Genomic DNA, 56183 nt, shown 5'->3' with positions numbered 1-56183 from the left:
TCCGCAGAGTCCACCCGAGGAACCGTTCAGGCGCCTCTGACCCGATTCTCCCTCTTGTCCGCTCGTTACGGCGTAAAGCGCAGGCCATGGATTCGCCCGCCCGCGAGACAGCGGCTGCGCGTCGGCCCCGGTGGCCCGGAACGCCCGGCCCACCTGCCTACGGCCCCGGCCTGGCTACGACCCCAGCTGCGCAAGCCCCTCGCCGGCGATCCGCTCGAACACCGAGAGGTCCGCTGCGAAGATCGAATCGGCGATCGGCCAGTGCAGCACGATCTCGTCGATGCCCGCCTCGGCGTGTGCACCCGCGAAGTCCACGAAGGCGTCCACGGAATCGAGCGGGCGGTCCGGCGTGAAGCCGGTGAGCATGGCCTTCGTCAGCTCGCCGGCGTCCCGGCCTGCCTCGGCGCAGGCCTTGCCAAGGCGTTCGACCTGGCCGCGTACCGCCTCCAGGGACTCGGCCGCGGTGCCGTTCGCGGAGGTCTTCGGGTCGCCGGTGGTCACCCACGCCTGGCCGTGCCGGGCGGCCAACCGCATGCCGCGCGGCCCGGTGGCCGCGATCGCGAACGGCAACCGGGGCCGCTGTACACAGCCGGGGATGTTGCGCACCTCGTGGGCGCGGTAGTGCACGCCCTCGTACGAGACCACGTCCTGCGTCAGCAGCCGGTCCAGCAGCGGTACGAATTCGCCGAAGTGATCGGCCCGTTCCCGGGGCGTCCACGGCTCCTGGCCGAGGGCCGTGGCGTCGAAACCGGAGCCGCCCGCGCCGATGCCCAGGGTGATCCGCCCGTCGCTGATGTCGTCCAGGGAGATCAGTTCCTTGGCGAGGGTCACCGGGTGCCGGAAGTTCGGGGACGTGACGAGCGTGCCCAGCCGCATCCGGGACGTCGCGGCGGCGGCCGCGGTCAGCGTCGGCACCGCGCCGAACCACGGTCCGTCACGGAAACTCCGCCAGGAGAGGTGGTCATAGGTGTACGCGGTGTGGAAGCCCAGCTCCTCGGCGCGCTGCCACACCTCCCGGCCACCCTCGGACCAGCGGCGGACGGGAAGGATCACGGTGCTCAGTCGCATGGGTACGAGCGTACGGCGGCGCGGCACCGGGCCCGCGAGCCGCGGTGAGCATCTGCGCGCGGGAGACACCCGCCGTGTACGCGGGGTGCGCATGCCGTACCGGCGCGCACGCTGTCAGCCGTACGCCTGCCACTGCGTCCGTACGCCTCCCCGCCCGCACCTGTGCAGGTCCGGCTCCGCCCTTGGACGGGTACGCGCGGCACCCGCTCCGGTACGACCCTGCGCTCGTCCCCTTACGGGCCGGTACCCGTTTCCTTACGGCCGCCCGGCACCCCCGGCGTACGCCCCCGTACTCCCGACACGCGTCCCGCCTCCGTCAAGCTCATGCGCGCGACCCGCCGCACGCCTGTGCGCGCATATGCGCGAAGATGGACTGCGTGACCGATGCCTCCGCAGAGCCTCCCCTGGCGCCCGGGCCCGACGGGAAAACGATCCGGCTGATCGCCACCGACCTCGACGGCACGTTGCTGCGCGACGACAAGACGGTCTCCGGCCGGACGATCGCCGCGCTGGCCGCCGCCGAGCGGGCAGGCATCGAAGTCTTCTTCGTGACCGGCCGGCCGGCCCGCTGGATGGACGTGGTCAGTGACCATGTGCACGGGCACGGGCTGGCGATCTGTGCGAACGGCGCGGCCGTCGTCGATCTTCACCACGGCCGCCGCCTCGTCGGAATCAGCCCCCTTGAGCGGCCGGAAGCGCTCTCCGTCGTGCACGCGCTGCGCGCTGCCGCTCCCGGGACGACGTTCGCGGTCGAGCGGACCGGCGGCATCAACTACGAGCCCGCGTACCCGCCCTTCCACCTCGACCCGGCCGCCGTCATCGCGCCCGCGGAGAAGCTTCTGGCCGAAGTGAGCCCGGAAGAGCGCCATTCTCCGCTGAGCCCCGACCAGCCCGTGCTCAAACTCCTCGCGCACCACCCCGACCTGGACCCGGACGCCTTCCTGGACCTCGCTCGCGCGCAGGCGGGTGCGTACGCCTCCTTCACCCGGTCCAGCCCCACCGCGCTCCTGGAGATCAGCGGCCTGGGCGTCAGCAAGGCCGGCACCCTGGCCCGCTGCTGCGCGGAACGCGGCATCACCCCCGACCAGGTCGTCGCCTTCGGGGACATGCCCAACGACATCGAGATGCTGGCCTGGGCCGGCACCGCGTACGCCATGGCGAACGCCCATCCCGCCGTACTGGCCGCGACAGACCTGCACACGGCCGGCAACAACGAGGACGGTGTGGCGGCCGTGATCGAACGCATCCTTGAGCACCGCTGACCGCCCCTCGCCACCACCCCTCTCCACCACGCCTTTCCTCACGATCAGCCCCGGCTCGTCACACACCCCCTCACCGCAACCACACCCCCCGCTTCGCCAGCCACGGCACCGGATCGACCCCCGAGCCCATGCTCGGCGTGCGGCGAACCTCGAAGTGCAGATGTGGCCCGGTGGAGTTGCCGGTCGTACCGGACAGCGCGATCTGCTGCCCCGGCCGCACCCGCTGCCCGGGGCGGGCCAACGCGGCCGACAGGTGCGCGTACTGCGAGAACGCACCGGCGCCGTGCTGCACCACCATGCTGATCCCGAAGCCGTCGCCGCAGGTCAGACCGGCGACACGGCCCCAACCCACGGACCGTACGGGCGTGCCGACCGGCACCGCGAAGTCCTGGCCCGTGTGGCCGTGCGCCCAGCGGCGGCCCGCACCGCCGAACCCCGCGGACAGGACGTAGTGCTCCACCGGCCGCGTCCACCTGACGCCCGGCGCCGTCACCGGCGGCGCCGGGGGTTCTGAGCGCCTCGCCGCCGCGGACACCGAGCCGGGCAGCCCGCAACGCCCCTCGTGCGACGCCTTACGGGACAGTTCCTGAAGCTGCACGCGGACGACGCCCAGGCGGCGGCTGATGCGCCGGCGTTCGGCGTCGAGACGGGAGCGGTGCGCGTCCAGTGCGGCGGAGCGGGCCAGCACGGCCGCGCTGTCCGACTCCAGGGCCCGGCTCAGACGCAGCGCCTCGCGCGTACGGGACGCCAGCAGGCGTTGCCGGTGCTCGGCCTCCCGGTAGGCGTCCAGTACCGCCTCCGGGCCGAGACGTGCCGGTTGGCCGTGACGCGCCTGGGAGCCGTGCCCTGTCCGGGCACTCAGCGCGAACGGCAACCGGTTGTTGACGCGGTACTGCGCGCCGGCGATCCGTCCGGCGGCCCGGCGCAGGTCGACGGCCCTGCGGCGCTCCCGCAGCAGCGCCGCGTGCAGCCGCGAAGCGCGGGCCCGGCCGGCTCTCACCTCGCTCAGGGTCTTCGCGTACGACCGGCCGGTCCGGTGCGCGGCCCTGCCGAGCCGGAGCACCTCCAGGCTCGCGTCGGCCAGCCGGTCGGCACCGTGGGCACGCGCCGGGGAGGTGCGGCGGGGGGCGGGCAGTGACGCCGAGGGGGCGACGGCGCTCGGTCCCGCCGGGGCTCTGGCGGCGGCCGGGAACCTGGCGACGGCCGGGGACCCGTCCCGGGCCGTCCCGCTGACGGCAGTCTCCGTACCGGCCGCCGCCGTCAGCGCCATGACCAGCGACAACGTCACCCGCACCGTGCGTGACGGCGCGCGACGCCGCCAGGGGACACAGCGCCCTGCCCGCCCGTACGTACGCCGGGCAGGGCGCCACCGCCCTCGGACCGTCTTACGCAACCAATCCAGCAAACCTGGACACATGGTCTGATAGTTGCACGGACGTCTGTAAAACCAACTAAAACGTTTCGCCTCCATCGTCCGCGAGGCTCCGAACGGAGCAATCCGCCTCCCACGGAATGGCCGGAATCAACCGCTCCAGCAACCACAACAGATCACTCGAATACCGGTTGAACCGTACGGAGGTATCCCGGCCGGCCCGTCCGGGCGCGACCCGGGTACGACCACCGATCCGCTCCCGTCTCCCCCACCGCCCCTTCCGCCCCGTCCGCCCTAGAGCGGCGCCTCCCACGTCACCATCGTCCCCGCACCGCCCTCCCCCAGCCCCGGCCCGTACGTGCTGGACCCGCCCAGCGACTCGGCCCGCTTCGCGAGGTTGCGCAGGCCGCTGCGCCGGCCGCCGTCCGGAATGCCCACACCGTCGTCGGCGACCGTCAGCCGTACGCCGTCCCGGCCGTCCGGCAGCTTGATCATCGAGTCGACGACGACCTCGATGCGCGAGGCGTCCGCGTGCCGGAACGCGTTGGACAGCGCCTCGCGCAGCGCGGCGATCAGGTTTTTGCCGGTCAGCTCGCCGACGCGGGCGTCCACCGGGCCGATGAAATTGGCCGACGGCTGGAAGCCGAGCGGCACGGCGGCGGTGCCGATCTCCCGCAGGACCCGGGTCCGCAGCCCGGACGGCGCCTCGGCCGGGCCCTGTTGCAGCGCGAAGATCGCGGTACGGATCTCCTGGATGGTGACGTCGAGCTCGTCCACGGCCTTGCCGATGCCCTCCTGCACCTCGGGCACGACCGACCTGCGTTGCGCGCTCTCCAGCATCATCCCGGTCGCGAAGAGCCGCTGGATGACCAGGTCGTGCAGGTCGCGGGCGATCCGGTCGCGGTCCTCGTAGACGGCCAGCCGCTCGCGGTCGCGCTGCGCGTCGGCCAGCACGAGCGCCAGCGCGGCCTGGGCCGCGAACTGGGTGGCCAGCGTACGTTCGGCGGTGGTGAAGGGGCGGTCGCCGCGCTTCCGCGGCGTCGCCAGCGTGCCCAGCACCCGGCCGCCGCTCTTGAGGGGCAGCAGCATGCTGGGGCCGAAGCGCGGCGCGACGCCCGTGACCATCCGCGGGTCGGTGGCCGAGTCCTCCACGAACACCGGCCCACCGGCCAGCAGTTGCGCGGCCACCGGGCTCTCGGACGGCATGTGGGTGCCGATGAGTCCGGCGGGATCGTCCGCCGACGCCGCGACGATCTCCAGTCCGCCGTCCGCCGCGGGCAGCAGCACGATGCCGGCCGCCGAGTCGGCCAGCTTGCGTGCCTGTTCGGCGACGACCGCGAGCGCGTCGTCCACGTCGCTGCCGGCCAGCAGCGCGGTGGTCACCGCGGCCGCACCGTCGATCCACCGCTCCCGCTGCCGCGTCGCCGCGTACATCCGCGCATTGCCGATCGCGATGCCGGCCTCGGTGGCGAGCACCCGCACCATGTGCAGATCGCCCTCGCTGAACTCCCCGCCCCCACGTTTCTCGGTCAGATAGAGGTTGCCGAAAATCTCCCCCTGGACGCGGATCGGCACCCCGAGGAAGGTCCGCATCGGCGGGTGCCCCGGCGGGAAGCCCGCCGACCGCACGTCCTGGGTCAGGTCCGCCAGCCGCAGCGCCTTCGGATCGTGGATGAGGGCGCCGAGCAGTCCCTTGTGTCCGTCGGGCAGCGCGCCGATCCGGGCCCGCTCCTCGGCACTGACCCCGTACGTCACGAAGTCCGACAGACCCTCGCGCGCCTCGTCGATGATCCCGATCGCGGCGTAACGGGCGTCGGCCAGCTCGGCGGCGGTCTCGACGATCCGGTCCAGGGTGATGTGCAGGTCCAGGCCTGCGCCGACGGTACGCATCGCCTCCAGGAGCTGCGGTACCCGTGCGGTCAGCTCGGTCGACAGGCCCTGGAGGCTGCGGGTCGCCTCGGTGGCCGCTTCCATGGGATCGGGAGCGGGACCGGTGTCGGGAGCGGGGCCGGGACCGGGCGCGGTCGCACCGCCGGAGCCGGTGGGCGCCGCACCGGCACCCACACCGGAACCCGTGCCGGTGGACGCCGCCCCGGCACCCGCGCCGGTGGGTTCCCCGGTGCCCATGGGGTCTGAGGGTCCTGTCGTGACTGCCATGGGACGAGCCTAATAGTCGCTTTCCTGATGAAAGCCTTCTATGCGGCAATTCGGACGCCGGACCGGACCACCCCGGACCGCCCCGGGCTGCCACGTCACCCCGGTCCGGACGTCCGCCGCCACCGTACGCAGCGGCCGCCGGCACCCGTCGTTCTTCAGCCGTTCACCGGGCCGGCCCCCACGCCCACCGGACGCGCGTCCGCCGCACCCCGGCCCCCGGCCCGCGCGTCCACCGCCCGCTCACGCTCCCGCATCCGGCGGAACGGGCCGTCGGCCGCCGCCAGCTCCTCGTACGCGCCGCGCTGGACGGGCCGCCCCGCGTCCAGGACCAGCACCTCGTCGACAGCCTCCAGGCCCTCCAGCCGGTGCGTGATCAGCACGGTCGTACGGCCCTCGGTCGCGGCCAGCAGGTCGGCGGTCAGCGCGTCGGCCGTGGCCAGGTCGAGGTGTTCGGCAGGCTCGTCCAGCACCAGGACCGGGAAGTCGGCGAGCAGCGCGCGGGCCAGCGCGAGACGCTGCCGCTGGCCGCCGGAGAGCCGGGCACCGTGCTCGCCGACCATCGTGTCCAGCCCGTCGGGCAGCGACCGCACCCAGTCGGCCAGGCGGGCCCGCGAGAGCGCGTCCCACAGGTCGTCCTCGCCCGCTCCGGGCCGCGCGAGCCGCAGGTTCTCCCGTACCGAGCTGTCGAAGAGGTGCGCGTCCTGCGCGCAGAGGCCGACCTGCCGCCGTACGGCGTCCCCGTCCGCTGCCGCCGCGTCCACACCGTTCAGCGTGTACGAGCCGGACTCCCGGTCCAGGAAGCGCAGCAGCACCTGGGCGAGCGTCGTCTTGCCCGAACCCGACGGTCCGACCACCGCCAGCCGCCGCCCGGCGGGGAGGGTGAAGCCGACACCGTTCAGCGCGGGCACCCGCTGGCCGGGGTACCGGGCCGTGAGCCCTTCCACGACCAGCGGGAACGGGGAGTCCGGCACCGGTACGGCCACCGCGCCGGCCGGTTCGGTGACCGGCTCCGGCGCGTCCAGCACCTCGAAGACCCGCTCGGCCGCCCGCCGCGTGCGCTGCCGGTACTGCACGGCGAGCGGCAGCCCCGCGACGGCTTCGAAGGCGGCGAGCGGAACGAGCACCACGACGGCCAGGCACACGCCCTCCAGCCGCCCCTCGTGGACGGCCCGCACACCGACGACGGCCGCCGCGGCCACCGTCAGCCCGCACAGCAGCGCGGACAGTCCGGCTCCGGCACCGGCCGCGGCCGCCGAGCGGGACGCGATCCGGGTCAGGTGACGGTCGGCGCTCCGAGTCCGGTCGATACGGGACGTGAGCGCGCCGGACACCGTCAGCTCGGCCGTGCCGGTGAGCAGGTCGAGGACGTGGGTGGAGAGCGCGCCCCGGGCGGGGGAGAGCTGCCGCTCGGCGCGGCGCGCGAGCACGGCGGACAGCGCGGGCACTCCCACGCCCGCCAGCAGCAGCCCGGCAGCGAGGATGGCGCCCGCCTCGGGCAGCAGCCAGGCGGTGAACCCGACGGAACCCACGCCGACCAGCACGGCCGCTCCGACCGGCAGCAGCCACCGCAGGAAGTAGTCCTGTACGGCGTCGACATCGGCCACCAGGCGCGACAGCAGGTCGCCGCTGCTGCGCGACCGCAGCCCGGCGGGCGCCAGGCGTTCCAGGCGCCGGAAGACGGCCACCCGTACGTCCGCGAGCATCCGGAAGACGGCGTCGTGCGCCACCAGCCGCTCCGCGTACCGGAACACGGCCCGGCCGATGCCGAAGGCCCGCGTCGCCGTGACCGCCACCATCAGGTACAGGACGGGCGGGTGCTGCGCCGCCCGGGAGATGAGCCAGCCGGACGTCGCCATGAGGCCGACGGCGCTGCCCAGCGCCAGGCTGCCCAGCAGCAGCGCCAGCCCGAGCCGGCCCCAACGGGCCCGCGCCAGGCCCCGCAGCCGCGCCAGCGCCGGACGCCGGGTACCGGCCACGATCTCCGGACCACCCGGACCACCCGGACCACCCGGACCACCCAGGCCGTCATCCGGGCCGTCCTCGGACCCCGACGCTGCAAGATCGTCGCGTACGGCTTCCCGGGCACTCTCCCGCACGGGGCCCGAGGACGCGGCGGGCTCTGTGGACACGGTGGTTTCCGTGGGAGAAGCGGACTCCGTGGGAACGGCGGGCTTCCCGATCCCCACGGGCGCGCCGGACGCCATAGGCCGCCCGCCCCCATCGGCCCCCTCCGCGGCCACCGGTCCCGCCAGCCGCACCGTACGATCCGCCACCGCCAGCAACGCGGGCCGGTGGACGACCAGCAGCACCGTGCGGCCGGCCGCCAGGCGGCGTACCGCGTCGACGATGCCTGCCTCCGTCTCGCCGTCCAGGTTCGCGGTCGGCTCGTCGAGCAGCAGGACCGGGCGGTCGGCCAGGAACGCGCGGGCCAGGGCCAGGCGTTGCCGCTGCCCTGCCGACAGCCCGGTTCCGCCCTCGCCGAGCACGGTTTCCGCGCCGTCGGGCAGTGCGGAGACGAAGTCCAGGGCCCCGGCGTCGCGGAGCGCGGCCCGTACCGCCGCGTCGTCCGCGTCGGGGCGGGCCAGCCGCACGTTGTCGGCGATCGTGCCCGCGAAGAGGTACGGACGCTGCGCCACCCAGGCGATCTGCCGCCGCCAGTCCTCCGGATCGACGGTGGCCAGGTCGCGGCCGCCGATCCGTACCCGTCCCGCCGCGGGTACGGCGAAGCCGAGAAGGACGTTCAGCAAGGTCGACTTGCCCGCGCCGGAGGGGCCGACGACGGCCACCGTCTCACCGGGCCTGACCTCGAACGACGTCGCGGGGAGCGAGGGTTCGGAGCGGCCGGGGTGGCGCACGACGAGTCCCTCGACGGACAGTGCGGTGCTGTCGGGAGCGGGCTCGCCGCCCGTCGTGCGCAGCGGTGTCTCCAGCACCGCGAAGATCTCCTCGGCGGCCGCCAGCCCCTCGGCGGCCGCGTGGTACTGCGCGCCGACCTGCCGCAACGGCAGATACGCCTCGGGCGCCAGGATCAGCACCATCAGACCGGTGTACAGGTCCAGGTCGCCGTGCACGAGCCGCATGCCGATGCCGACGGCGACCAGCGCGACCGAGATCGTGGCGAGCAGTTCCAGCGCGAAGGAGGAGAGGAAGGCGATCCGCAGGGTGCCCAGCGTGGCGCGGCGGTACTCGCCGGTGATGGAACGGATGGCCGCGGCCTGTGCCTTGGCCCGGCCGAAGACCTTCAGTGTGGGCAGCCCGGCCACCACGTCCAGGAAGTGGCCCGACAGCCGGGACAGCAACTGCCACTGGCGGTCCATGCGGTTCTGGGTGGCCCAGCCGATCAGGACCATGAACAGCGGGATCAGCGGCAGCGTCACGACGATGGTCGCGGCCGCGATCCAGTCGCCGGTGACGATCCGCGCCAGCACGGCGACCGGTACGACGACCGCCAGGCCCAGCTGCGGCAGATAGCGCGCGAAGTAGTCGTCGAGGGCGTCGATGCCGCGGGTGGCGAGGGCGGTGAGTTCCCCCGAACGCTGGGTGCTCAGCCATCCCGGGCCCAGCCCGGCCGCCGCCCGCGTCAGCAGCCGCGTACGCAGCTCGGACTTGACCGCCGCGCTCGCCCGGTGCGCGGCCAGTTCCGTCAGCCAGGCCACCAGGCCCCGTCCGACGGAGACCAGGGCAAGCAGCACCACCGGTGTGCTCAGGTCGCCGAGATCGAGGTCGCGCTGGAAGGCACCGACGACGATTTCGGCGATGAGCATGGCCTGGCCGATGACCAGACCCGAGCCGGCCAGCCCGAGGACCACCACCGCGGCGAGGAAGAACCGGGTGGCGCGGGCGTACCGCAGCAGGCGCGGGTCGACGGGTTTCACGTGAAACAACCTCTCCCGGACGGAAGTTGATCAGCCGGTGTCGGCCGGTGGGGTCCCGCCGGGACCCCACCGGGGGGCTGCCTAGTGGGCGTCGGCGATGTGCTGCGTACCGATCCGCTTACGGAAGACCCAGTAGGTCCAGCCCTGGTAGAGCATGACGATCGGGGTGGCGATGCCCGCGCACCACGTCATGATCTTCAACGTGTACGCACTGGACGAGGCGTTGGAGACCGTGAGGCTCCAACTCTCGTTCAGCGAGGAGGGCATCACATTCGGGAAGAGCGTCAGGAACAGCATCGCGACCGCGGCGACGATCGTGACGCCGGAGAACGCGAACGACCAGCCTTCCCGTCCGAGATGGTTCATCACCAGCCCGGCGACCAGCGCCACCACCGCGACGGCCATCGCGACCAGCGACGAGGTGTCGCCCTTGTCGAGCTGGGTCCAGCCCAGGAAGACGATCGCCAGCACGGCGGCGGCCAGGCCCAGGACGGTGGCCGTCCGGCGGGCCCGTGCCCGGATGTCGCCCAGCGTCTTCAGCGAGGCGAAGACCGCGCCGTGGAAGGTGAACAGGGTCAGCGTGACCAGGCCGCCGAGCAGGGCGTACGGGTTCAGCAGGTCCAGGACGCCGCCGACGTACTCCTTGTGCGCGTCGATTGGCACGCCCCGCACGATGTTGCCGAAGGCGACGCCCCACAGGAACGCGGGGAGCAGCGAGCACCAGAAGATCGCGTGCTCCCAGTTGCGCTGCCAGCGCTCCTCGGGCCGCTTGACGCGGTACTCGAAGGCGACACCGCGCACGATCAGGCAGACCAGGATGAGCAGCAGCGGCAGGTAGAAGCCGGAGAACAGGGTGGCGTACCACTCCGGGAAGGCGGCGAAGGTCGCGCCGCCCGCGCTGAGCAGCCACACCTCGTTGCCGTCCCAGACCGGGCCGATGGTGTTGATCAGGACCCGCCGCTCGCTCCGGTCGCGGGCGAGCAGCTTGGTCAGGACGCCGATGCCGAAGTCGAATCCTTCGAGGAAGAAGTACCCGGTCCACAGCACGGCGATGAGTACGAACCAGACGTCATGGAGTTCCACGGTCGCCTCCTAGTACGAGAAGGCCATCGGCCGGTCGGCGTCCGCGTGGTCGCCGCCGATCTTGGTGGGCGGGTTGAGGTCGTCGTCCGTCAGCTCCGGCGGCCCGGCCTTGACGTACTTGACCAGCAGGCGGACCTCGATGACCGCGAGGATCGCGTACAGCAGGGTGAAGACGGTCATCGACGTGATGACCTCGCCCTGCGAGACGCCCGGGGAGACCGCCGAGGAGGTCTTCAGGACGCCGTACACCGCCCAGGGCTGGCGACCCATCTCGGTGAAGATCCAGCCCCAGGAGTTGGCGATGAGCGGGAAGCCGAGGGTGACGAACGCCAGCGACCAGTAGAGCTTGCTCAGGCGGACGCCGAGCACCTTGTTCTTGGTGAGCACCAGGTGGGGTGGCTCCTCGTCCCCCGTACGCAGCCCCGGCGAGAGCCAGAACTTCTTACGGGTGAGCCAGAGCCCGGCCAGGCCGATGGCGAACGAGGCCATGCCGAAGCCGATCATCCAGCGGAAGCCCCAGTAGGCGACCGGGATGTTGGGCCGGTAGTCGCCGGGCCCGTACTTCTGCTGTTCGGCCTTGTTGACGTCGTTGATGCCGGGGACCGGCGTGGAGAAGTCGTTGTGGGCGAGGAAGGAGAGCAGCCCGGGTATCTCGATGGCGACCTTGTTGTGGCCCTTGTCGACGTCACCGTAGGCGAAGACGGAGAACGGCGCCGGGCCCTCCTTGTCCCACAGCGCCTCGGCGGCGGCCATCTTCATCGGCTGCTGCCGGAACATGACCTTGCCGAGCTGGTCGCCGCTGATCGCGGTGAGCGCGCCGGCGATGACCAGGGTGACCAGGCCGAGCCGGAGCGAGGTGCGCATCACCTTGACGTGCTTCTTGCGCATCAGGTGGTACGCGGCGATGCCGACCATGAACGCTGCGCCGGTCAGGAAGGCGGCGGTCAGCGTGTGGAAGACGACGACGAGCGTGGTGTCCTGGGTCAGCACCTTCCAGAAGTCGGACAGCTCGGCGCGGCCGTTGGCGGCGTTGTACTTGTAGCCGACCGGGTGCTGCATCCAGGAGTTGGCCGCGAGGATGAAGTACGACGACAGGATGGTGCCGATCGAGACCATCCACATGCAGAAGCAGTGGAGCTTCTTGGGCAGCTTGTCCCAGCCGAAGATCCACAGACCGATGAAGGTGGACTCGAAGAAGAAGGCGATGAGGGCCTCGAACGCGAGCGGGGCGCCGAAGACGTCACCGACGAACCGCGAGTAGTCCGACCAGTTCATACCGAACTGGAACTCCTGGACGATGCCGGTGACGACGCCCATCGCGATATTGATCAGGAAGAGCTTGCCCCAGAACTTGGTGGCCTTGAGGTACTGCTGCTTACCCGTCCGCACCCATGCGGTCTCCAGCCCGGCCACCAGCGCGGCGAGGGAGATCGTGAGGGGGACGAAGAGGAAGTGGTAGACGGTCGTGATGCCGAATTGCCATCGCGCCAGGGTCTCTGGCGCCAACGCCAGGTCCACGTCGGGTCTCTCCTTACGTCGCCGTGTGCTGTCTACGGCTGCTTCGCCCCGATTTGTCCCGATGGAAGCGGTACATAAGGGGCGCGCTTGTGAACGCGTTCACATTCACAAGCAATTATCACCCATGGCTGGTTTTTGATCCTGACGGGGGGTGCGTGACGACCGTCACGCCCGGGAAAAGTGCCGCGTGGCCCTTTCCCCGCACTTCGGCAGACAGCAGAGCGGGGGCGTGCGCCCCTAGGCACACGCCCCCGCTCGGTGGTATCGGCTACCCGCCGCTCACAGCTCCTTGCGGAACTGCTCGGCAGCCTGCAGGAACAGGTCCATCGCCGCCGTCTCGCCGATCGTCACGCGCACACCCTCGCCGGCGAAGGGGCGCACCACCACGCCCGCCTTCTCACACGCCGCCGCGAAGTCGAGCGTGCGCTCGCCCAGCCGCAGCCAGACGAAGTTCGCGTGCGTCTCGGGGACCGTCCAGCCCTGCGCGGTCAGCGCCTCGCAGACCCGGGCCCGCTCCGTGACCAGCGCGTCCACCCGTTCCATCAGCGCGCCCTCGCTGCGCAGCGACGCCACCGCCGCCTCCTGTGCGAGCTGGCTCACGCCGAACGGCACGGCCGTCTTGCGCAGCGCGGCCGCCACCGGCTCGTGGGCCACCGCGAAGCCGATCCGCAGACCGGCGAGTCCGTACGCCTTGGAGAAGGTCCGCAGCACGCAGACGTTGGGGCGGTCCCGGTACAGGTCCAGGCCGTTCGGTACGTCCGCGTCGCGGTTGAACTCCTGGTACGCCTCGTCCAGCACGATCAGGATGTCGCTGGGCACCCGGTCCAGGAACGCCTCCAGCTCCGCCCGGCGGACGACGGTGCCGGTGGGGTTGTTGGGGTTGCAGACGAAGATCAGCCGGGTCCGGTCGGTTATCGCCTCGTACATCGCGTCCAGGTCGTGCACCTCACCGGAGGTCAGCGGCACCTGCACGGGCGTGGCCCCGGCGACCTGGGTCACGATCGGGTACGCCTCGAAGGAACGCCACGCGTAGATCACTTCGTCGCCCGGCCCGGCCGTCGACTGCACCAGCTGCTGGGCCACGCCCACCGAACCGGTGCCCGTCGCCAGGTGCTCGACCGGCACCGAGAAGTGCTCCGACAGCTCGGCCATCAGACCCGTGCAGGCCATGTCCGGGTAGCGGTTGAAGGCCCCGGCCGCGGTCACCGCGCTCTCCAGGACGCCGGGCAGCGGCGGGTACGGGTTCTCGTTGGAGGACAGCTTGTACGTGACGGGGCCGCCCGTCGCAGCCGGCTTGCCGGGCTTGTAGGTGGGGATGCCGTCCAGCGCAGCGCGCAGCTTCGGGCTCTTCTCGCTCACCGCAGGTTCCTCCTCGACCGTGCCGTCCGTCTCCAATACTGCACACCTTATGAGGATTGCTCCGTCAGGCGTAGGCCTCGGCCGGATCGGATGCCGTCTCCGGGGCCGCGCTCCGCCTTCCTGCTTCGCGTTCGCGCCGGGGCCCGGCGTCGGATGCCGGAAGCGGGGCGGCCACTCCGCCCCCGGCGGATCATCCGCCCTCGTAGCTCACGCCGCCCCCCGACGGACCCCCTCCTCCCTGTGGCCCGCCTCACCACAGACGGTCCCCCCTGCCGGGAAGATCGTCCGTGCAGGAGGAAAACCCCTCCTGAAGATCGCCCTCGCACCCCGTCACCACCGCGCACAGCCCTTGGGGAGCGCTACGCCCTGCGTCACGCGCCGGTGGCTCGCGCCGTGGCGCGCATCCCTCGTGAAGGTGACTTGAGACCGCTTCGAGACCTGGACCAATCCGCCGACGACTCCCGACGTTCCTCCGACAGTCGCCGGTGAACACCCCCAACTCCCTTCGTTTCACAGGGCATAAGGGGCATGCGTCCATGCAGAAACGTGCCTTTCCACTGCCGCACACAGCGCCCCGCGAAAGGACCGCCCGAGCCCTACTATCGGCTCGCCATGACAGCAGCAGGGAAGCACCAGGTGAGCCGGTCTACCGGTCGCCGGCTGGGGCGGGCAGGCATCCGGGACGTGGCCGCCGCAGCCGGGGTATCCATCACGACTGTCTCCGACGCGCTCAACGGCAAGGGCCGGCTTCCGGATGCCACCCGTCGCCACGTCCGCGAGGTGGCCGACCGGTTGGGTTACCGCCCTTCCGCCGCCGCCCGCACGCTCCGTACCGGCAAGTCCGGGCTCATCGGCCTGACCGTCACCACGTACGGGGATGAACCTTTCACCTTCACCGAATTCGCGTACTTCGCGGAAATGGCCAGAGCCGCCACCTCGGCGGCGCTCGCCCGCGGCTACGCCCTCGTCATCCTGCCCGCGACCTCCCGCCACGACGTCTGGTCGAACGTCGCCCTCGACGGCACCGTCGTCATCGATCCGGCCGACGGCGATCCCGTCGTCACCGAGCTCGTACGGCACGGCATCCCCGTCGTCTCCGACGGCCGCCCCGGCGGAACCCTCCCCGTGATGGGCTGGGTCGACAACGACCACGAGGCGGCCGTACTCGGCCTCCTCGACCACCTCGCCGACGCCGGCGCCCGCCGCATCGGCCTCCTCACCGGCACCACCACCGACACCTATACCCGGCTCTCCACCACCGCTTACCTGCACTGGTGCGAGCGCGTCGGACAGGACCCGGTGTACGAGTCCTACCCCGCGCACGACCCGTGCGCGGGCGCGGTGGCCGCCGACCGCCTGCTGGCCCGTCCGGACCGTCCGGACGCGGTGTACGGCCTGTTCGACCCGAACGGGACCGACCTGCTGGCGGCGGCCAGACGCTACGGCCTGCGCGTCCCCGAGGACCTGCTGCTGGTCTGCTGCAGCGAGTCCACGGTCTACGCCACGACCGAACCACCGATCACCACCCTCTCCCTCAAACCCCGCCGGATCGGCACCGCCGTCGTCCAGCTCCTCATCGACGCCATCGAAGGACTGGACAGCGGACGACCGGTCGAGCAGGTGATACCGACCGATCTGATCGTGCGGACCTCCTCCCAGCGCAGGTCCACACGGACGACCGTCAGTCCGCCGCGGGGGCCGTCCGGGGCCTGACCTCGCCGGTCACCGCGGAGGCCCCTCCGGGTCCGACCGTCACACGTACGAGCGGCCGTGTGGACGCGCCTTTCGCGTCCGCACGGCCGGAGGTGTGTCCGGACGAGGTGTCGGGCCGGAGCACCCCGCCGAGCACCCACCGGGCGACTTCGGCACGTCGTACCGTCCTCCCGCCATCGCCGCGCCGCCCGCCCGCCACCCGGCCGCCCGGGATAAAATCGGGTGGATCCCGGAGAAAACGGCAGCGAACACCGGGCGCCGAGCGATTGACCACCCCCGGGTGCGTCACAACCCGCGAGCGGCATTCCTATGATGGGCGCACGACACCACGGACCGCCGTCGACCAGGCAAGGTCCGCGAGGTGCACGGCGGCGCGACGGTGGAGGGGTCGATGACTCAGGGGGCCAGTGTGGGACCCATGGTGCGGACCATGCCGGCACAACCTCCGGCTCCGGGGCAGCCGCCTGCTCCGCCGGTGCCCACGGCACCCGCGGTCCCCCCGCAGCCGACGGCTCCTCCGGCGTCCGTGGGCGCGTCCGCCGCTCCGCACGGCATGCCGCCCGAGTACACGCCCACGGAACGCTCCCTTCCGGTCATCGGCGCCGGCGCCCGGGCCGACGTCCCCGGTGGCGCCGAGGGCCGTACGGACCTCCCGCCCGTCACCCGTACGGACACCCTCATCGACCGCCCGACCGTCGACCTGGCGGCGGTGCCCGAGTCGGCCGTTCCGGCCGCCGAGCAGCAGGAAGGCGGCGGACCGCTGTACGTCGTCGGTGACGTGCACGGCTACTACGACGAACTGCGCGAGGCGCTCGCCGCCGAGGGCCTCATCGACGCCGACGGCCAGTGGGCCGCCGGCAACGCCCGCCTGTGGTTCCTCGGCGACTTCACCGACCGCGGCCCGGACGGCATCGGCGTGATCGACCTGGTCATGCAGCTGTCCGCCGAGGCCGCGGCGGCCGGCGGCTACTGCAAGGCTCTGATGGGCAACCACGAACTGCTGCTCCTCGGCGCCAAGCGGTTCGGTGACACCCCGGTCCAGTCCGGCGCCGGCACCGCGTCCTTCCAGGCCGCCTGGCTCCTCAACGGCGGCCAGAAGACCGACATGGACCGCCTCCAGGACCACCACCTGCAGTGGATGGCCCGGCTGGACGCCGTCTCGGAGGAGGACGGGCACCTGCTCGTGCACTCCGACACCACGGCCTACCTGGAGTACGGCGACTCCATCGAGGACGTCAACGACACCGTCCACGACGTCCTCACGCGCAGCGACGCGGACGAGGTCTGGGACCTGTTCCGCAAGTTCACCAAGCGGTTCGCCTTCCGCGACGAGGAAGCCGGCCCGATGGCCGTACGGGAACTCCTCGACACCTACGGCGGCCGGCGCGTCGTGCACGGCCACAGCCCGATCCCGTACCTCCTCGGCGAGGTCGGCGGCGAGGACGACGAAGGCGAGGGCATCGCCGTCGACGGCCCGCACCTCTACGCCGACGGGCTGGCCATCGCCATGGACGGCGGGATCACCATGGCCGGAAAACTACTGGTCGTACAACTTCCCCTGACTGCCTGACCGTTATCCGGGCAGGGGTAGCGGCAGGTAGGGAAGTGGCGCAGCGGGGTCCGAGCCACGCAGGAGCGGTCCTTATTTCCGCAAACACCCTGTCACCCCGTGCCGGAGGCGCTCTACCATCGGTCTATCCGTAGCAGGCTCTCCTCCGTTTCCGCCCACTGCCCGGCCCACGCCGGCCTGTACGGCCCTACGGAGCATCGGGGGATGCACATGAACAGCGCTCCGCACCTGCTGAGCGAGGACCGCGCGGAGTTCGCGCGGCTCCTCGACGAGGCGCTGCGCACCGCGGAATACCGACCGGAGATGACCTCCGCGGCGGCGAAGCACCTCAACACCGAGCAGTTGCGCACCATGGCGCTCAGCGCCACGTCGGCCATCGCGGCATGCGCGACGGCCGAATACCGACACTATGTACGGCTCCGCGAGGAGCTGCGCGCTCCGGCGCCCGCACCGGACGCCGGCGGCGTGGAAGGCCGTGAGGAGAAAGGCGCTTCCGCGGGCGGACCGGGGATCGACCTCGCCACGACCGTGGGCGAGGTCGCCGAACCGGCCGGTGCCGGACTGGCCGCGATGCTCGCGGTGCTGGCCCCGGTACTGGCGGGGATCGCCGCCGTCCTGTTCCTGGTCATCGGGTACGTCCTGCGGACGATCGGTACCGACCCGGCCGCCGCCCAGCCGATGATCAGCGTCGGCTGGATCTTCGCGGCGATCACCGCCGCGGGGGCACTCGTCGCCATGGCCAGCCTGGTCCACGCGGCCTGGCGCAACGGCTCCACCTCGCTCCGCGCCCCACGCACCGGTGACGGCCGGGGCGCCCGGGACCGGGAGGTGGACCTCGCGCGGGACGCCTGGCGGCAGGCGCTCCTGGAGCGCGGCATACTGCCGTTCCTGCGCGAGGCCCTGTCCGACCCGGCCGGCGTCAACGGCCACGGTACGGCCCGGTACGTGCCGCGCCGTGGCGTCGACGGCGGCCGTATCCCGACCCTGGGCTACTCACGGCCCGACTTCACCAGCCCGGACGGCGGCCCGCCCGCCGCTCCCCGACCCAGGTTCACCAGCCCGGACTTCACCAGTCCCGATTACGGAGGTCCGGATCACCATCCTGAATAGCGCCCATGCACGACGACCGAGGGGGCCCGGGTCCGGGCCCCCTCGGTGTGTGCTGCGTACGGAGGATCACTCTCCCCAACGGGGAGCACTGATTCCCCGCAGCCGATGTCTGCCGGGAACTGGGCTACACGACCACCCGTAAGGCGCTCCTGGATCATGTGCCAGAGGAGCGACGAGAGTTTCTCGAGACTGTGACTGGAAGTCACAGTCTCGACGTTCCCGCAGGTCGGGAGTGGCGCCGAGACTTGCAGATGGTGGACCTTCAGGGCTTGATCCTCTTGGTGAACGGCTGCACAAAGCCTTCGTGTCTCCCGTTCAAGCAGTGGGTCTCCGAGGTCATCGTCACGATCCAGCGAGAAGGCTCGTACACCCTGCGAAGCGTCGAGTCGCCGCTCCTGGAAACCGGCGTTCCCAAGGCCTACGCCATGCCCGACCAGGTGGCCGACGCCATCGTCCGCCTGGAGCAGCACAATCTCCGGCTCGACGAGGAGTACGCCGTGCTGCGGCGCGAGGAAATGCGGTTGTTCGGCCGGATCGCCGACTCGCTGGACAGAATCGCGGACAAGTTGGGCGCGGGGGAACAGGTGCAGGACGAACGGCCCGCCTTGACCCCCGACGAACTGCTCGCGGACTGGAAGGGACGGCAGTTGGTCGTCACCGGGGACATCTGGGCCGTAGCGGCCTACCTGGCACCGGCGCTCGTCAACTCAGCCGTCGCCAGTTACCCGTTGCGGGTGATCGCTCAGCGAACCGGGCTCACCGAGCACCGCGTGCACGACTCGCTGCGGATGCTGCTCAAACGGGAGTGCATCCGACAGGTCGGGGTGGGCGCCGACGGGGCGCCGAGGTATACGTTGCCTCACTGATCCGGTCCGACACGTACGGAGCGGGCCCGAAGTCGCAATCGGAACTTGCGGCTTCGGGCCCGTTCGTCGTCGCACGATAGCCAGGTCGTGGTGGTCACGCCAGCCTGTGGACAACGCCCGGGAGAGTTTCCGAGACCGTAACTGGAGGTTACAGTCTCAGAACTCTCACTCCGCGATCGGCAGATACACCCGATTCCCCGCCGCCGCGAACTCCTTCGACTTCTCGGCCATTCCGGCCGCTGCCTCCGCATCCGTCCCCGCGCCGACCGCCAGGTCGCCACCGTGCTCGCGCCGGATGTCCTGTGAGATCTTCATGGAGCAGAACTTCGGTCCGCACATGGAACAGAAGTGCGCCGTCTTCGCCGGCTCCGCCGGCAGCGTCTCGTCGTGGAAGGCGCGGGCCGTGTCCGGGTCGAGGGCCAGGTTGAACTGGTCCTCCCACCGGAACTCGAAGCGCGCGTCGGACAGCGCGTCGTCCCACTCCTGGGCTCCGGGGTGCCCCTTGGCCAGGTCCGCCGCGTGGGCCGCGATCTTGTACGTGATGACGCCGGTCTTCACGTCGTCCCGGTCCGGCAGGCCCAGGTGCTCCTTGGGCGTGACGTAGCAGAGCATCGCCGTACCCCACCAGGCGATCATCGCCGCGCCGATCCCGGAGGTGATGTGGTCGTACGCGGGGGCGATGTCCGTGGTCAGCGGGCCGAGCGTGTAGAACGGGGCCTCTTCGCAGATCTCCTGCTGGAGGTCGATGTTCTCCTTGATCTTGTGCATCGGGACGTGGCCCGGGCCCTCGATCATCGTCTGTACGCCGTGCCGCTTGGCGATCGTGTTCAGCTCGCCGAGCGTCCGCAACTCCGCGAACTGCGCCTCGTCGTTGGCGTCCGCGATGGACCCGGGGCGCAGGCCGTCGCCGAGGGAGTACGTGACGTCGTAGGAGGCGAGGATGTCGCAGAGTTCTTCGAAGTGGGTGTAGAGGAACGATTCCTTGTGGTGTGCGAGGCACCACGCCGCCATGATCGAACCGCCGCGCGAGACGATGCCGGTCTTGCGGCGGGCCGTCAGGGGCACGTACCGCAGCAGGACCCCGGCGTGGACGGTCATGTAGTCCACGCCCTGTTCGGCCTGTTCGACGACCGTGTCCTTGTAGATCTCCCAGGTCAGCTCTTCGGCCTTGCCGTCCACCTTCTCCAGTGCCTGGTAGAGGGGGACGGTGCCGATGGGCACGGGGGAGTTGCGCAGCACCCATTCGCGGGTGGTGTGGATGTTGCGGCCGGTGGACAGGTCCATGACCGTGTCGGCGCCCCAGCGGGTCGCCCAGGTCATCTTCTCCACCTCCTCCTCGATGGAGGACGTGACGGCGGAGTTGCCGATGTTCGCGTTGACCTTCACCAGGAAGTTCTTGCCGATGATCATCGGCTCGATCTCCGGGTGGTTGACGTTGGCGGGCAGGACCGCCCGGCCGGCCGCGATCTCGTCCCGTACGAACTCGGGGGAGACGTTCTCGCGGATCGCCACGTACTCCATCTCCGCCGTGACCTCGCCCCGCCGCGCGTACGCGAGCTGGGTGACCGCGGCGCCGCCCCGGCCACGGCGCGGCTGCCGGGGGCGGCCGGGGAAGACCGCGTCGAGGTTCTTCAGGCCGCCGCGCGGCGAGGTGTGCTTGAGGCCGTCGTCCTCGGGCCGCGGCGGGCGGCCCGCGTACTCCTCGGTGTCCCCGCGGCTGATGATCCAGTTCTCCCGCAGCGGCGCCAGGCCGCGGCGGACGTCCGTTTCGATGTTGGGGTCGGTGTACGGCCCCGACGTGTCGTAGAGCGTCACGTCCTGGCCGTTGGTGAGGTGCACACGACGGACCGGAACCCTGAGGTCGGGCCGCGATCCGGTGAGGTAGCCCTTGTGCCAGCCGATCTCCGTGGCGGAGCCCTGGCCGTTTTCGGGCGTGCGTGCATCCTGCAGAGTCATGAAGACCCACTCCCTACGCCGGCATTACCCGGTAACAGGTTCGGCGGTCGACGCAGCGATGTCCGTGGCGGCGTTCCCGGCTTCGGCCGGACGTTCCGTACGGGGGTCAGCGCCCTCTCAGCCCGGTGCTCCGAGCTCCCGCGATTGCAAAGGTGACACCACGGTAGCGGCCGGTGTGGCGCGGTGAACAGGGGGCCCTGCCAGTTCTTGCGATGATCGGGCGGTGACCAGCAACGAGCCTTCGCACTCCGCGCACGACCACACTTCCGGTGCGTCGCACGGGGCCGGGCCCTTGCCCGAGCCCATGTCCGGGCCCGCGTCCGAGCCCGTGTCGGGGGCCGGGGCCGGGGCCTTGTCCGGAGCCGTGTCCGGGTCCGAGCCCGGGTCCGGAGACGAGGGCGGCAGCCACAGCCACGGGCGCAGCCACGGCCGCGGCTCCGGACATGGCCACGGGCATGGGCACGGACATGGGCACGGGCACGGCCCCGCGGCCCCCGTTTCGCGCCACCTCCGCAAGGTCATCGCGGCGGTGCTCATCCCGTTCGCCGCCGCGGTACTGGCCGGGCTGGTCGTGCTGTGGCCGGGCGGCGCGCCCGGCCACAAGCCGTCCGGCATCGGTTTCGACCAGCCCACCGAGAAGGCGAAGGTGGTGAAGGTCGAGGAGGTGAACTGCGCGGATGTTCACGCCCAGCAGCAACAGCAACCTTCGCAGCAGCAACCACCTTCCTCCGCCGGACCCCAGCAGGCCAAGCACTGCGAGCGGGCGGTCATCGAGGTGACCACCGGGGAAAACGCGGGCCGGCGGTTCGAGTCGATCGTGACGCCCGAGGCCACGCGGCACTACGAAGCCGGCCAGGGGGTCGTGGTCGCGTACGCCCCCAAAGCGCCCAAGGACCTGCAGTATTCGGTCACCGATGTGGACCGCACCTTCCCGATGTGGGTGCTCGCCGCCCTCTTCGCCGCGGCGGTCGTCGTGGTCGGGCGGCTGCGCGGGCTCCTGGCACTGGTCGCGCTGGTCGTGAGCTTCCTGGTGCTGACGCTGTTCATCCTCCCCGCCATCCTCCAGGGCGCGAATCCCCTGGTGGTCGCCATCGTCGGAGGCAGCGCGATCATGCTGGTCGCCCTCTACCTGTGCCACGGGCCGACGGCGCGTACGTCCGTCGCCGTACTGGGCACACTGGTCTCGCTGCTGCTGATCGGCCTGCTCGGTTCCCTCTTCATCGACTGGGCCCTGCTGACCGGCAACACCGACGACCAGACCGGGCTGGTGCACGGCCTCTATCCCGACATCGAGATCCGCGGGCTGCTGCTGGCGGGCATCATCATCGGGTCGCTGGGCGTACTCGACGATGTGACGGTCACCCAGACCGCCGCGGTATGGGAACTGAAGGAGGCCGACCCGTCGGCAGGCCGACGCAAGCTCTACACGTCGGCGATGCGCATCGGCCGCGATCACATCGCATCCGTCGTCAACACGCTCGTACTCGCCTACGCGGGCGCGGCGCTGCCACTGCTGTTGCTGTTCACGATCGCACAGAGCAGTGTCGGTACGGTCGCCACCAGCGAGGTGGTCGCCGAGGAGGTCATCCGCACGCTCGTGGGCAGCATCGGCCTGGTCGCGTCCGTACCGCTCACCACGCTGCTGGCCGCACTGGTGGTCTCCGCGGACCGGGAGACGGGCCTGGCGGCGGGCCGGGGCGCCCGCCGAGGTCCGGGGCGGGGTACGAGGCCGAGCACGGGGCGAAGCGCAGGACGGCGCGCGGGCCGGGGTGCCGGCCGGGGCGCGGGCAGCGGCAGGCGGCGTCGCGCGCGCTGAACCGGCGATCGGACGCGAGTTCCGCCCTGCGCCGGAGGCCGGGCCCGAGTCCTGCCCTGAACCGGCCGGGCACACGGCCCGGGCCGACCGTTCCGGCAGGATTCCGACAGCGGTCCGGCAGCGGCCGCCCGCTCACCCCGCCTTCTGCGCCTCCGAAAGAATGCGGTCCAGTGTCGAGTCGAGCGTGTCGCACACTTCTTCCTCCCCGATCGGTACGAGTCGGTCCGTACGGTCGAGGAAGGCCACCAGCGGCGGGGCTCCGGCCCGGAACACCGCCCGCTCGTCGGCCACCTGAAGACTGATGAAGACATCGCTGAGGTGCTCGGAGGAGGACGGCTCGATGCGTACGTCGCCCTCACCGGACGGCTTGCTCAGCCCGTCCAGCAGCAGCTCCCGACCGAAGGCCCAGGTCACGGGCGTGTCGCCGGGAAGGTCGAAGGTGAAGCTGACCGCATAGGGGTCCGCGCGGTCGAAGTACAGCTCCACCGGGATACGGAAGGCGAGCTCCTCGGACACGAGGAAGCTCATGATCACTTCTGCCTGAACTGTGTCGGTCATCAACCTCTGCCCCGTACTTGGTCGGAGATGGCCAGGAATCGTCCCTCTTGGCCCCATTGACGCCATCGTCTGTCACGTGCGAACGGATCACAAGGAGTGATATTTCAGATACTGATAGAGAAAGCGAGGGTGGTCACCGTTGCCTCCGCCATTCTGCGTAGTCGTTCGGTAACGCAGTATAGGCGCTGAGCGTCGCTCGCGGGAAGGGAAATCGCCACGGTCGCGGCCGCCGAACCCACCTGGATCGGAAGCGCCGAGCATACTGTGCCCAGGGCATATTCCTGTTGTTCATAGGCGACTTGGGCGCGGCGCACCGTGTCCAGGCGGTGCAGCAGGTCGTCCTCGCTCCGCACCGAGTAGGGCGTGAGCGGCTGCACCGGATACCGGGCCAGGTGGTCCTTCCTGGACTGTTCGTCGAGTTGTGCGAGCAAACACTGCCCGATCGCATGTGCGTGCGCGGTGGTACGGAAGTCCACCCACTCCTCCACCGGCGGCCGTTGCGGGTCCTCGGTGACGACCACCACCTCCACCTCCCCCGCGCGGTAGACCGCGAAGTAGACCGCGGCGCCGATCCGTTTGCCGACGGCGGCCAGCGCGTCACCCAGCTCGGCACGGCGGCACCGCTCGGCACCCGCCCTCCCGATGGAGCCGGCGGCCTCTCCGTAGACGAACACTCCGTTCTCGCGCCGCAGGTAGCCCTCGTGCGTCAGGGTCCGCAGCAGGTGGTACGTCGTCGGAAGCGGCAACCCCGCCTCTCTGGCCAGCTGTTTGGCGGGCGCGCCGGCGGAGTGCGCGCCCACCGCCTCCAGCAGGCGCAGTGCCCGCTGCACCGAGCCGATCAACGTGGGGTGCGAGACGGATTCACCGTTCACCATTGCCAACGCCAACCCCCCTGGTCGGGTAGCCGGGGCGGCACGGCCCCGGTGGCGGGAGCCGCTCCCGCTCCGCCCGCGTCTCCCAGGGGCCCTCGTCGACGCCCGGACCGGCCCTGCCTCACTCGTTATTTTCCGGAACGTCACCATCCGGAAGACGCCTGCGAACCGCACTCTAACTTGGCCGCCCCGGGCGGCAGAGGGATTTGGCGAAGGGGGACGGGCGAGGGGATCGGCCATGGATCGGCCATGGATCAGCCAGGGAACGGGCGTAGGGATCGGCCGGGGCGGAGGCGAGGGGCCGTCGGCGCAACAGCGCGCGCCACCTGACCAGAAGAGAAAGCCCCGCTCCCTTGCGGGGCGGGGCGGGGCGAGCGGGACGCGATGAGCGGGGTGGTGCCAACCGTTCGCGATCAGCAGGAAAGGGCACGACCAGCAGGCCGGGCCCGATTCCCGGTGTACCGATGACTCACCAGTCGCTCCGCGACGAGGAGGACGAGGAGCCCTTGAGCCTGCGTGCCAGGTAGACGACACCGGCGATCAACGCCACCGCTATCAGCACCTTGAAGAGCAGGCCGATCAGGAAGCCGACCGCGCTGGCGATCAGGCTGCCGAACACCACCAGGAGGACGACGGGCACCGCGACCCACGTCACCCACCACGGAAGTCCTGCGAACGTCCCCTTGCCGGCCATTGCTCTGCCCTGCTTTCTGCGTCTGCTTCGCGTTTGTCGTCGTCTGTCTACGAGGCCCGCTGCCCTGTTCCCCCTGCACCACCGATGCTAGGGCGACGCGGGACGGAACGGGGGCCGTGCGGCCCCGGCCCTCCCCTGAACCGTCCCCTACGGGTCGAGGGGTGCGCGCCTCAGCTTTCGGGCGGAGAGAAGACCACCATGACCCGCAGGTCCTCGCTGATGTGGTGGAACTTGTGCGGCACCCCGGCGGGGACGTACACCACGCTGCCGCGCGCCACCGAGGTCGTCTCCATACCCACGGTGATCGCCGCCCGGCCGCTCACGACCAGGTACACCTCGTCCTGTTTGTGCGGGAGCTGCGGGTCGGTACTGCCCGCGTCGAGGGCGTAGAGCCCGACCGACATGTTCCGTTCCCGCAGGAACTGCAGATACGCGCCGTCGTTGGCGGCCCGCTCCGCCTCCAGTTCGTCGAGCCTGAAAGCCTTCATGCCGTTGGTGCCCCTCGGAGAGTCCGTATCGTCTGCGACGATCTCACCATGAAGAATTTCGTGGTCAAGACGATCGCCAATGCCGCGGCGCTTGCCGTGGCCATCTGGCTGCTGAAGGACATCACACTGACCGGTGAGAGCACCGGGCGCAAGACACTGACGCTGCTGCTGGTGGCGTTGATCTTCGGCGTGGTGAACTTCGTCGTCAAACCCGTGGTCAAGCTGCTGTCCTTGCCGCTCTTCATTCTCACTCTCGGCCTCATCACGCTCGTGATCAACGCGTTGATGCTGCTGCTCACCTCGTGGCTGGCGGAGAAGTTCGACCTCGCCTTCCACGTCCAGGGCTTCTGGACCGCCGTCCTGGGCGGCGTGATCATCTCGATCGTCTCCTGGGCGATGCACATGGTCCTGCCCGACGACAGGGACTGATCCGTGCGCACTGCGACCTCGCGTCCGGCGTACCCACGGGGCGCCGCCCCGTACCGCGTCTGTTTCGTCTGCACCGGCAACATCTGCCGCTCACCGATGGCCGAGGCCGTCTTCCGGGCCCGCGTCGAGGAGGACGGTCTCGACGGGCTGGTCGTCGTCGACAGCGCCGGTACGGGCGGCTGGCACGAGGGCGACGGGGCCGACCCCCGGACCGTCGCCGTCCTGCGTGCCGCCGGCTACGAGGAGGACCACGTGGCCCGGCAGTTCCAGGCCGCGTGGTTCGCGACGCTCGACCTGGTGATCGCGCTGGACGAAGGTCATCTTCGCGCGCTGCGGCGGCTGGCTCCCACGGCTCAGGACGCGGCCAAGATCCGGCTGCTGCGCTCGTACGACCCCGCGGTGGCGCCCGACGGCGCCGTACGCACGGCCGGAACGGTGTCCTCCGGTGAGGCCCCTATGGGAGCGCGCTCCCACGATCTGGACGTTCCCGACCCGTATTACGGCGGTATGGCAGGGTTCGAGGAGTGCCTGGAGATGGTCGAGGCCGCCAGTGACGGGCTGCTGGCAGCGGTAGGGGCCACCCTCGAAGGGGAGGGGACTCCGGCCGGAGGGCAGCCCACCGACGAGGGGCGGACGCCCACTGAGCCGCTTCGGTCGCCTACTGATCAAGTTCGGCCTTCTACCGAGCAGATTCGGTCGTCTGCTGGGCGGGTCCGGTCGTCTGCTGGGGAGCCGTCTGTCGCGTAGCGGCCCCGACTCCGGCCCGGCCCCGGCCCCTTCACAGAGGAGAACCCCGCATGACAGGTGACAGCACACGGGCCGTACGGGCCGGGCTCCCGGTGCCCGAGGCGTACGAGCCTTCCCTGCCCGGCCCGGTCTTCGCCGCGCACTACCACCTGCCCGGCGACGCCACCGGCCCGTATACGTACGGCCGCGAGTCCAACCCCACCTGGACCCGGCTGGAATCGGCCATCGGCGGCCTGGAGTCCCCGGACGAGCCCGCGCAGACCGTGACCTTCGCCTCCGGGATGGCCGCCATCTCGGCCGTCCTCTTCTCCTGCCTGCGCAGCGGCGACGCGGTCGTCCTCCCGAACGACGGCTACCAGTTGCTGCCCGCCGTCCGCGAGCGCCTGGAGAGCTACGGCATCGAGGTGCGTACGGCTCCCACCCCCGGTGACGCGCAGCTCGACGCGCTCGACGGGGCCCGGCTGCTGTGGATCGAGACACCGTCCAACCCCGGCCTGGACGTCTGCGACATCCGGCGGCTGGCGGAGGCCGCACACGCGCGCGGCGCCCTGGTCGCCGTCGACAACACCCTGGCCACGCCGCTCGGCCAGCGCCCCCTGGACCTCGGCGCCGACTTCTCCGTGGCCAGCGGCACCAAGGCGCTGACCGGCCACGGCGACGTACTCCTCGGATACGTCGCGACCCGCGACGCGGCCCTCGCCGACTCCGTACGGATGTGGCGCAAAACCGTCGGCGCGATTCCCGGCCCCATGGAGGCGTGGCTCGCCCACCGGTCGCTCGCCACGCTCGCCCTGCGCGTGCGCCAGCAGTCCGCCGGGGCGCTCGCGCTCGCGGCGGCGCTGCGGGAGCGGCCCGAGGTGACGGGCCTACGGCATCCCGGGCTGCCGTCCGACCCCGCGCACGAGATCGCCGTACGGCAGATGCGCGACGGCCGTTTCGGCAACGTGGTGTCCTTCACGCTGCCCGACCGCGCCCACGCAGAACGCTTCCTGGCGGCGCTGACGCTGGTGGACGACGCCACCAGCTTCGGCAGCGTGCGGTCGACCGCCGAGCGGCGCGGACGGTGGGGCGGCGACGCGGTGCCGGAAGGTTTCATCCGCTTCTCGGTCGGGGTCGAGGAGCCGGCGGACCTGATCGCGGACGTGACGGCAGCACTGGATACGGCGTGCGAGCGGCCGTCGTAGCGGGAGCAGGTGGCTGAGGGGGCGGCTGAGGCGGCAGCCGGTGTCACCGGTGTCGTACCGACGCCGCTACGCAAAGCGGGCTGGCAGGGTATCCCCCCTCGGCACCCTGCCAGCCCCGGTTCGCATCATTTCGAACCGCGCAGACAAGGCTAGTTGACTGAGCGTCAGTGTCCAATCACGCTGGCGACACAGCCCTATCGACAAATTTATCGTTGGCCGGTCGGCGACTCGGCGGGAGTGGAGGGGAGGTACGGATGGACCTCGCTTTATTACGCACGTTCGTCACGGTGCACCGAGCGGGTTCCTTCACCCGCGCCGCCGCTCTGCTGGGCCTCTCCCAGCCCGCCGTGACCGGACAGATACGCAGCCTGGAGCGGCAGTTGGGGCGCCCGCTCTTCCTCCGTAAGGCCCGCGGCGTGACCCCCACCACCGTCGGCGACGAGCTCGCCCACAAGGTGGCCCCCCACTTGGACGCGCTCACCGAGATCACCGAAGCCGGACTCGACGAGGACTCCGCCGTCCGCACCCTGCACCTCGCCGGTCCCCCGGAGTTCACCTCCCAGCGCGCGTTACCGGCCTTGGCGCCGCTCATAGACCAGGGCCTCTGCGTACGGACCGCCTTCGGCCCCGCAGACGAGCTGCTGTCCGGCCTGGCCGACGGCCACCACGACCTCGCGATCACGACCACCAGGCCGCGCGGAGCCCTGCTCACCGCCACGCCGCTGTGCGACGAGGAGCACGTCCTGATAGCCGGCCCCCGGTGGGCGGACCGGCTCGGCGGCCCCGCGGTCGTCCAGGCGAAGGGCGTGCACGCCCTCGCCCCCGTACCGCTCGTCGAGGTCCACGAAAGCCTCCCGCTGATCTCCCGGTACTGGTCAGCGGTCTTCGAGACGCCGCCCGCGGCCTCCGCGGCCGTCATCGCCTCCGACTTACGGGCGGTACTGGCGTGCGTCATGGCGGGCGCCGGCCTGGCGGTGCTGCCGCGCTACCTGTGCGCGGAGGCGCTGGACAGCGGCGAAGCGGTGGCCCTGCTCGACCCTCCGGTACCGCCGCTGCGCACGTACTTCCTCGTGACCCGGGCCGGGACGCTGGCGCTGCCGCACATCGCCCGGACCCATGAGTGGCTGCTTCGGGCTGCTGCGGACTGGTGAGGCGGGGGTTCGTTCGGACGGGGGGCTGGAGGCGGGGAAGGAGGGGGCGGAAGGGAGTGGGGCGGCGGGGGCGGGGAGGGAGGGGGACTCGGTGGGGCGGCGAGGCAGCGGGAGCCGTGAGGCGGCGGAGCGCTCGGGAGGGGCCGGGGCCAGGAGGTAGCCGGTTGGCCCACGCACCAGAATGTCCGCGTCACCGCTCGCGGCGAGTCCCGGCGGACTGGTGGGACGGTGGTTTCACGGAGCCCCGGCTGCGGCATCTGTCCCGTATGACCGTACGGCCAGTCGTCAAACGCACCGCCCGCGCGATCCTGCTGGACGGTGCCGACATCGTTCTGATCAAGCGCACCAAGCCCGGCCGGGCCCCGTACTGGATCACTCCCGGCGGCGGGGTCGAGCCGGAGGACGCCACGGTCGTGGACGCCCTGCACCGCGAACTCCACGAGGAGCTGGGCGCCAAGATCTCCGACGTCGTCCCGGTCTTCGTCGACACCGTCGAACACATCAGCGAGGGCGGGGTGGACGGGGTGAAGGTGCAGCACTTCTTCGTCTGCCGCCTGGAGTCGATGGACCTCGCGCTGCGGCACGGGCCGGAGGTGGAAGAGCCCTGCGGCCAGTACGAGATCGTCCGGGTGCCGTTCACCCGGGTGGGCATCGCCTCGGCCGAGGTCGTGCCGCTGTCCCTGCGCCACTACCTCGACGGCAACATCGAGGGCGTACGGGCGATGCACGCGCCTGACCTCGGGTGATGTGAAGCGGCCCACCTCGGCGTACGGCGCGACCCGATCTCCCCGCGCGCTCTTCGCCGCCCTCCTGCCCGCGCCCGGGGCCTACCCGAACCAACCCTGAAAGCCGCCTCCTTCGACGGCGGCGGGGGCACGCGACCGGGCGCGAGCGAGCACCTGCTCGACTTCGCGCTCCACCTGCTCTCGGACTTCCTGGGTCGCTTGGGTCGCTTGGGCCTCCCGGACCTCTTGAGCCACCCGGGCACCCTGGGTTTCTTGGGCTCCCTGGGGCCTCGAAGCTCTCGGGGCCTCCCGTACTACCCGGGTCCCCCGAATATCCGGTGTCGGGTGGGAGGAGCTGTCCGCGTGAGAGGCGGGGTCCCCTTCCTCTCGGCGGGCAGCCGCCTCCGCCGCCGCGCCGAAGAAGTCTCCGCCCTTGCGCTTGGCGTCGTCCGTGCCCCAAGCGCGCGAGCCGCTCGCCTGCCGGGGCACCTTTTGCAGGTGCGGGATGTGCTTGGCGCAGTGGATATACGTTTCCTCAACCGCGACCTCCACCCACAACTGGGCCCGTCGGCCGGGCACCGGGTCGGTGGGCAGGTACGGATGCCGCGCCCGCATCTCGTCGTCCATGACCACCCGCGCCCGCCCGTTGACGTGCAGCCCGATGCGGTCGCGCGTGAAGTCGATCATCAGGATGCCCAGATGCGGGTTCTCGGACAGATTCCCGACGGATGCCATGACGCCGTTCCCGCGGTACTCCGGGTACGCGAGCGTCCGCTCGTCCAGTACCTGGAGGAACCCGGGCGGCCCGGCGCGGAACGTGGAGTCGCACTCACCGTGCCGGTCGGCCGTCGCCAGGAAGAACATCTCCTGCCGGCCCACGAACTCCCGCATCCGGGCGTTGAGATGGTCGAGCACCTGGTCGTCGTAGAACCGGTCGGCGCGTTCGGCCGTACCCAGCCGCTGCTGCACCAGGTGCTCGCCGTCGCTGCCCGGACGCGCCTCCCGCACGCCCGTCCCGGTTCGGCCGCCCGGGCCCTCACCCGGCCCCACCAGGCCGTACGCGTCCGGAACCCCGGCCGCGCCGAGTTCGCCGTAAGCCGTCAAACCGTTCCCACCCTGTGCTGCCAAACCGTGATCACCATGTGTCGTCAATGCTCAATCTCCCGCCGCGACCAGCTCTTCCACGGAGTCGTGCCGTATGCGGTCGGAGGGAATGCCGACCCCCACCAATGCGTCCACGCCGTTGCGTATCATTCCGGGCGGCCCGGACAAGTAGGCCTCATATTCCCTCCAGGGTCCGTACTGACGCACCGCGTCGGGGAGTTGGCCGCTGATGCTGTTGGCCGGTCCGGCGGGGCGTCCGGTGGCCACGACCGGGCGTACGGACAGCCAGGGGTGGTTCTGTTCCAGCCGCAGCATGGTGTCGAGGTCGTAGAGGTCGTGGCTGCTGCGAGCACCGTAGAAGACCTCCATCGGACGCCGGTGGCCACGCTCGGCGACGTCCTCGACCAGGGCCTTGATCGGGGCGATGCCCGTACCGCCGCCCAGGCACAACAGCCCGTTGTCAGTGGTGTGGTCCACGGTCATGGAACCGGATGGGGAACCGAGCCGGACGACATCGCCGGGGCGGGCGCGATGGACCATGGCGTTGGACACCCAGCCGGCCGGTACGGCTTTCACGTGAAAGGAGAGCAGGCCGTCGGAGCGGGGCGCCGCGGCGAAGGAGTAGTGCCGCCAAATGCGCGGCCACCAGGGGGTTTCCACACTGGCGTACTGACCGGCCAGAAAGGGGTAGGGCTGGTCGGGCCGGACGGTGACGACAGCGATGTCGGGTGTACGCAGCTCGTGCGAGACGACCTCGGCCTGCCACCAGGCGGGGGCCACCGCCTCGTCCGCGGCGGCAGCGTCGATCATGATCTGCGAAATGGTGGTGTACGCCCGCACCCACGCGGCTTCGGCCTCCGGGTTCCAGGTGCCGGGGGCGTACCGGGCGAGGGCGTTCAGCAGGCATTCGCCGACGGCGGGGTAGTGCTCGGCCAGCGTGCCGTACTTACGGTGCCCGCGCCCGAGGTGTGAGAGGTATGCGGTGATGTAGTCCGTGTCGTCGACGTTCTTGACGGAGGTGAGCAACGCCTTGAACAGCCGGTCACGTTGGGCGTCCATCGCAGCCGGAAAGAGCGCACGCAGGTCGGGGTGGTGCACGAAGAGCAACGCGTAGAAGTATGAGGTGACCTTGTCCGCCACGGGCTCGATCTCGTCCAGAGTCCGCCGGATGAGCATCGCTTCGCCGGAGTCGGCAGCGGCCGGACGAGCGGCGGTGGACGCGGCGCCGACTGGGCCTGCCGTAGAGGCAGCCTCACGCGCGGGGACAAAAGCCTCATCCGCCCGCCCGGAAGAACCGACCCCGGCCCCGTCCCCGGGTACGGGCCCGGGCCCGTACCCGGCCGAAGCCCCATTCCGTACGCCCTCGTGCGCCGAGCTCCCCGCGCCCCGCTCTTCGGGTGCCCGCTCGCGCTCCGCCGCCGTGCCCACCGGCCTTATCGAGCTGACCGGCCGCCCGGGTGCCCGCTCCTGGCCGTAACCGTCATCCGGTACGCCGTGCCTGTCCTGGCCGTGGCTGCCCTGGCCGTGGCTGTCATGGGCGCGACTGTCGTGAACGTGACTGCCCTGGGGGCGACCGTAACCATTCTCTGCGGCCTGCTCGCCCTCGTGCTCGTGCCCGTACTCGCCTTCGTACTCGTGCGGACCGCCCGTCGGCTCCTGCTGACCTTCGGAGGACTTCTTCGACGGAGTGAACCATCCCCAATCGCCACTGCTGCCGCCAGAAGAGCCGTTATCGGCTGTCGTGGTGGTCGGAGCGTCCATGGTCTGCCTCGCCTCGAACGTCTTTCGATCGTCTTCGCACTTCCGCAGTTCGGAATGTGCCCGCAATTCCTCGCACCGCTTCGGAATACCTAATCGATCAGAGCTGCCCCGGCAACACCCTCCGTAGCGGATACACTTCGCGTTCGTCCGGTACCGCGCGGACTCCTTCTCCGCAGCGTGCCACCCGGCCCCGGCGCACCGGACAAACAACGGGAAGTCCGGGCGCGGCGGACCGCTCTGCCCGTAAACTGGCAGGCTTCATGTACCGCACCGCCGCACGGTCACAGGCCGCCGGAAGCAGTCGCCCCGCTCAACCGGACTAGACCATACCCGCAGTACTTGAATCCACAACCCCTGTACCGGAGGCACTTACTCCGGGCCCGTCGATTTCCGCGTTCCGCCCCATAGGACACGATTCAGCGGGCCGACAAGAAGTACCGATCGTTCGCAGGCAGCCGGGAATTACCCGTCGGCCCGCACGAGTTCGTACGCCTCGCGCAGGTCACGGCCGTCGTATGCGTATGAGGCCAGGTCGCTGACATGGTGGTCCGCATTCACCGCCACGGAAGCGGGAACGGCCGCGAACAGGGCGGTGTCGGACATGGAATCGCCGTACGCCACACAGTCGGACCGGCGCAGACCGAACTTGGCGCACAGTTCATCCATAATGCTCACCTTTGCAGACGCGGAAAGTATCCCGTCCGGTTCCACCGGTTCGCGAATAGGCAGCGCGGGCCAGCGTGAGCCGTGTGCGGCATCCGCTCCCCAGACCGTCAGCCGCTCGACGAAGAACCCCGGTGACAAGGAGATCACCGCGCACCGCTCACCCCGCGCCCGGATGTCGGCCCACACCTCTTGGATGCCGGCCAGCCACGGCGCGCCCTCGAAAGCCGCCGTCACCAGTTCATCGGTCAGCTCACCCCACAGCTCGCACGCCAGCTCCGCGAAGCGCAGCGGCGTGAGCTCGCCGGCGATGAACGCCCGCTCCAGCTCGGCGATCTCCCGGTCCAGTCCGAGTTGCCGGGATATCTCGACGGCGGCCGCCGAGCCGTAGAGCAGCGTGCCGTCCATGTCGAACAGATGCAGTCTCCCCATACCTGCGAGCGTAGAGGTGGGGAAGCCGTGGCGTCCCGTGCGTAACACCGGCCCCTCGGCTCTCACGGAGCCCCAGGCACAGACGCTCACCGACCATTCCCCTGGCGCCACTGCTACTCAACCGCGCATACGACCGGATACTCCCACCGTCAGATGCCGCGCTGCCCGCCGGACGCGACCGTGGATCATGAAGCAGCTCAGTCGGCCTGTGCGCCGCGTCGTCAAGTTCTGGTTGACCGTGGCGACCGTACTGCTGACGGCCTTCTCCCTGCGCCCGGGCATCGACCGGCTGGCGGCCGATGCCGTGGCCGGCCCGCCGGACACCGGACACCGGACACCGGACACCGGACACCGGACACCGGACACCGGGCTGAGCATGGTGCCCGCGCCCTCCGTCGCGACGGCCACGCACCTCTTCATCGCCGCCATCTCCGTACTCAAGCTCTGGGGCCTCACCCGACGCGGCGGCCGACTGCGCGCTGCGCAGTCGGCCGAGGTCCGCGAACGGGCGCGTAAGCGCCCGAGTGGTGTCGTCAGTTGAGGCCCGCCGCCTCGATGGCGGCACGGGCGATGCGGTCGTCCTGCTCCGGCGCACCGCCGCCGACGCCGATCGCGCCGATCAGGCGGCCGTCCCGATGGACCGGTACGCCACCGGCGATGAACAGCAGCGGGCGGTCGAGCGCGGTGGGCAGCGTGTGGAAGAGGCCGTCGGGCCGTACGGCGTCGACGAGGTCGGCGGTCGGCGCGTCCAGCTGCAACGCGGTGTACGCCTTGCGGGTGCTGGTCTCGCCCGAGATCAGCACGGCGGTGTCGTCGCGCCGGAAGCCGAGCAGGTGACCGCCCGCGTCCAGGACGCTGACACTGCCCTTGACCCCGAGGTCGGCGGCGGCGGCGCGGGCGGCTTCCATCAGGGCGTCCGCGTCGGGGGTGGTGAGCGGGCGGACGGACGGGGTGGTGCTCATGAGGGGCGCTCCTGTGTGTGAGTGCGTACGGGTAAGTACGGGTGTGCGTGGGTTGTGCGGATTCCTATGGGCAGGTACTAGGCGTGCTCGGGTGGTGCTTGGAGCGCACGGACGGGTGGGCCGGCCGGGTGCGGTCGTCTGTGAACGGGGGATGAGTCGGGGCCTGGGTAGGTCCTCCGCTCCGAGGCGGGGCTCGGCTCCGGTACGGGACCCGGCCCCTTCAATGGGCTACAGAACCGGCCCGAGGAATCCGGCCGCCTGACCGCGTACGGTCACCGCCGCCTCTCCCTCAGCGCTGCCGACCGTCACCTCGGACCTGGCCCCGGCTTAGATCCCGGCTCCGGATCCGGCCCCGGCTCCCGAAGCGACAACCTGACCGCTGCGCTCATCTGCGCCGCTGCGCTCGTCCGCGTCACTGCGCTCGTCCGCGCCGCTGCGCGCTCCGCGACCGCCCCCCAGGCTGCCGCCCCGCCGCTCCAACGCTCCCGCGAGGACCGCGACGCCCAGTGCCAGGACGGTCATCCCCACTCCGACCCAGTTCGGCGCGGTCAGCCCGAGCCCCGCCGCGATGACGATCCCGCCGAGCCAGGAGGCGAGCGCGTTGCCGAAGTTGAAGGCCGCGATGTTGCCGACCGAGGCGAGGGTGGGGGCGGTCGCCGCCTGATCCATGATCCGCTTCTGCAGCGGTGGCACGGTCGCGAAACCGAAGGCGCCGATGAGAGCGATGGTGACGGTCGCGGCGGCCTTGTCGTGGGCGGCGAAGCTGAACGCGGCCAGCGAGAGCGCGAGCCCGACCAGTGACACGTACAGCATCGGCATCATGTGGCGGTCGGTGAACCGTCCCGAGACGAGGTTGCCGCCGACCATTCCCAGGCCGAAGACGGCCGTGAGCCAGACGACGGACGACGGGGCAAAACCGGCGACCTCGGTCATCATCGAGGCGAGGTAGGTGACGGCCGCGAAGACACCGCCGAAGCCGAGGACCGTCATCAGCATCGCCAGCCCGACCTGGGGGTTGCGGAAGACGGCGATCTCCTGGCCCATCGGGGCTGCCGCCTTCACGGCCTGTGCCGGGACCAGCCTGGCGACGCCGAGGAAACCGAGTACGCCCAGGACCGCGATGGCGACGAAGGTGGCGCGCCAGTTGATCTGCTGGGCGAGCAGGGTGCCGAACGGTACGCCCACGACGTTGGCGACGGTCAGTCCGGCGAACATCATCGAGATGGCGCCGGCCCGCTTGTGCGGCGCGACGAGATCGGCGGCCACCAGCGAGCCGATGCCGAAGAACGCGCCGTGCGCAAAGGACGAAACGATCCGCCCGGCCAGCATGACCGCGAACACGGGCGCCACGGCAGTGAGCAGGTTGCCCACCACAAACAGCCCCATCAGCAGCATCAGCATCTGCTTACGGGTCATCCGGGTGCCGAGGGCGGTCGTCAGCGGAGCGCCGACGACGACGCCGAGCGCGTACAGAGTGGTCGCGTACCCGGCCGTCGGGATGGAGACGCCGAAGCCCGCGGCCACGTCGGGCAGCAGCCCCATAACCGCGAACTCGGTCATCCCGATCCCGAAGGCGCCGATGGTGAGCGCCAGGAGAGCGAGCGGCATGACGGATCCCTTCGAACGATTGCATGAAGCTTTAACGAGCGCCGACAATAATTGCAGACGCCGTTTATTTGCAAGCGCGGGCTATTTCGATGGTGTCCTATCCTGGGTCGTACGACCTGTAAGGAGGTCCTCGATGACGCAGCAGACCCGGCGGGCGGCGCGGCAGAGCCCGCGGCGGACGGGACAGGGCGGGCAGCACGGCCACCAGGAACCTGCGGTGGACGAGCGCATGGACTCGCCGACGGCTCCGGCCCCGACTTCGGCCACGAGTGCGTCGGCGGACACGTCACCGAACAGGCCTGCCGACGCGACCGCACCCACGGACGCGGCCGCGAGTGACCGCTCGACCGCGTCCGTGCCCCCGGCCACAGACGTGGACGCGCCCGGCCAGGGCTGCCCGGCCGGCTCCGGCTCCGCACCGGCCCTCGCCCAGGGCTGGTGCGCCCTCTCCGCCCTGCACGGCCGCATCGAGTCGCACATCGAGCGCGCGTTGCAGGCCCGGCACGACCTGAGCGTCCGGGAGTTCTCCGTACTGAACGTGCTCAACGAGCAGCACGACGGCCCGGGCGGCCATCTGCGGATGCACCAGGTCGCGGACTCGGTCGTGCTCAGCCAGAGCGCCACCACCCGTCTGGTCACCCGCCTCGAAGAGCGCCACCTGCTCTCCCGGTACCTGTGCCCCGACGACCGGCGCGGCATCTACACCAACGTCACCGACGAAGGACGTCAGCTGCTCGAAGAGGCCCGTCCGACGCACGACACGGCGCTGCGCGAAGCACTCCAGGACGCCGCAAAACGCCCCGAGCTGGCCCCCCTAGTGACCGCGGTGGAAACCCTCGCCACGCCTGCTTGAGCAGGGGTGCGTAGGGTCCCGCTCATGAGCGACATCGAGATCCGCCCAGCGACCGAGGACGACATTCCGGCCATCGTCGCCATGCTGGCCGACGACGCGCTGGGCGCCACCCGCGAGAGTCCGGACGACCTGACCCCGTACCGCGCGGCGTACGCGCTGCTGGCCGCCGACCCCAACCAGCACCTGGTCGTCGCCGTACGCGGCGACCGGCCGGTGGGGACACTCCAACTCACGGTGATACCCGGGCTTTCACGTCGCGGCAGCAGCCGTTCGACCATCGAGGCGGTACGCGTCCACGCGGACGAGCGGGGCAGCGGCCTGGGCACCCGGCTGATCCAGTGGGCGGTCGCCGAATCCCGCGCCCTTGGCTGCCGGCTGGTGCAGCTCACCTCCGACGCGACGCGCGTCGACGCCCACCGCTTCTACGAACACCTCGGCTTCGAGGCCTCCCACCTGGGCTTCAAGCTCCAGCTCTGACCTCGCGCGCCCTGCCACGACGCGCGCTCTCCGCCGTTCCGTCGCGTTTCCGTCCGACTCGGTCCCGTCCCGGGGCGCCCGCGTCACCGCCGTACCGGGTGCCCCCTCAGCCGCGGGGCCGGCCCCCTTCGCGAGTACGCACCGGCGTCCGCACCCTGGCCCGGTGCGCCTTCTGCCGACAGGCTCCGCCACAGAACCGCGCCGGCCGGCCTGTACGCGCGAGAGGAACAGGGTCCCCACACACCTCGCACGGAGTTTCGTTACGGTTCTGCACCTGGCGGGGCAGTTTCGTCACGCCCTTCCCCGCCCGCAGTCCGTCGCACATCAAGGACGTCATCCGCCCCTGCGGTGCCCCCGACGTGACCTGCCGACGCTCCATCGAAAGGCACCCGACCAGCAGCGCCAGGACGTCTTCGAGACCGACGTCCTTCCGTACGCCGCCCGCCTCTTGGGCCCGTACGAGCAAGACTCCCAGGGCCTCGGTGAAGTCCCGCTCGGCATGCGGCGAAGGCTGGTAACCACCCTCGCCGGCCGCCTCCAGCGCGTCACACAGCGCCTTGTTGCGGGACGCCACCCGGATCACCGAAGCGATGAACCGGAAAAAGACGGCTACGGGGTCCGTGGCGTCCGCCAAGTCCCGAGCGGTGTCCGCGAAAAGCCGCGCCCTGTCGGCGACTGATGCCCTGAACAGCGCGTCTTTGGAAGGGAAATGACGGTAGACGGTTCCGGCGCCGACACCGGCACGCCGCGCGATCTCACCCAGCGGTACGCCCAACCCCTGCTCCTCGAAAGCAGTTCGGGCTGCCCGCAACACCAGTTCCTTGTTGCGCCGCGCGTCCGCCCGCGCAGGGGCAGACGCCCCGTCCGCCACCATCCACCCTCCTGAGAACCGTCGCCTCCCGAGTCGAGCATTCTGCACGCTCAACCGGGTCCTTCGTTCCGATTTTACGGGGGCCTGAAACCAAGATCATCACCCGGCTCGCCGTACAGGACTCCAGCGCAGAGAAACGGGGGAGAGGCCGGAAAGGGGCCGGGGCCCAAGCCAGGGCCGAAGCCGGGCAAGGGCCGAGACCGAGACCGAGGCTGGGACGGCGCGGATCTTCGCCACTCAGCCTTTCTCCGGCTCCCCCACCCCGCCACCGGAGCGCGCCCAAAAGGAGGAAACCCCCTACGGCCGCACCGCCACGGAGGCGACACACGCAGCCAACACCCGACCACTCGTTCAAGCCGTCACCCCCGACCACCAACTCAGCGCGCTCATAGGGGCATTGACGTCTCAGCCACACCCCCGGCCAACCAGCCCCCGCCCCCGCCCCCGGTTTCACGTGAAACAGCCGCCCACCCAACAAAAAAATCTGGGGTGCCGTTTCACGTGAAACGGCACCCCAGATATCCCGCGTCAAATACGCCGCGCGATAAGCGCTCGTTGCCTCAGCCGGCGACGACCTCGTCCCATGCCGCACCCGCCGCCGCGGCGGCCCCGTCGCCGTCCACCGTGACGCCGAGCACCCGCAGGCCCGCCGCCAACGCCGCGAGGGATGCCAGCACCACGCCCCGCTCTGCCGCCTGCCCGTAGTGATTCACCCGGATCATCTCCTTGGCCAGCGCTCCTGCCGCGGCCTGGACGGGCACGGCGACCGTGCCGTCCGCGGCATCCAGCGCGGCCGAGACGATCTCACGTGCGTCCAGGTCCGCAGGCGCGCGCAAGGTCGTGGCAGCCGGGGCCGCGTCCTCGTCCCGCACCACGTACGGGGACAGTGCGCCGAGTACCCGCACACCTGCCCGTACCGCCGCCGCAGCCGCCCGGTGACGGGTGATGACGGCGTCGAGGCCCTCCGCATCGACACGGTCCACGGCCTGCTCCAGAGCGAGCATCTCCAGCTGCGCCGGAGCGTGCGGCAGCGCGGTACGTCCGCCGTCGATCCACCGCTCCTTCCAGTCCAGCAGCGAGAGGTACGAGCGACGGGGAGCCTGATCGTTGGCCGCGATGCGCTCCCAGGCCCGGGCACTCACCGAGGCCGCCGAAACGCCTGCCGGGCCTCCCAGCGCCTTCTGCCCGCCGATCACGCACAGGTCGACGCCCCACTCGTCGGTGAGCAGCGGTTCCGCTCCCACCGAGGCCACGGCGTCGAGCATGAGCAGCGCGCCGTGCGCCCGCACGACGGCACCGATCTCGGCGACCGGGTTGGTGTTGCCGGTCGCCGCCTCGGCGTGCACCAGGCTCACGAAGTCGATGGCGGGGTGCTCACGCAGCGCCTCCGCCACCTGCTCCGGGCGTACGGCTTCCGTGAACGGCGCGCTGATCGTGACGACCTCGGCGCCACAGGACCGCAGCCAGCCGCCGAAGGTCTCACCGTAGGGGCCGGTCACGATGTTGAGTGCCGTGGTGCCGGGGCCCACGGCGGAGCGGATGCACGCCTCCAGCGGCAGCAGCGCCTCACCCTGCATGGCCACGACGTCGGCCCGGGTACGCATCAGCGCCGCGACCTTGTCCTCGATCCGCGCGAAGTGTCCGGCGGTGAGCGGCGGCAGATCGAGCAGGTCCGGAACGTCGGAGGTCGTGTTCACGGCGGTCGCGTCAGTCACGGTGGCCTTCCAGCGGTAGCGGGCCGCGGTGCGGCGGCTCCTGATATGTGGCTCGACTGTACGTCCGGGGCAGTCACCCCCGCCGTACGGGCTCGGCTCCCGTCCCGCCGTCGTCAGCGGGCGCGCCAGCCCTCCTCGTCGACTCCGCCCGGCACCGGGCCCGCGGGCTCGTACGGGCCCCGTGTGAAGACGAAGGTGCCCACGTCCAGGTGGCTGACCGAGCCGTCCTCGGTACGGACGACACGCAGCCGCTCACCGGTGAAGTATCCGTCCAGCCCGGTCCAGGTGCCGTCGGCCTCCGCACGGAACCGCGAAGCACGGCCCCCCGGGCCCGACAGGAGCGAGATCTCCAGCGCCCGGGCGGTCCGCAACCGCAGAACGTACGGGTGCGCGCCCCAGTACCACGGCCCGGTGAGGGCCAGCAGGTCCTCGTCCAGCGGTCCGGCCATCGGGCTCCACGGCTCCGGGATACGCGGCTCCCGGTCCGCGACGATTCCGGCCAGGTCGGCGGCGATGGCGCTGATGGCCGGCCCCGACGTGCAGTTCGCCAGCACGACGCCGGCGACGTCCTCGGAAATGTCGATCATCAGGGACGCCAGGAAGCCGGGCATGGATCCGCCATGGCCGAACAGCAGGCGTCCGTTCCACCGGAAGAGCTGAAGCCCGAGCCCGAAGCCTCCGTCCCACGCCGCGCCCTCGGGCGGTACGGCCGGGGCCCGCATCTCGGCCAGGGTGGCGGCGCTGAGCACCCGGTCGTCACCACGGAGCAGGAACGCCGCCCAGCGCACCAGGTCTTCGGCCGTGGACCAGAGCTGTCCGGCCGGGCTCATCAGACCGGTGTCCTGAGCGGGCTCCGGCAGCAGTACGTCCGCCCACGGATGCACCGCCCACCCGTCGGCACACGGAGCCTGCGGTAGGAGCGTCGTACGGCTCATACCCAGCGGCTCCAGTACCTCCCGACGCAGCACCTCTCCCCAGGCCTGCCCACCGCGCAGGCGCTCGATCAGGGAGCCCAGCAGGGCGTAACCCGGGTTGGAGTAGTGGAACCGCCGTCCGGCGGGCAGGCGCCGCGGGTCGCCCTCGAAAAGGTCGCCGGGCTCCGGCCTCAGTGATCCGGGCGTCCGCTCCCACCAGGGCCCACGGGATTCGGCCGCCAGCCCCGAGCTGTGCGAGAGGAGCTGGGCGACCGTCACGTCCGGAGCCGCGCTGCCCGGCACATGCTTGCCGAGCGGATCATCCAGTGTGAGCAGGCCTTCGTCACGCAACCGCAGTACCAGTACCGCGACGAACGTCTTGGTGATCGAACCGATCCGGTACTGGACATCCACCCCGCCGGCCGCGCCATCGCCGCTACCGCTATGCCTGCCACTGCCCGTGCCACTGGCACTGCCACTGCGAGACGCGGCCCATGCCACCTTCCCGCCCCGCATCACCGCGCCCGTCAGCGACGGTGCACGCCCCTCGGCCTGGCCGACCGCCAGCCGTCGCCACAACGCCCGCCTCGTCTCGGGCAGCAACACTGCGAACTCTTCCGCCTCGTGCTCCCCCGCACCGTCCAGCTCCTCGCGGGAGGCCACTTCCTGACGCGCGTCGGACGGTTCCCTGCTCATGGCGCTCCTCGACAGCTCAACACCCACGGTCTGGACAAGGATGGAGCACCAACCCCCTCACCCGCACCGCCGAATCCGCCCCAGCCCCTGGACATGACGTAGACGTCAACGGCTACGGTCGTCAGGGCGCCCGGAACAGCACCGTGCCGGGCCCGGACGGGGGCGGACATGCGGATCGGAGAACTGGCCGAGCGAGCCGGCACCACCACTCGCACCCTGCGGTACTACGAAGCGCGCGGACTGCTCCACGCCGAGCGCACGGCCAACGGCCACCGCACCTACGACGAGGCGGACCTACGGCTGCTGCGGCAGATCCAGATGCTGCAACGCTTCGGCTTCGAGCTGGAAGAGACCCGGCCCTTCGTGGAGTGCCTGCGTGCCGGCCACCCAGCAGGTGACGCCTGCCCCGCCTCGCTCCAGGTCTACCGGCGCAAGCTGGCGGAACTGGACGCCTGCATCGCCCAACTCCATGAAGTACGTCAGCAGGTGGGCGACCAACTGGCCCGTGCCGAAGAGGCCATGCACGAGCTGGCAACCCCGGCCACAGAACCCGGCGGCCCCGAAGCCAGCCCCCGATGCGAACTCACCCACGCATCACCGATGCGCTAGCCCCTTCCCCCAGTAGCACGATGGCCTCCCCGAGAGCCTGTTGTTCCTCCGCCATGAGCCATCGCGCCGCATGGACCATGTGCAGCGCCGTCCGAAGCCGGTCACGGTCCTGCTCGGAGCCGAGGTCGCTCAGGTATGCCGGGAGGATCATCCCCAGCGCCTTGAGATCCTGCCGCCCGCAGAGCCGGGCCAGCAGCCCCACCAGCAATTCCGCCACAGCCTCCCGGCCCTCTGCCGCTTCAGCCACCCCCGTCCGGCGGCTGATCCCCTCCCGACGCATAGAAGCCGCTGACACGTTCGTCCCCCACCCGGTCCGCCCGGTCCAAGCACTCCTGGTTCCACCGGAGCGTTTCCCCCGGCGTTTCTTGATGCCGCGCTACGTAATGAGCGGCGATACACGCTTCGTCATCGTCACGCGCACCCTCCCAGGCCTGCCAGAACAGCCCACGCGCTGCAGCGTTCTCACCCCGCCCCTCAGCCTCCATGCCCCACACGCACAGCCGCACCACGTGATTGTCCGCATCCACCGTCCGGCTCCTCTTCAGTCCGTTTCACGTGAAACATGCGCCTGCACCGGCATGACCAAAGTGGTGAAACTGCCTTGGTCGGCGGAGCGCACAACGACCGGCTCGGTCTCGGAAGTAACCTCCAGCAGCACATCGGGCCCCACCCCCGAGTCCAGCGCGGGAACGAGCACCGCCGGATCGAAGGCGATACGCAACGACGGGCCCGAGCAGACCGCGCTCACCTCGACCGCCGGCCGGCCCCCGCTTCGGCCCCCGCCCTCGCTGACCACCGCCTCATGCGCTCCCGCCCGTACGGTGATCACGGCAGCCTTCTCCCGCTCGGCAAAGGCATCACGGAGCGCCGTCCGGTCCGCGATGATCCGATGCCGGATGCCCCCCACGCCGCCCAGCACCAGCCGGTAATCGGGAAACTCCCCCGCACGGCCCACGAACGCGCGGTACGCCCCACCCTCCCCGGTCAGACGCCCTTGGTCCCCGTTCACCTCGACCTCGATGTGCTGCTGTCGCAGTGCCCACGCCGCCATGTCCGCCAGCTCCCGGGCATCGATCAGTACCCGGCACGGAGCACCGTCTGCCGTTCTCGCCCGCAGGGTCCGGACCGCCAATCGGTACCGGTCGGTGGCCACCACCCGCACTTCACCCTCGCCGAGTTCGAGCAACACGCGGCCGAGCACCGGGTACTTCGCACGAGTCTCGGCGTCCGCCACCGCGGGCCCTACCTGCCGTACCGCGCTGGCCAGCTCAGCACCACCGATGCCCGCACGCCCCTGCGGCTGCCGGCGAGGAGCCTCCATCGGGCTCCCCCGCAGCACCTCCTCGATCAACGCCCTCGCAGCATCCGCCGTTTGTCGCGTCCGCTCCACGTGCGTGTACAGAACCGTACGGGCCTCCGCCTCGCCCCCGTCGAGTACGGCCCTGGCATCCAGCAGCGGCAGCCCTGCCTCCCGCAATCTGCGGAGCAGCACAGCACGACCCTCCTGTTCGGCCCCGTACAACCGGTAGCCGCTCACCGGGTCGACCGTGACGGGACGCAGGACACCGCAGTCGTCGTAGAAGCGCAGCGCGCTCGGAGCCAGCCCCACCCGTCGGCCGAACGCTCCGATGCCCAGCAACTCATCGCTCTCGTCCATGACCATGATGGTGGGGCTTCAAGCAACCTGAAGGTCAAAGCCCGGCCGTCGGCGCTGCGCTCCCGTCACTACGCCGGCGTTCGGCCGAGCGCCCGCCAGACCCGGCCGCGCAGCAGCTCGTACTCTTCACCGCGACGCGGCAGTCGTCCTTCAGGCCGCTGAACGGCTCGGCTGCCGGACACCACCTGCCCAAGCCTGAACTGCTCGTACGTGAGGTCGATCTCGATGCCGCTGGGAAGCCGGTTCCACCAGTGGTGACCGTGCTGCTTCCCGTCGAGGTGCACCTCCCCGACCAAGAGTTCGCCACCGAAGAAGTCGTGGACAACGAGAGCGGTGATGTCGCAGTGTCCCCAGGCCGGGTTGTCGGCGGTCCAGGGGCCACGGTCGAGATCACCGGCCGAACAGGTGTCAGCAGCCCAGCCCGAGCGGACCGCCTGCGTGATGTCGGTAAGGGTTAAAGGAGTCATGCGCCACAGCATCGCTGCAACCACTGACAACGCGACCGCGATGCGCTGCCCGTCGGAAAGGAGCAGGGCCGCACGCCCGTCAGGAAAGACGAGCGGCCTCCCAGGCCGCCTCGATCATTCGGAAGATCTCGTCCACCGCGGCCTCCGGTTCGGCCTCCTCACGGGCCAGCGAATAGGCGTCGATCACGAACCTCGCGATCGTCCGGCCGGCCGTCGCGGTCTGCGGCAGTCCGGGATCGGCGGCGATGGCCGTCGCCAGCGACTCCGCGTGGCGCAGGCGCATCGACTCCTCGTACTTCCGCAGGGCCGGTGATCCGTCGATCATGCGCCAGATCGGAGCGGCTTCCTCCGCCGTGCAGTGCCGCACCAGCGCCTGGACCTCGCGGCGCAGCGCAGGGATGAGCGGCTCGTGCGGCGCCCGGCCGGTGACCACCTGGGTGAGGCGCTGCTCGAAGTCCGCGTCCTGCTCGAACACCAGGGCCTCTTTCGAGGCGAAGTGGGAGAAGAGCGTGGTGACGGCCACGTCCGCCTCGGCGGCCACGTCACGAATGCCCACCGCGTCGTACCCGCGTTCCAGGAAGAGCCGCAGGGCGGTGTCGGCGATCTTCTGGCGCGTCGCGGCCTTTTTGCGCTCACGGCGTCCGGGCGGCTCGGTCATGCGCTGATGCTATCAGCTACGTACCTGTAACTGTTTCAAAACGCTAACCGTTAGTGCTACGGTCCTCGGCATGAAGAAAGTGAGCTACGCCGAGTTCGGCGGCCCCGACGTACTGCGCCTCATCGACGCCGAAGAGCCCCACGCGGGCCCCGGACAGATACGCATCGCCGTGCGGGCGGCGGGCGTGAACCCCATCGACTGGCGGGTCCGCGAGGGCCAGTTCCAGAAGACCAACCCGATCGAACTGCCCGCAGGGGTCGGGCAGGACGCCGCCGGCGTCGTGGACCAGGTCGGCGAGGGCGTCGAAGGTGTCCAGGTCGGCGACCGCGTGTTCGGTGAAGGCACGAGCACCTACGCCGAGTACGCCGTGCTGTCGGCCTGGGCCCGTATGCCCGAGCAGCTGTCGTTCGAAGAGGCGGCCGGCTACCCCTCCGTGGTGGAGACCGCGCTGCGCATCATCGGCCAGGTCGGTGTGCGTTCCGGGCAGACGTTGCTGGTCAGCGGCGCGTCCGGAGGAGTCGGATCGGCGGTGCTGCAGATCGCCCGTGACCGCGACATCACCGTGATCGGCACGCCGGGGCCACGAGCCAGGACTATGTGCGCAGCCTGGGCGCCACCGCCACGACGTACGGCGAGGGCTGGACCGAGCGCGTACGGCAGCTCGGCCGCATCGACGCGGCCCTCGACCTGGCCGGCTCGGGCGTGCTCCGCGAACTCGTCGAACTGACCGGGGACCCGCGGAAGGTGATCACCATCGCCGACCTCGGCGCGCCGGAGTCCGGGGTCCGCTTCTCCGGCGTGGCCGGCAGCGTGCCGGAAGCGCTCACCGAGGCCGTCGGCCTCATCGCGCGGGGCAAGCTCCGCATCCCGGTCGAGAAGACGTACACGCTCGCCGAGGCCGCGGCGGCGCACACCGACAGCCACGCCGGTCACACCCGCGGCCGGCGGGTCATCGTCGTCTGAGCCGCTTGCTGCGTGCTTGTCCGGCCGGGCGGGCCGAATCCCTTCCGAAGAGAGCCTCCCGGGCCCGCCCGGCAGGTGTACGACACCCAAGGAGCCCCATGCACACTCCCGTCACCATCATCGGCGCCGGCCTCGGAGGCCTCGTGCTGGCCCGCGTCCTGCACGTGCACGGCATCCCGGCCGTCATCTACGAGGCGGAGCCCTCCCCGACAGCGCGGGCGCAGGGCGGGATGCTCGACATCCACGACCACAGCGGCCAACTCGCGCTCCGCGCGGCAGCCTTGACGGACGAGTTCCGGGGCATCGTCCTGGAGGGCCGCCAAGCGATACGGCTCCTCGACCGGAACGGGACCGTCCTGTTCGACAAGCCCGACGACGGCACCGGGAAGAGCCCCGAGGTGCAGCGCGGCGAGCTGCGGCAGCTCCTGCTCGACTCGCTGCCGGCCGGCACCGTCCGATGGGGCCACAAGGCCACCCGCGTCCGCGCCGTCGGCGGGGGCCGCCACGAGGTGACCTTCGCCGACGGCACCACCGTCGCCACGAGCCTGCTGGTCGGCGCGGACGGCGCCTGGTCACGGGTCCGCCCGCTGCTCTCCGGCGCCACACCCGCGTACGTCGGCCGGTCCGTCGTCGAGACCTGCCTGTTCGACGCCGACACCCGGCACCCGGCCACCGCGAAGGCGGTCGGCGGCGGGACGCTCATGGCCTTCGACCCGGACGAGCACGGGAAGTGGTTCGTGTCCCACCGGGAGAAGGACGGCGTCCTCCGCGCCTACGTCTCACTGACCAAGCCGCAGGACTGGTTCGCGGCCGTCGACTTCACCGATGTCGCCACGGCCGCCGCGCGGATCGCGCAGGAGTACGACGGCTGGGCACCGGAACTCACCGCTCTGATCACCGGCATCGAGACCGCGCCGGTCCTGCGCCCCCTCCACACCCTGCCGCCCGGGCACCGCTGGGACCGGGTGCCCGGAGTGACCCTGCTCGGCGACGCCGCCCACCTCACCCCGCCCAACGGCGAGGGCGCCAACCTGGCCATGCAGGACGGCGCCGAACTCGGCACCGCCCTCGCCGCGCACCCCGACTCCGTCGAGACCGCCCTCGCCGCGTACGAGAAAGCCCTGTTTCCCCGCAGCACGGCGGCCGCCACGGCCGCGCAAGTCACCCACAACCCCACGCCCCAGGACCTGATCAACTTCTTCACCCAGGAGGCACGGGCTGAATTGAGTCACTCGTCGTACGGAGCCATCGGCAGCTAGGGGGCACAACTCCGGTACGGCTCCCCGGAATCGGACTCCGAGAACCATGAGGACTTCGTCCCGACCTTCACCGAAACGGACGGCGAATGCGCCGAACGCCCGTTTCTGGACGCGGAAATCACTCACCGGGCAGCACTGTCATTCCGCTGTCAGCTCGGCAATCAATGCGTCCAGGCTGTCCGACCACCAGTCGAAAGCGTCAGAGCTCTCCGGAGCGTCCCCGCCCGGTCGCTGAACCTAGGCGGTTCGCATTCCCACCGCCTGAGCCCCGCGAAGGTCCCAGGCGTGGGCGGCGACCGTCAGTACGCACTCAGGTGGGCACCCTTGCCGGCGGTGCACCGACTCCCCCCCTCGGGCTCGTCACCGGTTCAGATGGTGACGAGCCTCGCTCGCCTCCATATCACTGGTCAAGGGGGTGACGTGAGATGCGCGTGCGTCAGCGGCCATCCAGCTCTGGCCCTGGTCCGCAGCGTCGTGCCACATCGGGAGGGCGGCGTGGTCAGCTCCAGGAAGAGGCCGCTTCGGTGAGGCAGGCCGCCGGCAAAGGTGAACCCCCGAGGGCGGCCGGGCTCGCCTCGGGGGTCCATCGTGAACAGTCGGCATGGCCGCAACGGCAGCAGGCCGTAGCTACGGGATCTGAGAACCCGCACACCTTCACATCAGGTCTGCGCCATATCCACAAACCGCGAGTAATGCCCCTGGAAGGCGACGGTGATGGTCGCCGTCGGACCGTTACGGTGCTTGGCCACGATCAGGTCGGCCTCGCCGGCGCGGGGGGACTCCTTCTCGTAGGCGTCCTCGCGGTGCAGCAGGATGACCATGTCCGCGTCCTGCTCGATGGAGCCGGATTCACGCAGGTCGGAGACCATCGGCTTCTTGTCCGTGCGCTGTTCGGGGCCACGGTTGAGCTGCGAGAGCGCGATGACCGGCAGTTCCAGTTCCTTGGCCAGCAGCTTGAGGTTACGGGACATGTCCGACACCTCCTGCTGGCGGCTCTCGGCGCGCTTGGATCCGCCGGACTGCATCAGCTGGAGGTAGTCGATGACCACCAGCTTCAGCTCGTTGCGCTGCTTGAGGCGACGGCACTTCGCGCGGATCTCCATCATCGACAGGTTCGGCGAGTCGTCGATGTAGAGCGGCGCGGCCGACACGTCCGGCATCCGCCGGGCCAGGCGGGTCCAGTCCTCGTCCGTCATCGAGCCGGACCGCATGTGGTGCAGCGCCACCCGCGCCTCGGCGGACAGCAGACGCATCGCGATCTCGTTGCGGCCCATTTCGAGCGAGAAGATCACGCTCGGCAGGTTGCTCTTGATCGAGCACGCCCGGGCGAAGTCCAGCGCGAGGGTGGACTTACCCATCGCGGGACGGGCCGCGATGACGATCATCTGGCCGGGGTGCAGGCCGTTGGTGAGGGAGTCCAGGTCGGTGAAGCCGGTGGGGACGCCGGTCATCTGCCCCTGGCGGGAGCCGATCGCCTCGATCTCGTCGAGGGCGCCCTCCATGATGTCGCCGAGCGGCAGGTAGTCCTCGCTGGTGCGCTGCTCGGTGACGGCGTAGATCTCCGCCTGGGCGCTGTTGACGATCTCGTCGACGTCGCCGTCGGCCGCGTATCCCATCTGGGTGATGCGGGTGCCGGCCTCGACGAGCCGGCGCAGGACCGCCCGTTCATGGACGATCTCGGCGTAGTACTCCGCGTTGGCTGCCGTCGGTACGGACTGGACGAGGGTGTGCAGATACGACGCGCCGCCCACCCGGGCGATCTCGCCGCGCTTGGTCAGCTCGGCCGCGATGGTGATCGGGTCGGCCGGCTCGCCCTTCGCGTACAGGTCGAGGATCGCCTGGTAGATCAGCTCATGAGCCGGCCGGTAGAAGTCGTGGCCCTTGAGCACCTCGACGACGTCCGCGATGGCGTCCTTGGACAGCAGCATGCCGCCGAGCACGGACTGCTCGGCGTCCAGGTCCTGGGGCGGCACGCGCTCGAAACCGCCGGAGGGCCAGCCACCCTCCTCGTCACCGCCACGGTCGCGGCGGTCGTCGCGGCCACGCCCCTTGCCCTCGCCCCGACGGGAGCGCGCGGCAGGCAGCCGGTCACTGGGGCCGGCGTCCGCCCAAGGGTCTTCCACGGGCTCGGGCATACTCACCCCGGCACCTCCTCCCGTCCGCGGCGCGGACCTTGCTGTGCCCTTCTTTCTTACGGCACGGCTCTGACAAACGAGACGCCCGACTCCGGTTACGGCGCGTCGAGTTCGGATGGGTTCTCAGACCGGAACAGGGGCCAGGCGCCGGACTACGGTAGGCCCGTCGGCACCGTCCGCCAATCTGGTTATCCACAGGCCATGTGGACGAAGGACCCGTTCCTGTGGAGAAGTGCGCCGATCCTGTGCACGGCACGGGGGACACCGCTGTGGACAAACACACAATCAGCCGACCCCTACCCATCTGACCTGCGCTTTTGTCGTCCATAGGCTGTGGGGGAGAAAAACTTCGGCAACCTGTTCATGATCGGGCCGAACGGCGTGGAGGAGAACGCTCCGCCCGCCGCGAAGTAATGATTGCAGAGCAATTGTGCCACTTACCTGTGGAAGATTAGATTGACGGCATGACACAGGCCCCCGCGACGCCGCGGCGCACCGACCGCCGCCACGACCGCGAGATCATCTCGCTCGCTCTGCCCGCCTTCGGCGCGCTCGTCGCGGAACCGCTCTTCGTCATGGTCGACAGCGCCGTCATCGGTCACCTCGGCACCCGGCAGCTCGCCGGTCTCGGCGTCGCCGCCCCGCTGCTGACGACCGCGGTCTCGGTCTTCGTCTTCCTCGCGTACGCCACCACCGCCGCCGTCGCCCGGCGGGTCGGCGCCGGTGACCGCTCGGCCGCCATCCGGCAGGGCATGGACGGCATCTGGCTCGCCCTTCTGCTGGGCGCCGCCGTACTGGCCACCGTCCTGCCCGCCGCGCCCTGGCTCGTCGACGTCTTCGGCGCCTCGCCCACCGCCGCCCCGTACGCCGTCACCTACCTGCGCATCAGCGCCCTCGGCATCCCGGCGATGCTCGTGGTGCTGGCCGCCACCGGCGTACTGCGCGGCCTCCAGGACACCCGGACTCCGCTGTACGTCGCCATCGGCGGCTTCTCCGTCAACGCCGCCCTGAACATCGGGCTGGTCTACGGCGCCGGCCTCGGCATCGCCGGATCCGCCTGGGGAACGGTCGTCGCCCAGTGCGGTATGGCCGCCGTCTACCTGGTCGTCGTGGTGCGGGGCGCCCGCCGGCACCACGCCTCCCTCCGGCCGGACGCGGCCGGAATCCGCGCCTGCGCCCAGGCCGGGGTGCCGCTGCTGGTCCGTACGCTCTCGCTGCGCGCCGTCCTCATGATCGCGACGGCCGTGGCCGCCCGCCTCGGGGACGCCGAGGTGGCCGCCCACCAGATCGTCATCACCCTGTGGTCCCTGCTGGCCTTCGCCCTGGACGCCATCGCCATCGCCGGCCAGGCGATCATCGGCCGGTATCTGGGCGCCGACGACGTGGCGGGCGCCAAGGCGGCCTGCCGCCGCATGGTGCAGTGGGGCATCGCCTCCGGTGTGGTGCTCGGGCTGCTCGTCGTCCTCACACGGCCGCTGTTCATGCCGCTGTTCACCGACGATCCGACCGTGAAGGACGCGCTGCTGCCCGCGCTCCTGGTCGTCGCCGTCACCCAACCGGTCGCCGGGATCGTCTTCGTCCTCGACGGCGTGCTGATGGGCGCCGGCGACGGCCGCTACCTGGCCTGGGCGATGCTGGTGACGCTGGCCCTCTTCGCGCCCGCGGCGCTGCTGGTGCCGGTCGTCGGCGGCGGCCTGACCGCGCTGTGGTGGGCCATGACCCTGATGATGACCGTGCGGATGCTGACATTGTGGGCACGCACCCGGTCGGGCCGCTGGATTGTGACCGGAGCCTCGCGTTGAAGCCACCCGAAACAACGGCACCGTGCTGATAATGACCGTGTGCGCCCGCTTGCCAGGAAGATCGTCCTGCCCCTGACGCTGATCGTCGTCGGGGCAGGCGCCATAGTGGGTTACGCCTCCCAGGAAGCCGACACCAGCAGCCGCGACAACGGCACACTCAGAAGCGGTCACGGCAAGTCGGGACAGTCCCGCCAGGACCCCCAGGACCAGGACCCGTCCGCCACGGCGCCCGCCGACGACGGCAGCGCGTACACACCGCGCAGTACCGAGCAGAACGCCCGCGTCGGGGCGGTCTTCGAGAAGGACGACTCCGGCGACCACTTCTGCACCGCCAGCGTCGTGCAGAGCCCCGGCCGGAACATGCTGATCACCGCGGCGCACTGTGCTTTCGACGCCGAAACCGGCGAACCCGTCAACGACCTCGTCTTCGCACCCGACTACCGCGACGGCAAGGAGCCGACCGGCCTGTGGAAGGTCGAGAAGGTCGTCGTCGACGACCGCTGGGCCAAATCCCAGGACGAGGACATGGACGTCGCCTTCCTCGTCCTAGGCAGCAAGGACGGCAAGCAGATCCAGGACGTGCTGGGCGGCAACACCCTCGGCATCGATCCGGGCTTCGACAATGACGTCAAGATCACCGGCTACCCCACCAGCAGCGAGACGCCGATCTCCTGCCACAACCGCGCCACGAAGTTCAGCGACACCCAGATGCGCGTCCGGTGCACCGATTTCGCCGGCGGCACGAGCGGCAGCCCCTGGCTCGCCGACTACGACCCCAAGAGCCACACCGGCACGGTGATCGGCGTTCTGGGCGGACACCAGGGCGGCGGCGACGAGGACGACGTCTCCTACGCCGCGTACTTCGGTGACGCTGTCGCCGATCTCTACGAGCGGGCCCAGAAAGAGGACGAGGGCTGACCCGCTGCTCGCAGCAGCCCACGCCCAGACGAAAGGGCCGCACCCCGTTTCCGGAGTGCGGCCCTCACGCGTGCTGCGGTGTCGCTGCTATCAGGCGGCGACGACCTCGACGCCCAGCTTCGCGACGACGTCGCTGTGCAGGCGTACGGACACCTGGTGCGCGCCCAGGGTCTTGATCGGCGAGCCGAGCTCGACGCGGCGCTTGTCCACGTCGGGGCCGCCCGCGGCCTTGATCGCCGAGGCGACGTCGGCCGGCGTGACGGAGCCGAACAGGCGGCCGGCGTCGCCGGCACGCACGGCCAGCTTCACCTTGACGCCCTCGAGCTGGCCCTTGATCTCGTTGGCCTGCTCGACCGAGGCGATCTCGCGGATCTTGCGACCGCGGCGGATCTGCTCGACGTCCTTCTCGCCGCCCTTGGTCCAGCGGATCGCGAAACCGCGCGGGACCAGGTAGTTACGGGCGTAACCGTCGCGGACGTCGACGACGTCGCCGGCGGTGCCGAGGCCGGAGACCTCGTGGGTGAGGATGATCTTCATGTGTCGGTCACCCTTCCCTTATCGCGCAGTGGAGGTGTAGGGCAGCAGCGCCATCTCACGGCTGTTCTTCACGGCCGTGGCGACGTCACGCTGGTGCTGGGTGCAGTTGCCGGTCACCCGGCGGGCACGGATCTTGCCGCGGTCGGAAATGAACTTCCGCAGCAGGTTCGTGTCCTTGTAGTCGACGTAGGAGATCTTCTCCTTGCAGAACACGCAAACCTTCTTCTTAGGCTTGCGAGCAGGCGGCTTCGCCATTGTCTCTCTCCAGTGAGTTCAAGAAGTTTGTGCTGACGCCCTCAGGCCCGCGGCCGCCCCGCGTTGTTTCACGTGAAACAACGCGCGTACGTGCCGGAAGTCGGACCTAGAAGGGCGGCTCGTCCGAGTAGCCGCCGCCGGAGCCGCCGCCCCAGCCACCACCGCCGCCACCCTGCTGGCCGCCGCCGGCAGGGGCACCGGTCGCCCACGGGTCGTCGGCGGGAGCACCGCCGCCGCCCTGCTGGCCGCCGCCGGGGCCGCCGCCCCAGCCGCCGCCACCCTGGCCACCGCCCTGCGGGCCGCCGCCGAAGCCGCCGCCCTGGCCGCCGCGGCCCGAGGTCTTGGTGACCTTGGCCGTGGCATTGCGCAAGCTGGCGCCGACCTCGTCGACGTCGAGCTCGTAGACCGTGCGCTTGACGCCCTCGCGGTCCTCGTACGACCGCTGCTTCAGGCGGCCCTGCACGATCACGCGAGTGCCCCGCGTGAGGGACTCGGCGACGTTCTCCGCCGCCTGACGCCACACCGAGCAGGTCAGGAACAGGCTCTCGCCGTCCTTCCACTCATTGGTCTGGCGGTCGAAGGTGCGGGGGGTGGACGCGACGCGGAACTTCGCGACCGCCGCACCGGACGGGGTGAAGCGCAGCTCGGGGTCGTCGACAAGATTGCCGACGACCGTGATGACGGTCTCGCCTGCCATTAGGGGAACCTCTCGGCGGGTGTGCTGCTGGCTGCTGGTGTTGCTACTCGAACCCGGTTACCGCTGACGCTGAGCGTCAGTGGGTCTCGGGACGGAGGACCTTGGTCCGGAGGACCGACTCGTTCAGGTTCATCTGACGGTCGAGTTCCTTGACGACCGCAGGCTCGGCCTGCAGGTCGATGACCGAGTAGATGCCCTCGGGCTTCTTCTTGATCTCGTACGAGAGACGACGACGGCCCCAGGTGTCGACCTTCTCGACCTTTCCGTTGCCCTCACGGACGACGGAGAGGAAGTTCTCGATCAGCGGGGAGACAGCGCGCTCCTCGAGATCGGGGTCGAGGATGACCATCACCTCGTAGTGACGCATGTAGAACCCACCTCCTTTGGACTCAGCGGCCACGGTCGTTCCGTGGCAGGAGGGTCATGATGCGTTCCGCACCCGGCCCGGCCAGGAGACCTGGGCAGACGTGGGCGCAGACTGTACAGAGTACCCGCCCGCGGGCTTCCGGTTGAAATCCGGCCGCTGATCCCCCCAATCTGGAACACAACGGGTGTGAGCGGCGTTACAGTTCGCCGCCCTGTCTTCGGAGGTGCCGCATGGCACAGGCAGTCCGGCCGCAGCACGGCCTTCTCTCTCTTCTGAACAGCGACGGCAAGGCCCATCCCGTCGAGAACACCCTCGTCGCCGTGACGCTGGTGTTCGGCGTGATCGCCTTCGCCACCGCCCACTTCCACCACCTTCACCTGCTGAGTTCCTGGACGGGACTGATCGGCATCGGCACCGGCGCGTGGGGACAGTTCATCTCCGCCACCACCGGCGAACGCTTCCTGCTGATCATCGGCCTCGGCGCAGCGGCGGTCGGCTTCTTCCTCGGCATGGCCCACGGCGGTCTCTTCGGCGGGCTGCTCGGCTAGCCGGGCGGCGGGGCTCCACCCCCCTACGCCCAGACGGGGCGCTCTCTGGTCACAGTAGGCTTCGGCGCGAGAGCCGGAGCCCCGACCCTGGGGACAAACCTGCCGAGGAGCGCCCCGCATGAGCCTGACCCTGAGGACCATCAGCCGAGAGCAGCATCTGGCGTACATCCAGAGCCTGCCTTCGGCCAGCCACATGCAGGTGCCGGCCTGGGCCGATGTGAAGTCCGAATGGCGCTCGGAGAACCTGGGCTGGTTCGACAAGACCGGTCAGCTGGTCGGCGCGGGCCTGGTCCTCTACCGCCAGCTGCCCAAGATCAAGCGCTACCTCGCGTACCTGCCCGAGGGGCCGGTCATCAACTGGTACGCGCCGAACCTGGAGGACTGGCTCAAGCCGATGCTGGCGCACCTGAAGCAGCAGGGCGCCTTCTCGGTGAAGATGGGCCCGCCGGTGATCATCCGGCGCTGGGACTCCGCCGCGATCAAGTCCGGGATCCAGGACCCGGACGTCAAGCGCCTGCGGGACGTCGAGCCCACCCACATCGAACCGCGCGCCTTCGAGGTGTCCGACAAGCTGCGCCGGATGGGCTGGCAGCAGGGCGAGGACGGCGGGGCCGGCTTCGGTGACGTCCAGCCCCGGTACGTCTTCCAGGTGCCGCTGGAGAACCGTTCGCTGGAGGATGTCCACAAGGGCTTCAACCAGCTGTGGCGCCGCAACATCAAGAAGGCCGAGAAGGCCGGCGTCGAGGTCGTCCAGGGCCGCTACGAGGATCTCGCCGAGTGGCAGCGCCTGTACGAGATCACCGCGATCCGCGACAAGTTCCGGCCGCGGCCGCTGAGCTACTTCCAGCGGATGTGGGCAGCCCTCAACACCGAGGACCCCAACCGCATGCGGCTGTACTTCGCCCGGCACAACGGCGTGAACCTCTCCGCCGCGACGATGCTGGTCGTCGGCGGCCACGTCTGGTACTCCTACGGCGCCTCGGACAACATCGGCCGGGAGTTCCGGCCGTCCAACGCCATGCAGTGGCGGATGCTGCGCGACGCCTACGCGCTGGGCGCCACCGTCTACGACCTGCGCGGCATCAGCGACTCGCTCGACGAGAACGACCACCTCTTCGGCCTCATCCAGTTCAAGGTGGGCACGGGCGGGCAGGCAGCCGAGTACCTGGGCGAGTGGGACTTCCCGCTCAACAAGCTCCTGCACAAGGCGCTCGACATCTACATGTCGCGCCGCTGACCGTCACACCCCCTGTTCGACCGCATCGCAGCCACGAGAAAGGTTCCGGGCCCGGCCATGGCGCTCACCCTCTACGTCGACACCGCGCGCTGGCGGGCACACCAGCAGAGCGTTCTGCAGCAGTTCCCGGGGCTCGTCCCGGTCTGCAAAGGCAACGGCTACGGCTTCGGCCATGAACGCCTTGCCGAGGAGACGACCCGGTTCGGTGCCGACCTCCTCGCCGTGGGGACGACGTACGAAGCGGCTCGCATGAAGGACTACTTCAGCGGTGACCTGCTCGTGCTCACTCCCTTCCGGCACGGTGAGGAACCGGTTCCGCTGCCGGACCGCGCCATCCGTTCGGTCTCCTCGGTCGAGGGCGTGGGCGGCCTGGTGGGCGCCCGGGTGGTCATCGAGGTCATGAGCAGCATGAAGCGCCACGGTGTGCTGCCCGAGGACCTGCCGA

Annotated in this window: 48 protein-coding genes and 4 pseudogenes (1 of these 52 running past the window's edge); 22 read left to right on the top strand and 30 right to left on the bottom strand. The window is 70.5% G+C overall.

The features are described 5' to 3' along the window. Positions 1-174 precede the first annotated feature (174 nt). A complete protein-coding gene (locus tag JXZ78_RS10840) occupies positions 175-1068 on the bottom strand; it encodes an LLM class flavin-dependent oxidoreductase (RefSeq protein ID WP_030022902.1) in 894 nt (297 codons plus the stop codon). Positions 1069-1436: 368 nt separating this feature from the next. Here JXZ78_RS10840 and JXZ78_RS10835 point away from each other — a divergent pair, with 368 nt between their 5' ends. Then, the gene (locus tag JXZ78_RS10835) at positions 1437-2330 is read left to right on the top strand and encodes a Cof-type HAD-IIB family hydrolase (RefSeq protein WP_030022903.1); all 894 of its coding nucleotides are present in this window, start codon (positions 1437-1439) and stop codon (positions 2328-2330) included. Between the two features lie 70 nt (positions 2331-2400). Here the strand turns inward: JXZ78_RS10835 and JXZ78_RS10830 are convergent, their stop codons facing one another. The 6 genes from JXZ78_RS10830 to hisC form a co-directional block, all read right to left on the bottom strand. Next, positions 2401-3618 carry a M23 family metallopeptidase gene (locus JXZ78_RS10830; protein WP_157851700.1) on the bottom strand — a complete coding sequence of 406 codons (1218 nt, stop codon included), beginning with the start codon at positions 3616-3618 and terminating at the stop codon, positions 2401-2403. A gap of 378 nt (positions 3619-3996) precedes the next feature. Next, the gene (locus JXZ78_RS10825; protein WP_238782829.1) at positions 3997-5676 is read right to left on the bottom strand and encodes a sensor histidine kinase; all 1680 of its coding nucleotides are present in this window, start codon (positions 5674-5676) and stop codon (positions 3997-3999) included. A gap of 338 nt (positions 5677-6014) precedes the next feature. Beyond that, positions 6015-9734 (bottom strand): thiol reductant ABC exporter subunit CydD, encoded by a 3720-nt coding sequence (cydD, locus tag JXZ78_RS10820; protein WP_030022906.1) that lies wholly within the window; start codon positions 9732-9734, stop codon positions 6015-6017. An 81-nt stretch (positions 9735-9815) separates the two neighbouring features. Continuing rightward, on the bottom strand, positions 9816-10817 hold the full coding sequence (gene cydB, locus JXZ78_RS10815) for a cytochrome d ubiquinol oxidase subunit II (protein WP_030022908.1): 1002 nt from the start codon (positions 10815-10817) through the stop codon (positions 9816-9818). A 9-nt stretch (positions 10818-10826) separates the two neighbouring features. After that, positions 10827-12335, bottom strand: coding sequence for a cytochrome ubiquinol oxidase subunit I (locus JXZ78_RS10810; RefSeq protein WP_030022909.1), 1509 nt, complete (start codon positions 12333-12335; stop codon positions 10827-10829). A gap of 279 nt (positions 12336-12614) precedes the next feature. After that, entirely contained in the window at positions 12615-13694 is a 1080-nt protein-coding gene (gene hisC, locus JXZ78_RS10805; protein ID WP_030022910.1) for a histidinol-phosphate transaminase, read from the bottom strand. Between the two features lie 612 nt (positions 13695-14306). On the opposite strand from hisC, the gene JXZ78_RS10800 reads away from it, so the two are divergent. The 4 genes and pseudogenes from JXZ78_RS10800 to JXZ78_RS10785 form a co-directional block, all read left to right on the top strand. Beyond that, positions 14307-15407, top strand: coding sequence for a LacI family DNA-binding transcriptional regulator (locus JXZ78_RS10800; RefSeq protein WP_030022912.1), 1101 nt, complete (start codon positions 14307-14309; stop codon positions 15405-15407). A gap of 391 nt (positions 15408-15798) precedes the next feature. Beyond that, positions 15799-16977: a metallophosphoesterase gene (locus JXZ78_RS10795; RefSeq protein ID WP_030022914.1), complete on the top strand. Its 1179-nt coding sequence runs from the start codon at positions 15799-15801 to the stop codon at positions 16975-16977. 204 nt (positions 16978-17181) lie between these two features. Next, positions 17182-18087, top strand: a complete 906-nt coding sequence (locus tag JXZ78_RS10790) for an ABC transporter permease (RefSeq protein WP_030022915.1) — start codon at positions 17182-17184, stop codon at positions 18085-18087. A gap of 104 nt (positions 18088-18191) precedes the next feature. Next, positions 18192-18953: pseudogene (locus JXZ78_RS10785) on the top strand (BRO family protein); the annotation flags it as partial. 165 nt (positions 18954-19118) lie between these two features. On the opposite strand, the gene thiC reads toward JXZ78_RS10785, so the two are convergent. Beyond that, complete coding sequence (gene thiC / locus JXZ78_RS10780) at positions 19119-20909, bottom strand: phosphomethylpyrimidine synthase ThiC (protein ID WP_030022917.1); 1791 nt, start codon at positions 20907-20909, stop codon at positions 19119-19121. Positions 20910-21132: 223 nt separating this feature from the next. On the opposite strand from thiC, the gene JXZ78_RS10775 reads away from it, so the two are divergent. Beyond that, positions 21133-22725: a YibE/F family protein gene (locus tag JXZ78_RS10775; RefSeq protein ID WP_030022918.1), complete on the top strand. Its 1593-nt coding sequence runs from the start codon at positions 21133-21135 to the stop codon at positions 22723-22725. 132 nt (positions 22726-22857) lie between these two features. Here the strand turns inward: JXZ78_RS10775 and JXZ78_RS10770 are convergent, their stop codons facing one another. The 4 genes from JXZ78_RS10770 to JXZ78_RS10755 all read right to left on the bottom strand — a co-directional run bounded on the left by JXZ78_RS10770 (position 22858) and on the right by JXZ78_RS10755 (position 25337). Continuing rightward, positions 22858-23283, bottom strand: a complete 426-nt coding sequence (locus tag JXZ78_RS10770; RefSeq protein ID WP_030022919.1) for an SsgA family sporulation/cell division regulator — start codon at positions 23281-23283, stop codon at positions 22858-22860. 104 nt (positions 23284-23387) lie between these two features. Continuing rightward, positions 23388-24158: an IclR family transcriptional regulator gene (locus JXZ78_RS10765; protein ID WP_030022920.1), complete on the bottom strand. Its 771-nt coding sequence runs from the start codon at positions 24156-24158 to the stop codon at positions 23388-23390. 466 nt (positions 24159-24624) lie between these two features. After that, positions 24625-24849, bottom strand: a complete 225-nt coding sequence (locus tag JXZ78_RS10760) for a DUF5326 family protein (RefSeq protein ID WP_030022921.1) — start codon at positions 24847-24849, stop codon at positions 24625-24627. Positions 24850-25019: 170 nt separating this feature from the next. Further along, positions 25020-25337: a cupin domain-containing protein gene (locus JXZ78_RS10755; protein ID WP_030022922.1), complete on the bottom strand. Its 318-nt coding sequence runs from the start codon at positions 25335-25337 to the stop codon at positions 25020-25022. Between the two features lie 48 nt (positions 25338-25385). On the opposite strand from JXZ78_RS10755, the gene JXZ78_RS10750 reads away from it, so the two are divergent. The 5 genes and pseudogenes from JXZ78_RS10750 to JXZ78_RS10730 all read left to right on the top strand — a co-directional run bounded on the left by JXZ78_RS10750 (position 25386) and on the right by JXZ78_RS10730 (position 29594). Further along, complete coding sequence (locus tag JXZ78_RS10750; protein ID WP_030022923.1) at positions 25386-25766, top strand: phage holin family protein; 381 nt, start codon at positions 25386-25388, stop codon at positions 25764-25766. A 96-nt stretch (positions 25767-25862) separates the two neighbouring features. Next, positions 25863-26360: pseudogene (locus JXZ78_RS10745) on the top strand (low molecular weight protein-tyrosine-phosphatase); the annotation flags it as partial. 203 nt (positions 26361-26563) lie between these two features. Continuing rightward, positions 26564-27697: a cystathionine gamma-lyase gene (locus JXZ78_RS10740; RefSeq protein ID WP_030022925.1), complete on the top strand. Its 1134-nt coding sequence runs from the start codon at positions 26564-26566 to the stop codon at positions 27695-27697. 254 nt (positions 27698-27951) lie between these two features. Further along, entirely contained in the window at positions 27952-28848 is an 897-nt protein-coding gene (locus JXZ78_RS10735; protein WP_030022926.1) for a LysR family transcriptional regulator, read from the top strand. Between the two features lie 266 nt (positions 28849-29114). Further along, positions 29115-29594, top strand: a complete 480-nt coding sequence (locus tag JXZ78_RS10730) for an NUDIX domain-containing protein (RefSeq protein WP_030017109.1) — start codon at positions 29115-29117, stop codon at positions 29592-29594. A gap of 81 nt (positions 29595-29675) precedes the next feature. Here JXZ78_RS10730 and JXZ78_RS10725 read toward each other — a convergent pair whose 3' ends face one another. The 3 genes from JXZ78_RS10725 to JXZ78_RS10715 all read right to left on the bottom strand — a co-directional run bounded on the left by JXZ78_RS10725 (position 29676) and on the right by JXZ78_RS10715 (position 33533). Then, positions 29676-30542, bottom strand: a complete 867-nt coding sequence (locus JXZ78_RS10725) for a pyridoxamine 5'-phosphate oxidase family protein (protein ID WP_033036951.1) — start codon at positions 30540-30542, stop codon at positions 29676-29678. 186 nt (positions 30543-30728) lie between these two features. Continuing rightward, positions 30729-32438 carry a globin domain-containing protein gene (locus tag JXZ78_RS10720; RefSeq protein ID WP_030017107.1) on the bottom strand — a complete coding sequence of 570 codons (1710 nt, stop codon included), beginning with the start codon at positions 32436-32438 and terminating at the stop codon, positions 30729-30731. A 462-nt stretch (positions 32439-32900) separates the two neighbouring features. Further along, complete coding sequence (locus tag JXZ78_RS10715; protein WP_030017106.1) at positions 32901-33533, bottom strand: HAD family hydrolase; 633 nt, start codon at positions 33531-33533, stop codon at positions 32901-32903. 187 nt (positions 33534-33720) lie between these two features. Between JXZ78_RS10715 and JXZ78_RS10710 the strand changes: the two genes are divergently transcribed. Continuing rightward, complete coding sequence (locus tag JXZ78_RS10710) at positions 33721-34074, top strand: hypothetical protein (RefSeq protein WP_208870085.1); 354 nt, start codon at positions 33721-33723, stop codon at positions 34072-34074. On the opposite strand, the gene JXZ78_RS10705 is transcribed toward JXZ78_RS10710, so the two are convergent. Continuing rightward, entirely contained in the window at positions 34067-34495 is a 429-nt protein-coding gene (locus JXZ78_RS10705; protein ID WP_030017104.1) for a GlcG/HbpS family heme-binding protein, read from the bottom strand. The two genes, JXZ78_RS10710 and JXZ78_RS10705, sit on opposite strands and share 8 nt — an antisense overlap. A gap of 327 nt (positions 34496-34822) precedes the next feature. Then, entirely contained in the window at positions 34823-36103 is a 1281-nt protein-coding gene (locus JXZ78_RS10700) for an MFS transporter (protein ID WP_030017102.1), read from the bottom strand. A gap of 373 nt (positions 36104-36476) precedes the next feature. On the opposite strand from JXZ78_RS10700, the gene JXZ78_RS10695 reads away from it, so the two are divergent. Together JXZ78_RS10695 and JXZ78_RS10690 are read left to right on the top strand one after the other, a co-directional pair. Further along, on the top strand, positions 36477-36956 hold the full coding sequence (locus JXZ78_RS10695; protein WP_050501956.1) for a MarR family winged helix-turn-helix transcriptional regulator: 480 nt from the start codon (positions 36477-36479) through the stop codon (positions 36954-36956). 24 nt (positions 36957-36980) lie between these two features. Then, positions 36981-37433 (top strand): GNAT family N-acetyltransferase, encoded by a 453-nt coding sequence (locus tag JXZ78_RS10690; protein WP_030017100.1) that lies wholly within the window; start codon positions 36981-36983, stop codon positions 37431-37433. A 106-nt stretch (positions 37434-37539) separates the two neighbouring features. Here JXZ78_RS10690 and JXZ78_RS10685 read toward each other — a convergent pair whose 3' ends face one another. The 3 genes from JXZ78_RS10685 to JXZ78_RS10675 form a co-directional block, all read right to left on the bottom strand. Beyond that, positions 37540-38307, bottom strand: coding sequence for a TetR/AcrR family transcriptional regulator (locus JXZ78_RS10685; RefSeq protein WP_033036944.1), 768 nt, complete (start codon positions 38305-38307; stop codon positions 37540-37542). Between the two features lie 557 nt (positions 38308-38864). After that, positions 38865-40019, bottom strand: a complete 1155-nt coding sequence (locus JXZ78_RS10680) for a pyridoxal-phosphate-dependent aminotransferase family protein (RefSeq protein ID WP_030017098.1) — start codon at positions 40017-40019, stop codon at positions 38865-38867. Positions 40020-40132: 113 nt separating this feature from the next. Beyond that, a complete protein-coding gene (locus JXZ78_RS10675; RefSeq protein WP_078623889.1) occupies positions 40133-41629 on the bottom strand; it encodes a serine hydrolase domain-containing protein in 1497 nt (498 codons plus the stop codon). Between the two features lie 168 nt (positions 41630-41797). On the opposite strand from JXZ78_RS10675, the gene JXZ78_RS10670 reads away from it, so the two are divergent. Beyond that, entirely contained in the window at positions 41798-42238 is a 441-nt protein-coding gene (locus JXZ78_RS10670) for a MerR family transcriptional regulator (RefSeq protein ID WP_030017096.1), read from the top strand. Here JXZ78_RS10670 and JXZ78_RS10665 read toward each other — a convergent pair. The 4 genes from JXZ78_RS10665 to JXZ78_RS10650 all read right to left on the bottom strand — a co-directional run bounded on the left by JXZ78_RS10665 (position 42213) and on the right by JXZ78_RS10650 (position 45020). Then, positions 42213-42455 carry a hypothetical protein gene (locus JXZ78_RS10665; RefSeq protein ID WP_238782813.1) on the bottom strand — a complete coding sequence of 81 codons (243 nt, stop codon included), beginning with the start codon at positions 42453-42455 and terminating at the stop codon, positions 42213-42215. The two genes, JXZ78_RS10670 and JXZ78_RS10665, sit on opposite strands and share 26 nt — an antisense overlap. 324 nt (positions 42456-42779) lie before the next feature. After that, positions 42780-43895: a DNA polymerase III subunit beta family protein gene (locus JXZ78_RS10660; protein WP_030017095.1), complete on the bottom strand. Its 1116-nt coding sequence runs from the start codon at positions 43893-43895 to the stop codon at positions 42780-42782. Positions 43896-43963: 68 nt separating this feature from the next. Further along, complete coding sequence (locus JXZ78_RS10655) at positions 43964-44362, bottom strand: YunG family protein (RefSeq protein WP_030017094.1); 399 nt, start codon at positions 44360-44362, stop codon at positions 43964-43966. Between the two features lie 79 nt (positions 44363-44441). Further along, entirely contained in the window at positions 44442-45020 is a 579-nt protein-coding gene (locus JXZ78_RS10650; protein ID WP_030017093.1) for a TetR/AcrR family transcriptional regulator, read from the bottom strand. Between the two features lie 70 nt (positions 45021-45090). Between JXZ78_RS10650 and JXZ78_RS10645 the strand changes: the two are divergent. After that, positions 45091-45983: pseudogene (locus JXZ78_RS10645) on the top strand (NADP-dependent oxidoreductase). 98 nt (positions 45984-46081) lie between these two features. After that, on the top strand, positions 46082-47242 hold the full coding sequence (locus JXZ78_RS10640) for an FAD-dependent oxidoreductase (RefSeq protein ID WP_033036943.1): 1161 nt from the start codon (positions 46082-46084) through the stop codon (positions 47240-47242). A 138-nt stretch (positions 47243-47380) separates the two neighbouring features. Here JXZ78_RS10640 and JXZ78_RS10635 read toward each other — a convergent pair. Next, positions 47381-47566 (bottom strand): annotated as a pseudogene (locus tag JXZ78_RS10635) (haloacid dehalogenase type II); the annotation flags it as partial. Between the two features lie 335 nt (positions 47567-47901). Continuing rightward, positions 47902-49377 (bottom strand): replicative DNA helicase, encoded by a 1476-nt coding sequence (dnaB, locus tag JXZ78_RS10630; RefSeq protein WP_030017091.1) that lies wholly within the window; start codon positions 49375-49377, stop codon positions 47902-47904. A gap of 464 nt (positions 49378-49841) precedes the next feature. Between dnaB and JXZ78_RS10625 the strand changes: the two genes are divergently transcribed. Next, complete coding sequence (locus tag JXZ78_RS10625; protein ID WP_030017090.1) at positions 49842-51179, top strand: MATE family efflux transporter; 1338 nt, start codon at positions 49842-49844, stop codon at positions 51177-51179. A 39-nt stretch (positions 51180-51218) separates the two neighbouring features. Beyond that, on the top strand, positions 51219-52097 hold the full coding sequence (locus JXZ78_RS10620; RefSeq protein WP_033036941.1) for a trypsin-like serine peptidase: 879 nt from the start codon (positions 51219-51221) through the stop codon (positions 52095-52097). A 90-nt stretch (positions 52098-52187) separates the two neighbouring features. On the opposite strand, the gene rplI is transcribed toward JXZ78_RS10620, so the two are convergent. From rplI to rpsF, 4 genes are all read right to left on the bottom strand, one after another. Then, positions 52188-52634, bottom strand: a complete 447-nt coding sequence (rplI, locus tag JXZ78_RS10615; protein WP_030017088.1) for a 50S ribosomal protein L9 — start codon at positions 52632-52634, stop codon at positions 52188-52190. Between the two features lie 18 nt (positions 52635-52652). Beyond that, a complete protein-coding gene (gene rpsR / locus JXZ78_RS10610; protein ID WP_003978893.1) occupies positions 52653-52889 on the bottom strand; it encodes a 30S ribosomal protein S18 in 237 nt (78 codons plus the stop codon). Between the two features lie 106 nt (positions 52890-52995). After that, a complete protein-coding gene (locus JXZ78_RS10605; RefSeq protein WP_030017087.1) occupies positions 52996-53586 on the bottom strand; it encodes a single-stranded DNA-binding protein in 591 nt (196 codons plus the stop codon). Between the two features lie 76 nt (positions 53587-53662). Beyond that, positions 53663-53953 (bottom strand): 30S ribosomal protein S6, encoded by a 291-nt coding sequence (rpsF, locus tag JXZ78_RS10600; RefSeq protein ID WP_006604399.1) that lies wholly within the window; start codon positions 53951-53953, stop codon positions 53663-53665. A 230-nt stretch (positions 53954-54183) separates the two neighbouring features. Between rpsF and JXZ78_RS10595 the strand changes: the two genes are divergently transcribed. The 3 genes from JXZ78_RS10595 to JXZ78_RS10585 all read left to right on the top strand — a co-directional run. After that, on the top strand, positions 54184-54501 hold the full coding sequence (locus tag JXZ78_RS10595; RefSeq protein ID WP_030017086.1) for a hypothetical protein: 318 nt from the start codon (positions 54184-54186) through the stop codon (positions 54499-54501). A gap of 118 nt (positions 54502-54619) precedes the next feature. After that, positions 54620-55738, top strand: a complete 1119-nt coding sequence (locus tag JXZ78_RS10590; protein WP_030017085.1) for a lipid II:glycine glycyltransferase FemX — start codon at positions 54620-54622, stop codon at positions 55736-55738. Positions 55739-55795: 57 nt separating this feature from the next. Beyond that, on the top strand, positions 55796-56183 hold the 5' portion of the coding sequence (locus JXZ78_RS10585) for an alanine racemase (RefSeq protein ID WP_030017084.1). The gene runs 644 nt beyond the window's last position; the window shows 388 of its 1032 coding nt (coding positions 1-388); its start codon is at positions 55796-55798; the stop codon falls past the right edge of the window.

Origin of the sequence: Streptomyces monomycini, from assembly GCF_022271435.1 — a bacterium.
GTDB classification, from domain to species: domain Bacteria; phylum Actinomycetota; class Actinomycetes; order Streptomycetales; family Streptomycetaceae; genus Streptomyces; species Streptomyces monomycini.
This window is presented reverse-complemented; position numbering and strand designations above follow the sequence as displayed.

Excerpts from the sequence above, each read along its gene's own strand:
- JXZ78_RS10835 (WP_030022903.1), top strand. The coding sequence starts at position 1,437 with ATGGACTGCGTGACCGATGCCTCCGCAGAGCCTCCCCTGGCGCCCGGG.
- JXZ78_RS10750 (WP_030022923.1), top strand. The coding sequence starts at position 25,386 with ATGAAGAATTTCGTGGTCAAGACGATCGCCAATGCCGCGGCGCTTGCC.
- JXZ78_RS10715 (WP_030017106.1), bottom strand. The coding sequence starts at position 33,533 with ATGGGGAGACTGCATCTGTTCGACATGGACGGCACGCTGCTCTACGGC.
- JXZ78_RS10650 (WP_030017093.1), bottom strand. The coding sequence starts at position 45,020 with ATGACCGAGCCGCCCGGACGCCGTGAGCGCAAAAAGGCCGCGACGCGC.
- JXZ78_RS10800 (WP_030022912.1), top strand. The coding sequence starts at position 14,307 with ATGACAGCAGCAGGGAAGCACCAGGTGAGCCGGTCTACCGGTCGCCGG.
- JXZ78_RS10795 (WP_030022914.1), top strand. The coding sequence starts at position 15,799 with ATGACTCAGGGGGCCAGTGTGGGACCCATGGTGCGGACCATGCCGGCA.
- JXZ78_RS10720 (WP_030017107.1), bottom strand. The coding sequence starts at position 32,438 with ATGGACGCTCCGACCACCACGACAGCCGATAACGGCTCTTCTGGCGGC.
- JXZ78_RS10675 (WP_078623889.1), bottom strand. The coding sequence starts at position 41,629 with ATGAGCAGGGAACCGTCCGACGCGCGTCAGGAAGTGGCCTCCCGCGAG.
- JXZ78_RS10765 (WP_030022920.1), bottom strand. The coding sequence starts at position 24,158 with ATGGTGAACGGTGAATCCGTCTCGCACCCCACGTTGATCGGCTCGGTG.
- thiC (WP_030022917.1), bottom strand. The coding sequence starts at position 20,909 with ATGACTCTGCAGGATGCACGCACGCCCGAAAACGGCCAGGGCTCCGCC.
- JXZ78_RS10705 (WP_030017104.1), bottom strand. The coding sequence starts at position 34,495 with ATGAGCACCACCCCGTCCGTCCGCCCGCTCACCACCCCCGACGCGGAC.
- JXZ78_RS10690 (WP_030017100.1), top strand. The coding sequence starts at position 36,981 with ATGAGCGACATCGAGATCCGCCCAGCGACCGAGGACGACATTCCGGCC.
- JXZ78_RS10670 (WP_030017096.1), top strand. The coding sequence starts at position 41,798 with ATGCGGATCGGAGAACTGGCCGAGCGAGCCGGCACCACCACTCGCACC.
- JXZ78_RS10825 (WP_238782829.1), bottom strand. The coding sequence starts at position 5,676 with ATGGAAGCGGCCACCGAGGCGACCCGCAGCCTCCAGGGCCTGTCGACC.
- rpsF (WP_006604399.1), bottom strand. The coding sequence starts at position 53,953 with ATGCGTCACTACGAGGTGATGGTCATCCTCGACCCCGATCTCGAGGAG.
- JXZ78_RS10700 (WP_030017102.1), bottom strand. The coding sequence starts at position 36,103 with ATGCCGCTCGCTCTCCTGGCGCTCACCATCGGCGCCTTCGGGATCGGG.
- JXZ78_RS10755 (WP_030022922.1), bottom strand. The coding sequence starts at position 25,337 with ATGAAGGCTTTCAGGCTCGACGAACTGGAGGCGGAGCGGGCCGCCAAC.
- JXZ78_RS10640 (WP_033036943.1), top strand. The coding sequence starts at position 46,082 with ATGCACACTCCCGTCACCATCATCGGCGCCGGCCTCGGAGGCCTCGTG.
- JXZ78_RS10735 (WP_030022926.1), top strand. The coding sequence starts at position 27,952 with ATGGACCTCGCTTTATTACGCACGTTCGTCACGGTGCACCGAGCGGGT.
- JXZ78_RS10730 (WP_030017109.1), top strand. The coding sequence starts at position 29,115 with ATGACCGTACGGCCAGTCGTCAAACGCACCGCCCGCGCGATCCTGCTG.
- JXZ78_RS10710 (WP_208870085.1), top strand. The coding sequence starts at position 33,721 with ATGAAGCAGCTCAGTCGGCCTGTGCGCCGCGTCGTCAAGTTCTGGTTG.
- JXZ78_RS10660 (WP_030017095.1), bottom strand. The coding sequence starts at position 43,895 with ATGGACGAGAGCGATGAGTTGCTGGGCATCGGAGCGTTCGGCCGACGG.
- JXZ78_RS10590 (WP_030017085.1), top strand. The coding sequence starts at position 54,620 with ATGAGCCTGACCCTGAGGACCATCAGCCGAGAGCAGCATCTGGCGTAC.
- JXZ78_RS10595 (WP_030017086.1), top strand. The coding sequence starts at position 54,184 with ATGGCACAGGCAGTCCGGCCGCAGCACGGCCTTCTCTCTCTTCTGAAC.
- JXZ78_RS10760 (WP_030022921.1), bottom strand. The coding sequence starts at position 24,849 with ATGGCCGGCAAGGGGACGTTCGCAGGACTTCCGTGGTGGGTGACGTGG.
- JXZ78_RS10740 (WP_030022925.1), top strand. The coding sequence starts at position 26,564 with ATGACAGGTGACAGCACACGGGCCGTACGGGCCGGGCTCCCGGTGCCC.
- dnaB (WP_030017091.1), bottom strand. The coding sequence starts at position 49,377 with ATGCCCGAGCCCGTGGAAGACCCTTGGGCGGACGCCGGCCCCAGTGAC.
- JXZ78_RS10625 (WP_030017090.1), top strand. The coding sequence starts at position 49,842 with ATGACACAGGCCCCCGCGACGCCGCGGCGCACCGACCGCCGCCACGAC.
- JXZ78_RS10685 (WP_033036944.1), bottom strand. The coding sequence starts at position 38,307 with ATGGTGGCGGACGGGGCGTCTGCCCCTGCGCGGGCGGACGCGCGGCGC.
- JXZ78_RS10770 (WP_030022919.1), bottom strand. The coding sequence starts at position 23,283 with ATGACCGACACAGTTCAGGCAGAAGTGATCATGAGCTTCCTCGTGTCC.
- JXZ78_RS10655 (WP_030017094.1), bottom strand. The coding sequence starts at position 44,362 with ATGACTCCTTTAACCCTTACCGACATCACGCAGGCGGTCCGCTCGGGC.
- JXZ78_RS10790 (WP_030022915.1), top strand. The coding sequence starts at position 17,182 with ATGCACATGAACAGCGCTCCGCACCTGCTGAGCGAGGACCGCGCGGAG.
- JXZ78_RS10840 (WP_030022902.1), bottom strand. The coding sequence starts at position 1,068 with ATGCGACTGAGCACCGTGATCCTTCCCGTCCGCCGCTGGTCCGAGGGT.
- rpsR (WP_003978893.1), bottom strand. The coding sequence starts at position 52,889 with ATGGCGAAGCCGCCTGCTCGCAAGCCTAAGAAGAAGGTTTGCGTGTTC.
- JXZ78_RS10605 (WP_030017087.1), bottom strand. The coding sequence starts at position 53,586 with ATGGCAGGCGAGACCGTCATCACGGTCGTCGGCAATCTTGTCGACGAC.
- rplI (WP_030017088.1), bottom strand. The coding sequence starts at position 52,634 with ATGAAGATCATCCTCACCCACGAGGTCTCCGGCCTCGGCACCGCCGGC.